We start from the raw sequence: 56155 nt of genomic DNA on the forward strand, positions 1-56155 counted from the left end.
GGCCATACCCCCCCCCAAGCCCCCCTGCCAGCTGGGGCCGTCTCTCCGCCCACGCGTAGTTTCGGAGTAAGCGTATGCGTTCATCGCCATCGATCGTCCCGACTGATCGGCTCGACCGGGACATCTATCTGGTGATTGAGGACTTTGGCGCGCGTGCTGGCTGCGCTTGGCGCGAAACAGACGAGCAAGACACCGACCGCGACACTATCATCCGCGACTTGCTCTCAGGCCAATACACCTATCCGGTCCGCATCGTCGTGTTCAATGCGATTGAAGGCTACGCGCGCGACGCGACCAGCGAGATCGCCGATGAGTTGGCCGAGGCTGTCGCCGGGAACGCCCAGACCACGCCGGCCCTACAAGCCTTTGTCGAAGCCAACGCTACTTGGCCATTTGCCCTTCAGCTGGCGCTACCCCTCCCCGGAGCGGCCTAGACTAGTTCGGATGCTGCGGCCGGATGGATTTGACACGTCGGGCAAAACACTGGCAGAATGGCATCATCGAGACGAGTTTGTTTTCGCCCGCGCCGGATATTTCCGCCGCGGGTTTTTTGCGTCTCGATTCATTGTGAATGAATTGACAGAGAGAGATTGCGCAGATGAATGAAATCGTTATGTCGAAGAACAAGCGCTCCGAAGTTGGATTTGCGAGGGAAGCTGCCCGCAGAATTTTGAAGCAGCGGACCATGACGGAAATCAAATCGCTGGCGCGGACGCAGACCTTGCAGGCCGTGAACACGCTCGTGAACATTATGCGGGACAAGAAAGCCCCCGCGCATGCGCGCGTCTGCGCGGCCAATTCCATTCTCGACCGCGGCTGGGGCAAGTCCTTGCAGCGCATTGCAAGCGAAGACGGCACGCCGATTGAGTTCCTTCACCGGATCGAGCGAGTCATCGTTCATCCCGGCGACCCAGTGAATGATCCAGTGATTGACGCCACTATCGAGGAATCCGTGCGGCGGGTCCCGCTCAGCGTTCTCGGAAGCGTCGGCGCCACCAATGATTTCGACCTTTCCCACGAAGACGTCTGGCTGCAATCGCAGGAGAGCACATGAGCGGAGCCCCACAGAAGCCGCATCAGCCGCGTGTTGAGCCGAGTGCAGAACCCGGGTGGCCCCAATGGATGGCAGATGCGCTTGCATACAAACCCGAAAACCAGACTCCGGAAGCGGGAAAAATGGTCAGCGCAGAAAGCAATGAGCGGCGCAACATTCGGACATTGAGCCGCGTTTCGAATAGCTGATGCCTCGAAAAAAAGCCCGCGGCGATGCCGCGGGCTTCCTTTCTTGGAGGGGCCGACACTTGCGCTACTCAGCAGCCGGTCCGAACCACCGTGTCAGCGCCTCCTCAAGTCCGTCCTGGCTCGCGTCGCCCACCCAGGCCACGTGCCCGTCGGGCCGCACCAGCACAGCGCTGGGCGCAGCGACCCGCCCGATGGCGGGAAGCTCCCATGGGCCGTCATAGGCGGCGTCGACGACACCGATGCGATCCGCCCAGGGCGTGAGGTCGATGCCGCCTCGTTTGCCAAAATCGAGCAGCACACCCCGCGCGCCGTGCAGCAGCGTGAACAGGTTTTGCTTCTGTCCTTCGACCGTCAGATCGAGATCGGGCATGCGCCGCCCCAGCAGCGCGTGTCCCTCGCCGAGATCATAGCGGATGTCGAGCCCGCTCATCATCGCGCCAAAGCGCTTGCGCGGCTCGTCCATGCCGAGCAGTTCGGCGATGGTGTCGCGCGCGGCCTTGCGGCCATCGTCGCCGCGGCGGAGCAGGGCGATTTGCGCCATGGTGTTTTTCAGCACGCGCGCGGCCACCGGATGGCGCTCGGCGTGGTAGGTGTCGAGCAGGCTGTCAGGCGAGACGCGATTGACCACCTGCGCCAGCTTCCAGCCGAGATTGACGGCGTCCTGCACACCTAGGTTGAGGCCTTGCCCGCCGACGGAGTGATGGATATGCGCGGCATCGCCGGCGAGCAGCACGCGTCCGCTGCGATAGGACACGGCCTGCCGGGCCGCATCGGTGAAGCGGGAGATCCACGCCGGGTTTTGCAGACCGAAGTCGGTGCCGTACACGGCCACGAGCGCGTCGCTGAGGTCGCGCTGGGTGGGTGCACCGCTGCGATCGAGGGTTGCTTCGGTCACGACGACCAGCACGCGCCCGCTCTCGGTCTTGCTGAGGCCGTGAAAGCCGAGCGCGTCGTGACGCAAGCCGAATTCCGGCTCCTCGCGCATCTCGACCTCGGCCATGAGGTTGCTGAGCGTCGGATCGAAGCCGGCGAAATCGATGCCGGCGGTCTTGCGCACCACGCTGCGACCGCCGTCGCAGCCGACCAAGTAGTTCGCGCGCAGCGTCTCGCCGCCCGACAGCGAGAGGTCGAGGCCGGTCTCATCCTGCGCAAAGCCCGTGACCTCGCGCTCACGATAGAAGGGGACCGCGAGCTCCATGGCCCAATCGGCCAGGATGCGCTCGATGTGGTTCTGCCGCAGCGCGAGCCCATAAGCGTGCCTTGTGGGGAGGTCGCTGATGTCGAGCCTGGTCCAGGCGAAGCCCGCGAGCTGGACGATCTTTCCTTCGCGCAGGAAGCGGTCGGCGACGCCGCGCTGATCGAGGATCTCGAGGGTGCGCGCGTGCAGACCGCCGGCGCGCGTCTCGACAATCGCCTGATCGGGGCGCCGCTCGACGACGGCAACGTCGACATCGGCGAGCGCGAGCTCGGCGGCCAGCATCAGGCCGGTCGGGCCGCCGCCGGCAATCACGACGGCGTGCTCGCTCCGTGCCGGGTTCCTCGCGCGGGTTCGCTCCGTGCGGCCGCGCGAACGGGAAGTGGGAAGCAGTACAGGCATGTCGTGACCCCTCGGCTTGTTGTTGGGTCGGGGGTTCTACGGCAGAGGCGGGGACTTGAAGCAAGCCGGTTGCGCACCACATATTGAGTTGGGAGGAGGGGCTTGCTGTTCCGCGTCCGCCGCGTTGACACGTCGGGCAACACACCGGCATGATGGCATCATCGACAGAGTTTGGTTCAACCCGCGCGGGAGATGCCCGCTGCGGGTTTTGATTTGCCGGCCGAGGTTCAGCCGGCGCCGGTGGTTCGCTGCATGATGTCGGCGAGTTCCTCGAACGAGAACGGTTTCCGGATCATCGGCAGACCGCCGCGCCGGGGCTCGCGACCCGACAATTGCAGCACTTTCAACTCCGGACGGACTCGCTTTGCCAGCGCGGCCAGTTCATGACCATCCATGCCGGGCATGTTGATATCCGTGATGAGGATGGAGATCTCCTGGTTCTGCTTGAGCCGGTCGAGCGCATCCGGACCGCTTTGGGCGCTGACCACCTGGCAGCCGAGATCTTCCAGCATGCCGATGATCACATCGAGGACGGCGGGATCGTCATCAACGACCAGGACAGTGTGGCTCATCGCGCGAACGTTCCTTGCAACGAATGAATCAACGCGCCGCTCCGCGGGTAGGTTCCGGCGAGCCTAATCGTCCTTCGACAAATCGCCGGGCTTTTCGGGAAGGCTGATGGCGCCGCCTTCGCCGTGCTCGAGGTCGCGATCCCTGTCCCCGGTCTCGCCGGAATCTTCGATGATCGGGTCCTGCATGTCGCGCTTTTTCTCGCGGCGCGGCTTGTCTCCGGGCAGCCTACGCGGTGTCTGCTGTAACGTCGTCTTGGGTGTCATTGGCCGATCCTCCCGATCGGCTAACTTTCGTCGAGCCTACAAGTTCGTTTGACACGTCGGGCAACACACTGGCAGAATGGCATCATCGAAAGACGTTTGGTTCAGCCCGCGCGGAGAAATCTGCAGCGGGCTTTTTCATTCAACGCAGGCTCGTTCAACAGAGGCTTGTTCAACACAGGCTCGTTCAACATAGGCTTTGACACGTCGGGCAACACACCGGCATAATGACATCATCGAGACGAGTTTGGTTCACCCGCGCGGAGCACATCCGCTGCGGGTTTTTTCGTCTCGATTTTCGAGATCGGACGGCGGCGGCGCATTGCGGCCACGCACTCGTCAAACTTGGAGCGCCGATCGGCGCGCCGCCGTCCGAACCATTGCTGGCCGTGCACGCGCGAACGTGCCGGCCCGCGGCGCAGGGCCCATTGCCCGCGCCGCTGCGGTCTCCGGAAGCGACGGAGATAGGGTTCGCGCCCGAAACGATCGCGCTTCGCTTGACGCGATCTGCCGCGCATTTTCTTCTCTGGGAGGGATGATGACCGCCTATCTGATATCGCTCGCGCTTACGAGCCGGACAAGCTGATGGGTTATTGCGTAGCGCTCTACTTCGCAAAGCTCCTGGTTTGGGACAAGGTCCTTGGATTCGGCTCGACGGACGCTCTGGCGGGATTTGCGGCGATCACCGCCAATCTGGTCGTCTCGTTCTACTTCGCCAAGCGTGGCTTCGAGAACGTTGCGAGGATCATCAAGCGGTGAAAATTCAAGACGAAGAGATTCGGGCGATTGTCGCGCAGACATTGGCCGAGCAGCAAAGAGTTCAGCAGGAGAGCGTCGATGCCATCGTATTGAAAGCGGTGGCGTCAGTCCTGGCCTCGTTCGGGATCGAAGACGATGACCGGAAAGAGCTGAGAGCCGACTTCCAGCACCTGCGGCGTTGGCGAAAGAGCGTGGAGCAGGCGCAGAGCTACACCTTCAAGGCAGTGATCACGGTGATTGCGACCGGCCTGATGGGGGCGGTCTGGCTCGGTGTCAAAGTCGTGCTGGGCAAGTGACCTCGACGCCACGGAATCGGCGTCGCGCACTCAGGATCACCCCTGCCAATAGGCTATCCCATGTACAGAATTCGGATCGTCGATGCGGACGATGACGAGACCGCTGAGATTCTCGGTGATTTGCATCGGCTGACATTTTTCGATGGGGCCGCCATGCCGCAATTCGATTTGGGGGCGTGGTGGATCGCCTACCACGGTGATGACGCGGTCGCCTTCGCCGGCGTCGTGCCGTCGACGCATGCGCGGAACAGCGGATATTTCTGCCGGGTCGGGGTCTTGCAGCGACATTGGGGACGGGGACTTCAACTCAGGCTGATGCGAGCGATCGAAGTGCGAGCGCGACGCCTCGGATGGGACAGCATCGTCTCCGATACGACGGACAATCCGGCATCTGCCAATAATTTCATCCGTGCGGGTTATCGGCTCCACGAGCCCGAAACGCCTTGGGCCTGGTCGCATACGCTTTATTGGCGAAAGTGGCTGCGCTGAACAATTGCAGTGGGTTTCCCGTCATGCGGAACGTGACTTTCTCAAACTAGCATGGCTGCGCGAGGCGCGCGTGGCTTCCCTATGCTCGGAAATGTCCAACGGCCCGGCAGCTTGACGGCTGCCGGGCCGTTTCTGCGTTTCGGGATGAAGCGAGCGAGGCACTTGCGAAGTTGGCGGCGCCGGGCTTTAAGTTTGCTCTTGCAGGAAATTCGGCGGCCATAAGCCGATGTAAGGGAGCGCTATCGATGCCCAACAAGCCTCAATTGCCGGAACGTTCGCCGCGGGCGATGGGAGGGCTGACTGCGCTCGATGGTCTGCTGGTCGTCGATTTCACGCGTGTCGTCGCCGGTCCGGCCTGCACCCAGACCCTCGCCGATTTTGGCGCGCACGTCATCAAGATCGAGAATCCCGACGGCGGCGACGACACGCGCGCCTATGAGCACGCCGAAATTGGCGGCGAAAGCGCGGCCTATCTCAGCTTGAACCGCAACAAGCGCGGCATTGCACTCGATCTTTCGGTGCCGGAGGCCCGCGAGATCGCGCTGGATCTGATCCGCAAGGCGGATGTGGTCGTGGAGAATTTTTCAAGCGGAGTCATGAAGAAGTTCGGGCTCGACTATGAGGCGGTCGCGCCGCTCAATCCACGGCTGGTCTACTGCTCGATCTCCGCCTATGGACGCTCCGGACCGTTCGCCTCGCGCCCCGGCTTCGATCCCATCACGCAGGCCGAGAGCGGCTTCATGTCGCTCAACGGATTTGCCGATGGCCCGGCGGTTCGCACCGGCCCGCCGATCGTGGACATGGCGACGGGGATGTCTGCCTGTAACGCCATCCTGCTGGCGCTATTGGCGCGAGACCGGCTCGGCCGCGGGCAACATGTCGAAGTCGCCTTGTTCGACGTCGCGATGGGGATGACCGGCTTCTACGGCATGGCTTATCTCATCAACGGCGAAAACCCCGGCCGGTTCGGCAATTCGCCCAGCGGGTCTCCCACCGTCGGCGTCTATGAGGCCTCCGATGGGCCGCTCTATATGGCTTGCGCCAACGATCGGCTCTATCGCCGGCTCGTGGTCGAGGTGCTGAACCGGCCAGATCTCATCACCGATCCGCAGTTTGCCACGCGCAAGGCCCGCTCCGAGAACAAGGAGCTCCTGCGCGCGGCCATCGCGGGGGTCTTTGCCGGCGATACGCTCGAGAACTGGATGGCGAAGATGAAGCAGGCCAATATTCCGGTCGGCTATCTCCGGACGGTGGAGGAGGGGTTCAACGCACCCGAGGCTCGCGAGCGCCATCGCTTGAACCGGATTCCGCACCGTACAGCGGAATGGGTGCCCAACATCGAGCCGCCGATCACCATGAGCCTGACCGGCGCGATCGATCCCGTTGCGGCCCCCCTGTTAGGTGAGCATACCGAGGACGTCTTGCGTCATATGCTCGGTTATGACGAGCGTCGGGTCACGGAGTTTACCCGGAAGGGCGCCTTTGGCTCAGGCAAACCCTCGGCGCCAGGTTAAGCAGTCCTCATGGCACCCGGCATCGCCCGGAACGCGAATCGATGCGTCGCGATGCCAGCTGCATTGGCTTGATTTGGCGATCGGGCGGCCGCATAAATGTGTGAAAGCGAGGGACACGAATGGCGCCTGGTCGAAAGCCGAGCATTGGGCAGCCCACCGGGCCGGACGCCGGCGAGCACGCCCATGCGGCAATGATCGCGAAGGCTAGGGCCCTGGTGCCGCAACTACGAGAGCGGGCGGCGCGGACCGAGGAGCTGCGGCATCTGCCGTCGGAAACCGAGAGGGATCTGCACGACGGTGGTCTGTTCCGGATGCTTCAACCGGCACGGATTGGCGGCGCCGAGCTTGACTATGTCGCCCTCGTCGACTGCGCTGAGCTGCTCGGACAAGCGGACGCGTCGGTAGCCTGGAATCTCGCCAATCTGGCGAGCCATCACTGGATGCTCGGCATGTTCGAGCAGAAGGCGCAGGATTTGGTCTGGGGCCGCGATCCAGACGCGCTGATCGCATCCTCGTTCATTTTCCCCGCCGGACGCGCCACTAGAGTCGAGGGCGGATACCAACTGCACGGCAGTTGGCCATTCTCCTCCGGCGTTGCCTCCTGCGAATGGAACATGCTTGCAAGCGTGGTCTACTCCGACGACGAGGCTGACGGCATCGAGTATCGCATCTTCCTGCTGCCGAAAGGCGATTACAAAGTGCTGGACACCTGGAACGTCGCGGGACTGCGCGGGACGGGGTCTTGCGACGTGGAGGTCAGGGATGCCTTCGTGGCTGACCACATGACGGTCGCCGTCGGCGATCTCGCCGGCGGTCCGACGCCGGGAAGCAAGATCAATCCAAATCCGCTGTATGCGCTCCCCGTATTCTCGCTGTTCCCATACGTCCTCTCCGGTGTCGCGCTGGGTAATGCGCAGGCGTGCCTCGACGATTACACCGAGGTCGCACGTCATCGCATTTCGACCTACAACCGCGCCAAGCTGAGCGATTTTCAGAGCACTCAGATCAAGATCGCTGAGGCCTCGGCGAAGATCGACGCCGCGCGCCTGATCATGCGGTCGGCATGCCTCGATGCCATGGAGGACGCGCGGCGCGGTCACGTTCCCGACATGGCGACCAAGACTCGATATCGGCGCGACGGATCTTTTTCAGTGAATTTGTGTACGGACGCGGTCTCGATGCTGTTTGCCGCGAGCGGCGCGCGCGGCCTGTTCACGACCGGAGTGTTGCAGCGGCAATTCCGCGATGCTCACGCGATCAACTCGCATCTCGCATTCAACTTCGATGCGGCCGGGACCAATTATGGACGCGTGGCGTTGGGCCTGCCGTCCGAAAATCTCACGCTGTGAGCCCGGCCGATGAGTGATCTGCCGCAGCAGCCCCGCGTTCCCGATCCCGCCAACGAGTTCGCGAGCGATAACTCGCAGATCGATCCCCGCGACTTTCGCAATGCCCTTGGAACCTATGCAACGGGCGTGACAATCATCACGGCCGCAGCGCCTGACGGCAAGCCCTACGGGCTGACATGCAATTCGTTCGCCTCGGTGTCGCTGAATCCTCCTCTGGTCCTGTGGAGTCTGGTCGTCTATTCCTCGAGTCTGACCATCTTCCAGAACGCCAGCCATTTCACGGTCAACGTGCTTGGCGCTTCGCAGCAGGCGCTTGCGAGCAAATTCGCCAAGTCGTCGGACGACAAGTTCACCGGTGTGGACTGGACGCCGGGCCTCGGCATGGCGCCGGTCCTTGCAGAGAGCGTTGCCAATTTTCAATGCCGTTCCGTGAACCGCTATTATGGCGGCGACCACGTGATCTTTCTCGGCGCGGTCGAGGCCTATACCTACAACACGCGGGAGCCGCTGCTCTTCGCGCGGGGAGCGTTCGGCCGATTTCTCGCGGACGACGAGCGCAAAAAGTCACCCTAACGTGCTTCAGGCCGCGCTCGATGGCTTAGCGCTCCGCCGCTGAAAGCTTGTAAATTTCCAGCGCGTCCGCTTCAGCGCCGCGCGCGGCCTTGGCCAACCTGAAGAGCTGGCCCGCAAGCGAGGCCATCGGCACTGGCGTCGACGTCGCCTGTGCGACATCGGCAACCGTATCGAGATCCTTGAGCATCGTTGCGATGTGACCGAGCGGCGGGGAGTGAATGCCCTGGACCATTCGCGGCACGAAGAGCTGAAGCGGGATGGAATCCGCAAAGCCGCCGGCGAGCGCTTCAGGCAATCGGCTGGCGTCAATTCCGGCGTTCACGGCCAGGCGCGTGGCCTCTGCGAGAACGGCCATCGCGCATCCGACGATCACCTGATTGCACAGCTTTGTGGTCTGGCCAGCGCCGGTCGGGCCCATGTGGGTGAACCTGCGCGCCATGGACAGCACATAGGGCCGCACCCTTTCGATGTCAGCAGCTTCTCCGCCGGCCATGATCGCAAGCGTGCCTTCCTCGGCGCCCTTCGTGCCGCCGGAAACTGGTGCATCGATCCAGCCGGCGCCATTGGCGTCTTTCAGTCGCTTTGCGAGGTCCCGCGCGGCGTCGGGATGTATCGACGAGAAGTCGACGACAAGCTTGCCTGCGCCGGACGCCGCTGCCAGCCCCTCGGGCCCGAAGATCACCTCTTCGACCGCGGTTGCATCCGTCACGCACATGAAGGCGATGTCCGAGTTCACCAGGAGATCGCGCGGCGTGACTGCGCGCTTGGCGCCGGCTTCGACGAGCGGAGCCACCTTGCCCTCCGAACGGTTCCAGACAGTGACCTGATAGCCGGCCTTGAGGAGGCGTCGGGTCATCGGCGTTCCCATCAGCCCCAGGCCGAGATAACCAAGCCTCGCGGCGCCTTGCGGGTTCGCCTTGCTCGCATCAGCCATAGGTTGCCTCCTTCTGTCGCAGCGCAACGCCGCTTTACCATACTTGCGCGCCTAACGGCGAAACTGCCCGGTTCGCATGGCTTGCCTGATTGTTTGAACCATGAAACATTTGAGGCGGTCGGGTTGGATGGCGCCGGTCGGCGCCGGAGCAGCGGAGTGGGCACGATGCGAACCGTTTCGAAGTGGATCCTGGCTTTGGGGGCGGCGGCGGCCGTGAGCGCGGCGGCAACCTCGTCATGGGCGCAGCAGACGATCCGCGTCGGCTGGACGATCCCGGCCGAGGAATCCAAATACTGGATGATGCGCCGTCCGGCTGAGTTTCCCAATCTCGGCAAGACCTACAACATCGAATGGACCCAATTCCAGGGCACTGCGCCGATGACGCAGGCCTTGGCAGCCGGCGCGCTGGACTGCGCAACGCAGGCACCGCTGTCGCTCGCCAACGGCGTGGTCGGAGGCAATCTCAAAGCCTACATCGTGGCGCAGCACGTGTTCGAGAAGCCTGGCGGTTTCTCGGTCTATTGGGCCGTCATGGATGACTCGCCCATCAAGACAATCGCCGATCTCAAGGGCAAGACGGTCGGCATTTCCGTGATCGGCGGCGGCACGCAAGGCCCGTTCAACCTGCTGCTGAAGCAGAATGGTGTCGATCCAACCAAGGACATCAAGCTGGTCGAGGTCGGCTTTGCCGTCTCCGAGGATGCGCTGCGCCAGGGCCGTGTCGACGCCGTCAACATGAACCAGCCGTTTGCCGCGCGTGCGGAGGCGAAGGGTGGCACAAGGAAGCTGTTCTCGCTGTCCCAGGCCATGCCGAACATCGTGCATATCCTCGAAGCCTGCCGCGCCGATTTCGTCGACAAGAACCCCGAACTGGTCAAGACCTATGTTCGCGATATCACCTCGGGCATGAAGAAGGCGCTGGCCAATCGCGAGGAGACCTTGAAGGTCGTCAATGAAGTTCTGAAAGCACCCATTCCGGTGCTCGAGACCTACCTGCTCAAGGACAATGACTTCGGCCGTGATCCAGGCGCGGCGCCGAACTTCCCCGCGATCCAGAAGATGCTGGACATCTACGCGGAGACCGGAATGCTGCCGAAACTGGATGTCGCGCAGTTCAAGCATCCGGCGATCGTTGCTCCGCTGCAGTAGGCGAGCGGGCGAACGATCCGAACGGGAAGCTTGCGGCGTCCCGGATGATCCGGGACGAGGCACGAGAAGATGCACGCATGAAGAAGTTGCGATCACGAGTCACGACAGACGGCCTCGACCGGGCTCCGCACCGGGCATTCATGCGTGCGATGGGACTCGACGACGCTGCGATCGCCAAGCCGATGGTGGGCGTCGTCAGCATGAAGGGCGAGCAGACGCCCTGCAACATGACCCACGACTTCCAGGTGGCTGCGGCCAAGACCGGAATCGAGGAGGCCGGCGGCACGCCGCGCGAATTCTCAACCGTGTCGGTTTCCGACGGCATCAGCATGAACCACGAGGGAATGAAGTTCTCGCTGTTTTCGCGCGAGCTGATCGCCGACTCGATCGAGGCCGTCGTCCATGGACTGGCCTACGACGCGCTGATCGGATACGGCGGATGCGACAAGACGCTTCCCGGCGTGATGATGGGCATGGTTCGTTGCAACGTGCCGTCGATCTTCATCTACGGCGGCAGCTCCCTGCCGGGCCGCGTGGATGGGCGTACGCTGACGGTGCTCGACTCCTATGAGGCCGTCGGCAGCTTCATGACCGGAGAGATCGACGGCGCCACGCTCGAGCGGATCGAGCGCGCCTGCCTGCCCACGATCGGCGCGTGCGCCGGCCAGTTCACCGCGAACACGATGGGGATGGTCTCGGAGGCGATGGGACTGACCATCCCCAACGTCTCGATGGTTCCCGGTGTCTATGCCGAACGCGCACAGATTTCGCGACGCGCTGGACGCCTGATCATGGAGATGCTGGAGCGCGGCGGGCCGTTGCCGCGCGACATCGTGACGCGGAAATCCCTCGAGAACGGCGCGGCGATCGTTGCGGCGACGGGAGGCTCGACTAACGCTGCGCTGCATCTGCCGGCGATCGCGAACGAGGCCGGCATTGCATTCGGGATCGACGATGTGGGCGAGGTCTTTGCCAGGACGCCGCTGATCGGAAATCTGCGTCCCGGGGGCAAATACACGGCAAAGGATGTCTACGATATCGGCGGCGCGGCGGTCGTGATCCGTGAGCTGATCCAGAGCGGCCATATCGACGGCAGCTGCCTGTCCATCACCGGCCGCACACTTGCCGAAGAATATGGCGCGGCCAACGCACCCGATGGAGAAGTTGTGCATGCGGCCCGCGCGCCGATCATGCCAGACGGCGGCGTGGCGGTGCTGAAGGGAAATCTCTGTCCCGACGGTGCGGTCATCAAGGTCGCAGGCTTAAAGAGCCAGTTCTTCGAAGGCGTGGCGCGTATTTTCGAAGACGAGGAAGCTTGTGTCAAAGCTGTTCGTGATCGCAGCTACAAGGCGGGCGAGGTTCTCGTGATCCGGAACGAGGGGCCGGTCGGTGGTCCCGGCATGCGCGAGATGCTCGGCGTCACCGCGCTGATCTACGGGCAGGGCATGGGCGAAAAGGTGGCGCTGATCACCGATGGCCGGTTCTCCGGCGCGACCCGCGGCATGTGCATCGGCTACGTGGCTCCCGAAGCATTTGTCGGAGGTCCGCTGGCGCTTGTTCGGGACGGTGACAGGATCCGGATCGATGCCGCAAACCGGCGGATGGATGTGCTGCTCGATGAGCAGGAACTCACCGCGCGCCGACGAGATTGGAAGCAGCGTCCGCCGCGTCACCGTGCAGGTGCGCTTGCAAAATATGCGCGACTGGTTGGGCAGGCGCCGGGCGGGGCCGTTACGCATGAAGGCCCGGCAGAATGGCCGTGGTTCGGATGACGCACTGCACCGGAGCGAAAACGGCCGCCTGTCTGGCAGGTTTCTTGCTAAGCTCGTGCCGCTGACGGAGAACGTTCGGCAGGTTCGTCGAGGAATGTTCGCGCGAGTGAGACGAGAGACGGGATGACGGTAGTGCCTGCGAGATCGAGCGAATGGGTGAGACCGGTGACATCACGAGAGCCGGCTTCTGCGATCATCGAGATCGACCGCGTCTCGCAGGTCTTTCAGACCTCGGCGCGCAAGGATCATGTGGCGCTTTCGGACATCTCGCTGACGATCGAGGAGGGAGCCTTCGTCTCCATCCTTGGTCCGTCCGGTTGCGGCAAGTCGACACTGCTTTATATCGTCGGCGGTTTCGTCAGCCCGACCAGCGGTACGGCGAAGATCAAGGGCCATGCGATCACGGGGCCTGGTCCGGATCGCGGACCGGTGTTCCAGGAGTTTGCCCTGTTCCCCTGGAAGACCGTGCTGGGCAATGTGGTGTACGGCCCGCGGCAGCAAGGTGTACGCGCCGCCGAGGCGGAAGCGCAGAGCCGGACCTTGATCGAGATGGTCGGCCTCAAGGGCTTTGAGAATTTTTACCCCAAGGAATTGTCGGGCGGCATGAAGCAGCGCGTGGCGCTGGCGCGGACGCTCGCCTACCATCCCGAAGTCCTGCTGATGGACGAGCCGTTCGGTGCGCTTGACGCGCACACACGGACGCGCCTGCAGAACGATCTTCTCAACATCTGGGAGCGTGACCGCAAAACGGTGCTGTTCGTCACCCACTCGGTCGACGAAGCCGTCTTCCTTTCCGACAAGGTCGTGATGATGTCGAAATCTCCCGGCCGCATCCGGCAGGTGATCGACATCGATCTGCCGCGTCCGCGCCGCCGCAACGAGCTGTTGCTCGACTCGCGCTATCAAAAGTACGTCGTCGACATCGAGCGAATGTTCGATGACGGCGACGAAGGCGGGCCTGCCTCATGATGTCGCCGGCCGCCTTGATCAGACGAGCCGCGCCGGTGCTGGCCTGTCTCGGGTTGCTCGCGGTGTGGCAGGTCGCCTCGCTTGTGCTGAAGAACGACAGCTTCCCGACGGCGATCGATGCGATCCGGGCGATTCCGGATATTCTCGGCGACAAGGAATCGCTGATCAACATCCTGGCCTCGCTTCGCCGTATGGCGATCGGGTTCGGGGTGGCCGTGCTGGTCTCGATTCCGCTGGGCCTGTTGATGGGACGCAGCAGGGGTGTTGCGGCTTTCTTCAATCCACTCTTGATGGTGATTTATCCGGTGCCCAAGGCCGCCTTGATGCCGATCATCATGCTTTGGCTGGGCGTGGGCGACGTCACCAAGACATTGGTGATCTTCCTGGGCGTCAGCCTCCCCGTGATTTATCACAGCTTTGAAGGCGCAAAGGCGGTCGAAGAGAAGATGCTGTGGTCGGGTGCCGCGATGGGGCTTTCGCCCGCGCAACGCCTGGTGCGGATCGTGTTGCCCGCGGCGCTGCCGGAAATCCTGACCGGCTGCCGCACGGGACTGGTGCTGGCGCTGATCACGATGATCACCAGCGAGATGATCGCCCGTCAGTCCGGCGCCGGCAACATCCTGTTCAATGCGCTCGACATGGGCCAATATGACACCGTCTTTGCGATGATCATCATCGTGGGTGCGATGGGAATCTGCCTCGATGCGATTTTTGAAAGGGTTCGTGCCAGGCTGGTGCGTTGGTCCGAGCCTCAGTTCGACATGCCGCTGAGCTTCTCGTGATGTCGCGCCTTCTCTCACCAAACATCCTTCTTGGGATTGCCCCGATCGTGCTGATCATCGCCTTGTGGCAAGGTCTGGTGTCATTCGGCTTCGCGCCCGCGGTCTTGCTGCCGCCGCCGGGCTTCGTCTTCGGCCGGCTGCTCCAGCAACTCGTGACGTGGACGTTTCAGCAGGAGATCGCCGCAACCCTGATCCGGCTGTTTGCAGGGTTCGCGATTGCGGTCGTGCTGGGTGTCAGTATCGGCATCGCCGCCGCCGCCAGTCCGGCCATCAACGCCGTGGTTCGGCCAATCGTGCGCGTATTGGCGCCATTGCCCAAGGTCGCGCTCTATCCAGCATTGCTACTGCTGCTCGGCTTCGGCCACGGGTCGAAGATCACATTGGTGGCCGCGGACGCACTCTTTCCCATTCTGCTCTCGACCTATTACGGTGCGTCGACCGTCGAACAGAAGCTGATCTGGTCGGCGATGGCGGCGGGTACGCCGCGCACCGAAATCCTTTTCAAGGTGGTGCTGCCGGCGGCGATGCCGTCGATCCTGACCGGATGCCGGATCGGGCTTGTCATTTCCTGCATCGTGGTGTTTCTGGCCGAGATGATCACGTCGACGGACGGATTGGGGCACGCGCTCGTGACCGCGGCGCGAACCTTCCAGGCCGTCGACATGTTCGTGCCGCTGATCACGATCTCGCTGCTGGGGTTGATCCTGAACGGCCTGCTCGGGGCGCTGCGCTCGTATCTGCTACGGGGCTTTCCCGAAGCGTGAACTGACCAAGAAGAAACCAGACGACCGGGAGTGAACCATGCTGGCTGATCGCATCGAGGCAAAATGGATCGACGCATTTTGCGAGATCTTTGAACGCTGTGCCGTCAAGGCCGGCGATACCGCCGCGATTCTCTCGGAGACCCAGTCACGCGCGCTGAATGTGCATCTGGCAGAACTTGCGCTGCTGCGGATGGGCGCGCGGCCGTTTCATGTGGTGATGCCGACACCACGTAACCGGAATATCGTTCCAGTTCGTTCGACTGGGGCAAGCGAGGCGATCCAAAAACTTGGTCCGGTGATCAGTGCGCTTCAGCAGGCCGGCTTCGTGGTGGATTGTACCATCGAGGGCCTGATGCACGCGGTGGAGACACCGGAGATCCTCAAGGCTGGCGCGCGGATCCTGGTGATCTCCAATGAGCATCCTGAGGCGTTGGAGCGAATGGTGCCGGATTCCGCGCTCGAGAAACGCGTTCGTGCCGCGGCCAAGATGTTGCGTGGGACCAAGCGGATGCGGGTGACCTCGAAGGCCGGCACGGCGCTCGACGTCGATATGGTCGGCGCGTCCACTGTCGGCGTGTGGGGTTGGACTGACAAGCCCGGCACGCTGGCGCATTGGCCCGGTGGCATCGTCGTCAGTTTTCCCAAGAGCGGAACGATCAACGGCACGCTGGTGATGGCGCCCGGGGACATCAATCTCACCTTCAAGCGCTACCTGACGTCGCCTGTGAAGATGACCTTGAAGGACGACTATGTCGTCGAGCTGGAAGGCGAGGGCACGGATGCCGCGATGATGCGCGCCTATCTCGCCGCCTGGGGCGATCGCGAGGCCTATGCCGTGTCGCACGTCGGCTTCGGCATGAATCCGGGCGCGCGTTATGAAGCACTGTCGATGTATGACCAGCGCGACACCAACGGCACCGAGATTCGCGCCGTCTCCGGCAATTTCCTGTTCTCGACTGGGGCGAATGAATTCGCCGGCCGCTACACGGCGGGGCATTTCGACCTGCCGATGATGGGAACGACGATCGAGCTCGATGGCGTTGCCGTGGTCCGGGAGGGTGTGCTCCAGGACGTCTTCGGCTAGTCGCGGTCGAGCACCGGGGGGCGCGCCAGTCCGAAGTGACGAAGCAGGTCGACCATGGCCTGCAGCCGCTTCGCGCGATAGGCGTCGACGTCCATGCCGGAATAATCGAGAAAGCCTGCGCCCGTGCGCAGGCCGATCCGGCCTTCGTGCATATTGCGGGAAATGACGTCCGGCGCCCGATAGCGCTCGCTGCCGAGCGCGCCTTCGAGATAGCGGCTAGCATAGTACAGAATGTCGCCGCCACCCCAGTCGATGAATTCGAGCAGGCCGAGCACGGCGTAGCGGAAGCCGAAGCCGTAGCGGATCGCCTTGTCGATCTCCTCCGCACTGGCGACGCCTTCCTCGACCATGCGTGCGGCCTCGTTCATCGCCAGCGCCTGGATGCGCGGAACGATGAAGCCCGGCGTCGCCGCACAGACCACCGGTACCTTGCCGATGCCTTCGAGCAGCCCCTTGACCTCGCCGACGATGGCGGGGTCGGTGGCTCTGCCGGGCGAAACCTCGACCAGCGGAATCAGATAGGCCGGGTTGAGCCAGTGCACGTTGAGAAAGCGGTGGGGATTCACGATCGCGCCGGATAAATCGTCGACGAGAATGGTCGACGTCGTCGAGGCAATGATCGCGTCCGCGCGGACCTGCCTTGAGGCTTCTCCCAGCACCTCGCGCTTCAGCTCGACGACTTCAGGGACACCCTCGAAGACGATCCCGGCGTCGGATAGCGCTTCACCGCTTTCGCCGGCCGACACCACCGAGACCCGCGCGATCAGCGGATCAACGTCGGCTTCGGTCAGCAGTCCCAGCTTCGACAGGCTGGCAAAGGTCTTGCCGACTTCGCCCAGCGCGTCCGCCTCCAGCTTGGCGAACTCCTCCGCGGAGCGTGCCTTGATGTCGATCATCGTGACCCTGTGCCCGGCATAGGCGAACGCGACGGCGATGCCGCGCCCCATGCGGCCGGCCCCCAGACAGGCGATATTGACGCGATTGGTCATCGATCAGAATCCATTGCGAAGCAGCGTCTGCAATTCAGCCTTGCTGAGATTGTCGAGCCCCAGCGTCTTCAGCGTTCGACCACCTCGCGCAAAATCCTCGCCGCAGACCCCGCCGCCGATCGACAGGAACGCTTTGGCTAGCGGTGTGGCCACGCCAGCCAGGCCGGCGACGGAAACCAGCAGAGACAACCCGAGCCGCAGGTCCTCACGCATATAGCGGTGCTCGGTCAGCACGATCCGTTCGCGCCAGTCGCCGGATTCGGTCAGCCGGTCATGGGAGCCGCGGCCATACATCCAGATCTCGCCTTCCCTCGCATAGTGGTGAGCGAGCGGAAAATGCGGTGCACCGTAACCGAATGCCTCGCGCACCGCGATCCGCTCGGCGTCGAGCGCGTCGGTGACCCGCCGGATCGCGGCTTGCGTGCCTTCCTTGTGAATGTCCCAGCGCTCGAAATGCTCGATTGGACCGGCGTTCATCACGATCAACGGCGGGTGGATGATGGGTCCTGCATTCATCAGCGCTCCGGACAGCGCATCTCCACAGGGTTCGATCACGTCCGGGAAAGCGCGCCCGATGACTTCAAGTGCATGCGGCGCCTGGTCGAGCGGGAACACGCCGACCGGAAGCCGCTTGGCGCGGATGGTGATCGCGACCTCAAACGGTCCGTGCTTGCGAGTGAGCCACGGTAGTGTGCCGGTTTCGGCAAAGCTTGCCTTGGCATGGTTCCCGGCATCCCGCGCAGCCTGGGCGAAGATCATCGAGCCGAATGTCGCCGGTGGCAAGAATACGACCTGACCGTCCCGCAGATGCGGAGCGAGCAGGCGAGCGATATCCGGCTGTGCGAAGGCAGGTGCGGGGCACAGGATCAGCTCCGTGCCGTCGACGGCCTCGGCCATATCGGTCGTGACCAGCGCGAGCGTCACGTCGTGGCGGCCGTTGTGATCCCTCACCAGGATGCGCGAGCCGGCGGCGCGATGCGCGGCGACCTGATTGGCATCGCGACGCCACAGCCGGACCTCATGGCCCGACAGCGCAAAATCGCCTGCGGCCGCGAAAGAGCCGTTTCCTCCACCCAGAACCGCAATCTTCAAGATGCTTCTCCTTGCGCGCGGGACTGCGCATCAAGCTGCTTCAGCAGGAAATGCTGGACCTTGCCCAGCGCCGTGCGCGGCAGGTCGGTGACGAAGACGATGTCGCGCGGCACCTTGTAGCGGGCGAGTTGTGCCTGGACATGGGCTGTCAGCTCGTTCGCTTCGAGCCGGCAGCCGGATCGGGGGATGACATAGGCGATCGGCACCTCGTCCCAGCGCGGGTCGGGCCGGCCGATCACCGCGCATTCGCTGACATCGGGGTGTTCGAGCAGGACGCGCTCGACCTCCGCCGGATAGACGTTCTCGCCCCCCGAAATGATCATGTTCTTCTTGCGATCGCGCACCCAGAAATAGCCGTCGGCGTCGCACAAGCCGATATCGCCGGTGCGATACCAGCCGTCGTGCAATGCGTCGCGCGTGGCGGCCTCGTTACCCCAATATTCGAAGAACACGTTGGGTCCGCACACCGCGATCTCGCCCGGCGTGCCCGCTGGCACCTCGTTGCCGGAATGATCGACCACCTTCGCTTCGCAGCACAGGCCGGCAAGGCCGGTCGATCCCGCGCGCGAAAGGTCGCCGCCAAGCCGCGTGTAGACGGCGATCGGGCAGGTTTCGGTCGAGCCGTAGACCTGAAGCACCGGGACGTCGCGCACGACGAAACGCTCGATCAGGTGCGGAGGCACAATGGTCGAGCCGGTGGCGACGGCCTTGAGCGACGAAAGATCAGCAGCCCCCCAGGCGGGATGCTCACTCACGGCCTGGATGATCGCAGGCACCATCACCGTGAGCGTCGGCCGTTCCTTTTCGATGGCCGCAAGCGCGGTCTCCGGCGTGAAGCGCGCGTGGACCGTGACGGTCGCGCCCAGCTGCAGTGCCGGCGTCGTCTGGATATTGAGGCCGCCGACGTGGAAGAATGGCAGCACGGTCAGCACGTGGTCATCGGACGTCATGTTGTGCATGTGCTGGCTCATGACGCCGTTCCAGAACAGTGCCTCCTGGCGCAGCACCGCGCCTTTCGGCCGCCCTGTTGTTCCCGATGTGTAGACGATGAGGAGCGGGCAGGAGAGGTCGGTGTGCGGATTTCGGCTGGTGCCGTCGCTGCGCGTCAGTAGGCTTTCGAATGTCGTGCCGCGAGGCGGCGCAAAGTCGAGGCCGACGACGGCAGTCCCCGGCGCGGTCCGCCCAAGCTCGGAAAGAACGCCCTCAAAGGCCTGCTCGAGCACCAGCACCTTGGCGCCCGCATCGGTGAGAATGAAGAGCTGCTCGGCGACGGCGAGCCGCCAGTTCAGCGGCACCAGCATCGCGCCAAGTCGCGCGCAGGCATAAAGCAGAACCAGGTAGTCCGGCCGGTTCAGACTGAGGATGGCGATGCGGTCGCCGCGGCCGACGCCGAGCTCCTGCTTCAACGCCGTCGCGGTCCGTTCGATACGCGCGGCGAACGCCGCATAGCTCAACCGTTCCCCTTCGAAGGCAATGGCTGTCTTGTCTGGCGCGAAGGCCGCATTGCGGTCGATCAGACTACAGAGGTCCACAATCAGTCGTCCGTCTCGCCGGCCTCGTACAGCGCCTCGCGCCCGATCCGGTCGAGGCAGAGCTCGGCGGTCCATGGCAGCATCAGCGAGCCGCAGCGGCTGTCGCGATAGATCCGCTCCAGCGGCAGCGACCGCAGCATGGCCTGACCGCCGCAGGTGCGGATCGCGAGCGCGGCGAGCTCATTGGCTCCTTCCATCACCGAATATTGCGCGGCATAGGCCCGCAGCACCTGCTCCTTGCTCGGATTGGCGCAGGCCTCGGTGACGGCCTGGAACCAGATCGCCTTGATCTGTTCGAGCTTGATCTGCATCTGCGCGACCGCGATCTGCTTGGTCGGGTACATCCGCCGCTTGACAGGCGGCATGCCCGGCACCTCGCCGCGCAGATAGCGCAAAGTGAAATCATAGGCGGCTTGCGCCAGGCCCATATAGGTCGGCGACAACGTCAGGAACATGTGCGGCCAGCGCATCGCGGCCTGGAAATAGACGCCGCGCGGCATCAGCGCAGAATCGTCCGGCACGAACACGTCCTTGAACAGGAGCGTCCGCGAAACCGTACCGCGCATGCCGAGCGGATCCCAGTCGCCGACGACCGAGATGCCTTCCGATTTGGCGGAGATGGCGAGATAAAGCGTGTTGCGGCGCGACGCCTTTTCGCCTTCCTCGATCTCGGTGCAGAGCACGCCGTAATAGTCGGCATGACCGGAGAGCGATGCAAAGATCTTCTTGCCGTTGACGATCCAGCCGCCTTCCACGGGCTTTGCTTCCGTGCCGAACGCGACGCCGCCGGCGGCGGCCGCACCGCCCTCCGAGAAAGGCTGCGAATAGATCGCGCCGTCATCGACGATGCGCTTGTAGTGGACTGCACGACGCCGCTCGTGCTCCGCCCGGGTCTCGGCGTCCATGTCGAGATCGTCGGCGAGCGGGCCCGACCATAGGGTCGAGCAGACGTGCATGTTCCAGGTCAGCGCGGTCGCACCGCAATAGCGGCCGATCTCGGCCGCCGCCAAAGCATAGGTCTGGTAGTTCGCGCCGAGCCCGCCGTGTTTCTTGGGAACGGCGATGCCGAGCAGGCCGACGCGATGCAGGTCGCGATAGTTCTCGACCGGGAAGGTCGCCTCGCGATCGTAAGTGGCGGCGCGAGCGGCGAACACGCTCTGGCCGATCTCTCTTGCGCGCGTAATGATGCCGGACTGCTCGTCGTTCAGGCGGAATGCGACGGGATCGAAGATCGGCGCGTCGAGCGCGACCTTGTCAGCCCCGCCGATGGTCTTGCTGACTTGCATCGTCATGGCGCGGTCACCTTACGCTTTGGGCGCGAGAGAGTTCAGGAACTTGCCGAGCGCCTCGTCGAAGCCATCAGGACGTTCAAGATTGGCGAGATGGCCGACGCCGGTGAGCTCGACATATTCGGCGGAGGGAATGTACGTCGCCGTCTTTGCCATCATCGGCGCGGGCGCGTTGTTGTCCTTGGAACCGGACAGCAGCAGCGTGGGAACGGAAATATTCCCAAGCGTGCTGCGCTGATCGAAGCCGATGAGAGCCAGCATCATGGCGCGATAGCTTGCCTCGGGCACGCTTGCCATGCACTCGCATGCAAGCTCCATGCCTTCCGGATCAGGGGCGTCGCCGACAAGCTCTTTCACCAGCGAGGGCGCCAGCGACTTCATCGTCTCCCCGCGATCGAGCGGTCCGAGCCGCGCCGCGATGAACGATTTCTGCCAGTCTCCGTCGGCCTTGCCGAAGGCAGGGCTGGTTTGCGCCAACACGACTGCGCGCGCCAGTTTTGGCGATTGCACCAGCCATTTCTGGACGATCATGCCGCCGATCGAGTGACCGACGAGAATGGGTCTGGCTGCGCCGAGCTGTTCGATGAATTGCTGGAGCGCCTGCGCCAGGGCAGCGATGCTGACGCTGGCGAGCGGTGCCGATCCGCCATAGCCCGGCATATCCCATGCGATTGCGCGGAAGCGGCTCCCGAATGTGGCAAGCTGGCGCCGCCAGGCTCGCGCAGCGCCGCCGATGCCATGCAGGAAGATCAGAGGCGTCGCGTTCGGATCGCCCGCGGCTTCATAGGCGAAGCGTCCGTCCTTTGTTATCATTGGCGCAGGCTGCGACACGCGACATCCCTTTGCTCGGCGCTTTGATGCTAACAGGCCTGTGGGGGATGGGAAGCAATAATTTTATACTTAAAGCAATTTTCGGGCCGCCGCTCGTGCCGTGATGTTTGCGGCGGCGACCGCCGCTTTCGTTGCAAAAGTTTGAAGGTTAAAATATAGGGAGCAACGGTCACGAGATCCAAGGGAGCTGGCGCATGTCCGGATTGCCGCACTCGCCGCACGCGCTGGTGACAGGTGGAGGTCGCGGCATCGGCCGCGCGATCGCGGCATCTCTGGTCGGTGCGGGCGCCACCGTGACCGTGCTTGGCAGGAATGCGGCGACTCTCGCAGAGGCGGTCGACGCCGGCGCCGCGCATTTTGCGGCCGTCGCCGACGTTTCGGACGAGGCCTCGTTGAAGGCAGCCATTGCCGAGGCGAGCGCGCGGCAGCCGATCGATATTCTCATTGCCAACGCTGGCAGCGCTGAATCGGCGCCATTCGCGAAGTCGGATACCGCTCTCTTCACGCGCATGATGGATGTCAATTTCATGGGCGTGGTCCACGCCGTCCGCGCTGTGTTGCCGGGCATGAAGGGCCGTCCTTATGGCCGTATTGTCGCGGTCGCGTCGACGGCGGGGCTGAAGGGCTACGCCTATGTCAGCGCGTACAGCGCGGCCAAGCACGCCGTTGTCGGCCTCGTGCGTTCCCTTGCCCTCGAGATGGCCAGCAGCAATATCACTGTCAACGCGGTGTGTCCCGGCTTCACGGACACCGATCTCGTCGCCGGCAGCATCGAGAATATCATGAACAAGACGGGGCGTAGCCGCGAGCAGGCGATCGCAGAGCTCGCCAAGCACAATCCGCAAGGACGCCTGATCACGCCTCAGGAGGTGGCAGACGCGGTTCTTTGGTTGTGCGGCGAGGGCGCCGGCGCGATCACAGGGCAGGCGATTGCCGTGGCCGGGGGCGAGGTCTAGCGTGCCTGGCGCAGGCGCGGAACAAGGAAGCCAAGGAGATCGCATGAGTAGACCAACAAATCCCGTCACCATTCCGCTCGCGGACTATTCGCCGCAGCACTTCCTGCTGGCTGTGGTCGACGGCGTTGCGACGGTCACGCTCAACCGGCCCGAACGAAAGAATCCGCTGACGTTCGAGAGCTACCGGGAACTGACCGACTTCTTCCGCGCTTGCGCGTTCGACGACGAGGTCAAATGCATTGTCGTCACGGGCGCGGGTGGTAATTTCTCGTCCGGCGGTGACGTGTTCGAGATCATCGGTCCGCTGGTGAAGATGGACACCAAGGGGCTGACGGCCTTCACGCGGATGACAGGCGATCTCGTCAAGGCGATGCGCGCCTGCCCGCAGCCGATTGTAGCTGCGGTCGAGGGCATCTGTGCCGGGGCCGGTGCGATCGTTGCCATGGCCTCAGACATGCGCCTCGCGGCGAGCGGGACCAAGGTCGCGTTCCTGTTCAACAAGGTGGGCCTCGCCGGTTGCGACATGGGCGCCTGCGCGATCCTGCCGCGGATCATCGGACAATCCCGCGCCTCCGAGCTGCTCTACACCGGCCGGTTCATGACCGCGGAGGAGGGCGAGCGCTGGGGCTTCTTCAGCCGCATCGTGACGCCGGAGCAGGTGCTGACCCAGGCGCAATCGCTGGCCAAGCAGATCGCGGAAGGGCCAACCTTCGCCAACACCATGACCAAGCGGATGCTGGCGATGGAATGGGCGATGTCAGTGGAGGAGGCGATCGAGGCGGAAGCCGTCGCCCAAGCGCTGTGCATGACGACGGCCGATTTCACGCGCGCTTTCGAGGCTTTCGCCAACAAGGTCAAGCCGGTCTTCAGGGGCGATTGACGGCGCCGTTGCCCGACGCCGGCCCAGCAAGGGGACTTGCGCGGAATTATTTTAGGCTTAAAATAGTTTCATGGCCGGGTGAATTGGCGAGGCTCCCATGAAAGTCGCGATCATCGGTGGCGGACCTGCGGGTCTCTACGCTGCGATCCTGCTCAAGAAGCAGCGCCCGGGCGCCGACATCGCGGTGTATGAGCGCAATCGGGCCGACGATACTTTCGGATTCGGTGTGGTGTTCTCCGACGCCACGCTGGACAATTTCGAGAAGCACGATCTGCCGAGTTACCGCCGCATCACCCAGGAGTTCGCGTACTGGGACGACATCGCGGTGCATTTCCGCGGCACCGTCCACCGGGTCGGCGGTAACGGTTTCTGCGGCTGCTCGCGGCGCAAGCTGCTTCTGATCCTCCAGGAGCGAGCCCGCGAGCTTGGCGTCGTCCTGCACTTCGAGGTGGACATTGCCGACGAATCCCGCTTCGCCGATGCCAATCTCATCCTGATCGCCGACGGCATCAACAGCCGCTTCCGCGAGAAATACATCGATCATTTCCAGCCGGAGGTCGACGTCCGCTCCAACAAGTTCGCCTGGATGGGCTCGACCAGGCCGCTCGATGCCTTCACCTTCATCTTCCAGGAGACCGAGTGGGGGCCGTTCATCGCCCACGCCTATCAATATGAGGCCGGACACTCGACCTGGATCTTCGAGACCGATCCTGAGACGTTCGAGCGGGCCGGCCTGTCGGGGTTGGACGAGACGCAGTCCGCCGGCCGCATGGCCGAGATTTTTGGCTGGTTCCTCGAAGGGCACAAGCTCCTCACCAACCGTTCGATGTGGCGCAATTTCCCGATGATCCGCAGCAAGCGCTGGGTCAAGGACAACATGGTGCTGCTTGGCGATGCCAAGGCGAGCGCGCATTTCTCGATCGGCTCCGGCACCAAGCTCGCGATGGAAGACGCGATTGCGCTGGCCGAAGCCATGCAGAACGCGCCGAGCACCAAGGCTGCGCTCGATCTCTATGAGCATGGCCGCCGTGAAGAGGTCGAGAAGACGCAGCACGCCGCCGACGTCTCGCTGGTCTGGTTCGAGCATGTCGATCGCTTCTGGGATTTTGACCCCGTGCAGTTTGCCTTTGGCGTGATGACGCGCTCGAAGGCGATCACCTATGACAATCTCAAACTTCGCGCGCCCGATTTCGTGGCAGAGGTCGAACAATCGTTTGCGAGGCGTGTTCGTGACAGCGGTTTCGACGTCGATACCAAAAAGCCGGTGGTGCCGCTGTTTCAGCCGTTCCGGCTGCGCGAGATGGAGATCGCCAACCGCGCCGTGGTGTCGCCGATGTGCATGTATTCGGCCAAGGAGGGGGTGCCGACCGATTTCCACTTGGTGCATTACGGCTCGCGTGCGATCGGCGGCGCGGGGCTGATCTTCACCGAGATGACCTGCGTCAGCCGCGATGCCCGCATCACGCCCGGCTGCGCTGGGTTGTGGAACGACGAGCAGGAGGCCGCCTGGCGGCGCATCGTGGATTTCGTCCACGGCAACTCGGCTGCAAAAATCTGTCTGCAACTCGGCCACGCCGGCCGCAAGGGCGCGACCAAGCTGATGTGGGACGGGATGGACCGGCCACTGGAAGATGGCGGCTGGGAAGTGCTCTCGGCATCGCCGCTGCCCTATTTCCCCGATAGCCAGGTCCCGCGCGAGCTCGATCGCGCCGGCATGAGCGCGGTGAGGGATGCTTTCGTCGCGGCGGCCGAGCGCGGCGAGCGCTGCGGATTCGACATGTTGGAGCTCCATTGCGCCCACGGCTATCTGCTCGCAAGCTTCATCTCGCCGCTGACGAACACTCGCACGGACGAGTATGGCGGCTCACTCGAGAATCGCCTTCGTTTCCCGCTCGAGATCTTCGAGGCCCTGCGCGCGGTGTGGCCGTCGCACAAGCCGATGTCGGTGCGCATTTCCGCGACTGACTGGGCCGACGGGGGCATCATCGGCGACGATGCGGTGGCGATTGCGCGTGCTTTCGCCGAGGCCGGCGTCGATCTCGTCGACGTCTCGACGGGGCAGACCGTCCGCGATGCGCAACCGATCTATGGCCGCATGTTCCAGACACCGTTCTCGGATCAGGTCCGCAACGAGGCGCGCGTGGCCACGATGTGCGTCGGCAACATCACGACGGCGGACCAGGCCAACACCATCCTGGCCGCGGGCCGGGCGGATCTCGTCGCGCTGGGCCGCCCGCATCTGGTCGATCCGTTCTTCACCATGAGGGCGGCGGCCTGGTACGGGGCAGATGCGGCGTTCTGCCCGCCGCAATATCTGCCGGGAAAAGAGCAAATTTTCCGCAACAGCGTGCGCGACCGGCAGGATCTCGACGAGCTGCGCATTAAGGCTAAGCCCAAGACCCGGGCCGAGCTCAAGGCGGAGGCGACAAAGCCGCTTGCGGCGGAGTGACCGCCCGTGCGACGTTAACCCATTGCCTGTGTTTCGAGTGGAGTTTGGGCGATGAAGGCGATAATCATCGGTGGCGGTATCGGTGGTCTCACAACGGCATTGATGCTGCGCTCGCGCGGCCTGGACTGTGAGATCTTCGAGCAGGCCGACACCATTCGCGAGCTCGGCGTCGGAATCAACACGCTGCCGCATGCGATGCGCGAGCTCGCCGGTCTCGGCCTGTTGCAGAAGCTCGACGAGGTCGCGATCCGCACCGATCAGCTCTATTATCTCAATCGCCACGGCCAGGAGGTCTGGCGCGAAGCCCGCGGCATCGACGCCGGCCACGACGTGCCGCAATTCTCGATCCATCGCGGCCGCCTCCAGGGCGTCATCCATCGCGCCGTCGAGGAGAGGCTCGGGGTGGGCGCAATCCACACCGGCTGCCGGCTTGGTGCGTTCACGCAGGATGAGGGCGGCGTCACCGCCTATTTCTTTGATCGTGCGGGCGCCCATGTCCACACGGCGCGCGGCGATATCCTGATCGGCGCCGACGGTATCCATTCACGCGTCCGGGAGACGTTGTTCCCGAACGAGGGCCCACCGTGCTGGAACGGCCTGATGCTATGGCGCGGTGCGCGCGACTGGCCGCTGTTCCTCACCGGCAAATCGATGATCGTGGCCGGCGGCCTCAATGCCAAGGTGGTGATCTATCCGATCGCAGAAGGGTCGAGCCCGGCGAGTCGCCTGACCAACTGGGCCGTGCTGGTGAAGGTGGGCGAGGGCAACGCGCCGCCGCCGCGGAAAGAAGACTGGTCGCGGCCGGGCCGCCGCGAGGAACTGATGCCGCATGTCGCGCGCTTCTCCGTGCCCTACGTCGACGTGAAGAGCCTGATCTCGGCGACGCCCGAATTCTACGAATATCCGACCTGCGACCGCGATGCCTTGCCGTACTGGTCGTCCGGACGCGTCACGCTGCTCGGCGACGCCGCGCACCCCATGTATCCGGTCGGCTCCAATGGCGCGTCACAGGCGATCCTCGATGCGCGCTGCCTTGCGGACGCGCTGGTGCGCGCCGAGCATCCGCGCCAGGCGCTGCTCGAGTACGAGAAGAAGCGTCTGCCGATGACGGCCGACATCGTCCGCTCCAACCGGCGCGGCGGTCCCGAGGGCGTCATCGACGCCGTCGAGCAGCTCGCGCCAGATGGATTCGACAACGTCGACAACGTCCTGAGCTATTCCCAGCGCGAGGCCATCGTACGCGGCTATGCCACCAAGGCAGGCTTCGCCGCCGTGCCGGGACTTGCAGCGGTCCGTGGGTAAGACGCGCTGCTAGCCGCCGGGCGGCGGCGGCAGGAAGTGGATGTTGAACTCGGCGGCCATCGCCACCACGTCCTCCGGCTTCTGTTCCTTCATGTTGTGAAGGCCCCAGAACAGGTCGAACAGTTTGCGGCTTGGCGAGACCCAGAACAAAACCTTTGCGGTCTGCTCCGACTTGTTGAAGATGCCGTGCGGCACGCCCATGCCGAGGCGGATCAAATCGCCAGCGGTTGCCTGCGACTCCGAATTGCCGAGCATGAAGTCGAGCTTGCCCTCCAGCATGTAGAGATACTCATCCTGGTCGGGGTGAATGTGCGGCGGCACGAACGTGCCCGGCGGCAATGTCGCGTGCCATGAGAAGCTGTGTTCGGTGTAGCTCTTCGGCACATAGGTCTGGCCGAGGATGTTCCAGGAAATTCCCTGGATGCCCTCGTTGGCCCGCGTGATGCCGGTGATTTCGCTCTTCATTGCAGTCCTCCTCCCTTGACGCGACGCGCGGCTTAGTTCGCCGCCTTGCAGTCCTTGGCATAGCGATCGCCGTAATTCTCGAAGACCTTCTGGACGATCTCGGTCTGGAACTTGCCGTCCGAACGCTTGGCGACCTTGGTCAGGTAGAAGTCCTGGATCGGATAGCCGTTGGTGTTGAACTTGAAAGCGCCGCGCAGCGAGGTGAAGTCGGCCTTCTTCAGCGCGGTCCGGACGGCGTCCTTGTTCGAGAGGTCGCCCTTCACGGCCTTGACCGCACTGTCGATCAGCATTGCGGCGTCATACGCCTGGAAGGCGTAGGTGCCGGGCACAATGTTATAGGCGGCCTCGTAGGAGGCGACGAACTTCTTGTTCTGGGGATTGTCGAGGTTGGGCGCCCAGTTCGCGCCGCCGAACATGCCGACGGCCGCGTCCTGCTGCGCCGGCAGGGTTGATTCATCCACCGTGAACGCCGACAGCACCGGAATGCTGTCGGCGAGCCCGGCCTGCCGGTATTGCTTGACCAGATTGACGCCGAGGCCGCCCGGCATGAACGTGAAGAGGGCATCGGGCTTCTGCGAGGAGATCTTGGACAACTCCGGCTGGAAATCCAGCGTGTTCAGCGGCATGTAGGATTCCTCGACGATCTCGCCCTTGTAGTCGAGCTTGAAGCCCGCCACCGAATCCTTGCCGGCCTGATAGTTCGGCACCATCAGGTACATGCGCTTGTAGCCGCGATCCTGCGCCACCTTGCCGAGGATCTCGTGCACCTGGTCGTTCTGGTAGGACGTCACATAGAAGAACGGATTGCAGTCCTTGCCGGCGAACGTCGACGGACCGGCATTGGGGCTGATCAGGAAGGTTTTCGATTCCGTCACGGGCCGGTGGATCGCCTGCAGGATGTTGGAGAAGATCGGGCCGATCACGAAGTCGACCTTGTCGCGCTCCAGGAGGCCCTTGACCTTGGTCACCCCCGCGTCCGGCTTGAGTTCATCGTCGACCACGACGACCTCGACATCACGGCCGCCCATCTTGCTGCCGAGATCCTTCACCGCAAGTGCAAAGCCGTCGCGAACCTGCTGGCCGAGCGCGGCCGCGGGCCCCGACAGGGTCACGATCACGCCCAGCTTGATCTTGTCCTCGGCGAGGGCTGGGGTCATCGCGGTGCCAAGCAGCGCGGTGGCTGCGGCCAAGGTCATTTGCATCTTCATGATCTGTCCCTCGTGACTTTCGGCGAGCGTTGCAGGCCGCGTACTCCGATCCAAGCTTATGCCGATGATGGCTGCCGCGGCAAGCAAGCTCAAGGCGTCGCCATCCGAGCGGCAGTGTGCATGCAAGCGTCGCGCCAATTATTTGAAGCCTAAAGAAATTCACGTGCGGTCGATTGTTGCAGCTTTGGACTTGCGGCCGGCTTCAATTTATTTGAAGCTCAAAATGTTGGGGAATCCGTGCCGGCGCCAATGCCCGCCGAGAGTGACTGCACCGAGATGCTCGATTCCGAGACCAAGGCCGTCGAAACGCCGGAAGACCACGCCGAAGAGCTTCGGCTGTGGTTGCGCCTCCTGACCTGTACGACCCTGATCGAGGGCGAGGTTCGCGGCCGGCTGCGGCAGCGGTTCGACGTCACGCTGCCCCGCTTCGATCTGATGGCGCAGCTCGACAAGGCGCCTGATGGCATGACGCTGTCCGATGTCTCCAAGCGCATGATGGTGTCGAACGGCAACGTCACAGGTCTCGTCGAGCGCCTTGTGGAATCCGGCCATCTCGATCGTCGCACCTCGGAGACGGATCGCCGTGTCCAGGTGATCCGCCTCACGAAGCTCGGCCGCGCCGAGTTCCGCAGGATGGCTGCGGAGCACGAGACCTGGATCGCCGATCTCTTCGCCGACCTCTCGCCGAAGGATGTGCGTGAATTGATGCGCCTCCTCGCCAAGACCAAGGCGTCCGCGCAGAAATCGGCCGCGCGCCGCCGGCCGTAAGCGCGGGGCCGCCAGGCCGCCAATCCCTTTTGCCGCAGGAAAAAGCACGGCATGCCCAAAATCCGCTATTGCGCCGAATTGTTTTAAGCCTAAAATGTTTTCCAGATCGTGCTGCCGGGTGCAATCCATGCTGAAAGGAGCGTGCGATGGCCAACGCCGCCAAAGTTCAAGTGACGGGCTCGCATGACGGCAACGCTGCGTCGGCCCATGTCGATACGTTCGCGCAGCAGCATCTGCCGCCGCGCGAGCTCTGGCCCGAGTTCATCTTCACACGGCCGGAGCTGCGCTATCCGCCTCGATTGAACTGCGTCAGCTATTTCCTCGACCGCTGGGTCGAGCAGGGGCATGGCGATGCGCCTTGCGTCATCAGCCCCGCCGTCAGCTACACCTATCGCGAGCTGCAAGCCCTCGTGAATCGCATCGCCAACGTGCTGGTCGGCAAGCTCGGCCTTGTCCCCGGCGGTCGCGTGCTGTTGCGCTCGGCCAACAATCCCATGATGGTCGCGACCTATCTCGCGGTGATCAAGGCCGGCGGCATCGTCGTGGCGACGATGCCGCTGCTGCGCGCCAAGGAGCTGTCCTATCCGATTCAGAAGGCGGAGATTGCGCTCGCGCTGTGCGACGGCAAGCTTGCCGAAGAAATGGAGAAGGCGAAAGCTGCTGCGCCGACTCTCAGACGGGTTGTTTATTGGGGCAATGGCGCGGCGGACTCGCTCGAAGCTCTGATTGCCGGCGCCAGTGCGGAGTTCAAAGCCGTCGATACCGCCTCCGACGATGTCTGCCTGATCGCCTTCACGTCGGGCACGACAGGCGATCCCAAGGGCACCATGCATTTCCATCGCGACATGCTCGCGGTTTGCGACGGCTATGCGCGCAACATCTTGCGGGCCGAGCAGAAAGATCGCTTCGTCGGCTCGGCGCCGCTCGCGTTCACGTTCGGCTTCGGCGGCGTGCTGTTTCCGATGCATATCGGCGCCTCCTTCGTCGTGCTGGAGAAGACGACGCCGGACGACATGCTGGCGGCGATCGAGCAATACAAGACCACGGTTTGCTTCACGGCGCCGACCGCATACCGGGCGATGATCGGCAAGCTGCCGGGCCGCGACATCTCCTCGCTTCGCAAATGTGTTTCCGCAGGCGAGACCCTGCCCAAGCCAACCTTCGACGCCTGGCTCAAGGCCGCCGGCATCAAACTGATGGACGGCATCGGCTCGACCGAGCTGCTGCACATCTTCATCAGCGCGACCGAGGACGAGATCCGTCCCGGCGCCACCGGAAAGCCCGTTCCGGGCTATGAAGCCAAGATCGTCGACGATGAGGGCCGTGACGTTCCGCCGGGCACCATGGGGAAGCTTGCGGTGCGCGGGCCGACCGGCTGTCGCTATCTCGCCGACGAGCGGCAGCGCAAATACGTCCAGAACGGCTGGAACATCACCGGCGACACCTATCTGATGGATAGCGACGGCTATTTCTGGTACCAGTCGCGCTCCGACGACATGATCGTGTCGGCCGGCTACAATATCGCGGGCACGGACGTCGAGGCGGCACTGCTCACGCATCCGGCGGTGGCCGAGTGCGGTGTGGTCGGCGCCCCGGACGAGGCGCGCGGCATGATCGTGAAGGCCTATGTCGTCGCGGCGCCCGGCGTGACACCGGACGCGCAGCTCGTGACCGAGTTGCAGGAGCATGTCAAACGCGAGATTGCGCCGTACAAATATCCGCGCGCGATCGAGTTCGTGACGCAACTCCCGAAGACCGAGACCGGAAAATTGAAGCGCTTTGCCTTGCGGCAACTGGCGCAGGCCGCGGTGACGTCCTCGGGCGTTGCGGCGGAATGAGAAGGATGGAAAATTGTCCGTGACGACGCCGAAAGGCCCGCAGCTTGCGGTGCTGCCGACCGCAGCCGAGGATGACACCCGTCCGCGGGTGCAGGTGCTCCAGCCGTCGGGGTGGCCGATGCCGAAGGGCTATGCCAATGGCATGGCCGCTGAGGGCCGCATCGTCGTCACCGGCGGGGTGATCGGCTGGGATGCCGAAGAGCGTCTCGCCGATGGCTTCGTTGCGCAGGTGCACCAGACCTTGCGCAACATCGCCGCCATCCTGACTGAGGCCGGTGCAGGGCCAGAGCACCTCGTGCGGTTGACCTGGTACGTGGTCGACATGGACGAGTACCTGTCCAACCTGAAGGATCTCGGCAAGATCTACCGTGCCATCTTCGGCGCGCACTATCCGGCGATGGCGCTGGTGCAGGTGGTGCGCCTCGTGGAAAAGGCGGCGCGCGTCGAGATCGAGGCCACCGCCGTCATTCCGCGCTGACGCGCGTCAGCTGGCCTTGGCGAGCTCGTCGTCCTCGGGCGAGTTCAGATAGATGCCCGACATGGTGTCGACCCAGCACAGATGGTCGTGCACCTTCTTCACACCCTCGACGTTCTCCGCTGCGACGATCGCGGCCTGCCGTGTGCGCTCTTCGGTGATGACCCCGCTGAGGTGAGCGATGCCGTCGCGGACGATGACGTTCAGTCCGAACGGACACCAGTCGTTCTTCTCCATGGTGTCGATGATGCGGTTGCGAATGTGGTCGTCGTCTGCGGTCGGATCCCGCACGTCGCGGGCGAGCCCCGCCACCGCCTGCAGCAGATTGGCGCGGGAAACGATCCCGACGACCTTGTCGCCGCGCACCACCGGCAGCCGCTTCACGTTGTTGCGCTCCATGAAGTCGACGATCTCGGCGAGCGCCGTATCCTCCGTGATGGTCACGACCGACGCGGTCATCACCTCCGCGACCTTGCGGCCGTGCTCATGGACGAAGTCGCTGGCGGATTTGCCCGGACCGAGGATGAACCGCAGCCAGCGTCCGCGCTTGCGCCCGGTGCCGATTTCGCTGCGGCGGATGAAATCTCCTTCCGAAACGACGCCGACCAGCTTGCCGGTATCGTCGACCACCGTGAGACCGCTGACGTGCCGTTTCAGCATGATATTCGCCGCCTCGACGATGCTGGTGTCGGGATTAACCGAGATGACCGACCTGGTCATGATCTGGTGGGCGCGCATGGACAACTCCGCTGGCTTGTCGAATTTCGATACGCAAAAATTAGCTGAGGCATCTAGGTGCGGCTTGACTCAGGTCAATCGGACGAAGCCCCTCCATCCTGATTAAGCAATTGTGATCCGCGCCCGGATTTGATGCAGCTCAACGCGTATGCGAAGCCGGGCCATATCCTGCCGTCGACGTAGAACAGAAGCCCTCGGGAACATTGAGCCATGAGCGTCGTGCAGATATTTCCACGGGCCGAGGAGCCGGCGGTGCAGGTTCTCCCTGTCAATCCCGCCGCAGGTCCCGAAGCCTCGACGGTGAGCCCCGAAAGGCTTGCAGGAATGCCGGCCGCCGCCGATCCTCTGCCTGCATCAGAACCATATCCTCTTGACCGCGCGTTCCACGCGATGCTGGCACGGTTCACAGGCGGGATATCGCCGCTTGCCTTGTCGCTCGCCTGGCTCGATTGGGGTTCGCATCTCGCCGCGGCGCCGCAGCGCCAGATGGAGATTTCCCGCAACATTCTGCGCGACACCGGCCGGTTGGCCGAGGCTGTCGTGCACGCGGCGTCACCGGAGCAGAAGCCGTGGTCGGTGATCCAGCCGCAGGGGCGGGATCGCCGCTTCAGCGGACCGCAATGGGAGGCCGCGCCGTTCAATTTGCTGGCGCAAGCATTTCTACTTGGAGAGCGCTGGTGGCACGATGCCACGACCGGCGTGCGCGGCGTGTCGCACGCCAACGAAGCCATCGTCGAGTTCTCGATGCGCCAGACGCTCGACATGCTGGCGCCGTCGAATTTCGCGGCGACCAATCCGAAGGTGCTGGAGAAGGCGTTCCAGAGCGGCGGGGAGAATTTCGTTTTCGGATGGCAGAACTGGTGCAGCGACCTGATGCGCCTGCTCTCCAACTCAAGGTTGGCGGATGATGCGCAGTTTGTGGTCGGCAAGACCGTGGCGGCGTCGCCCGGCAAGGTCGTCTACCGCAACGAGCTGATCGAGCTGATTCAGTACTCTCCGACCACCGCGCAGGTCCGACCCGAACCGATCCTGATCGTGCCGGCCTGGATCATGAAATACTACATCCTTGATCTCTCGCCCCGCAATTCGCTGGTCAAATATCTGACCGGTCAGGGTTTCACCGTATTCGCGATCTCCTGGCGCAACGCCGATGCGAGGGATCGCGATCTCGCCTTCGACGATTATCGCAGGCTGGGCGTCATGGCGGCGCTGGACATGATCGGCCGGGTCATGCCGTGCCGGAAGACCCATGCGCTCGGTTATTGTCTGGGCGGCACATTGCTGTCGATCGCCGCCGCCGCGATGGAGCGCGACGGTGACAACCGTTTCGGCACCGTCACTCTTCTTGCGGCCCAGACCGACTTCACCGAGGCTGGAGAGCTGACGCTCTTCATCAATGAGAGTCAGGTCGCCTTTCTCGAGGACATGATGTGGCAGCGTGGCTATCTCGACACGACGCAGATGGCAGGCGCCTTCCAGCTGTTGCGCTCCAACGAACTGATCTGGTCGCGGCTGTCGCACGACTATCTGATGGGCGAGGGCGCGCCGCTGAACGACCTGATGGCCTGGAATGCCGACGCCACGCGGCTGCCCTATCGCATGCATTCGGAATATCTGCGCAAGCTATTCCTCGACAACGATCTTGCCGGGGGGCGCTACCACGTCGGCGGCAGGAGCATTTCGTTGTCCGATATTCACGCGCCGATGTTCGTGGTCGGCACGCTCGCCGATCACGTGGCGCCGTGGCGATCCGTCTACAAGATCCACTATCAGGTCGACGCCGACGTGACGTTCCTGTTGACCAGCGGTGGCCACAATGCCGGTGTCGTTGCGCCTCCAGAGGACCCGGGCCACAGCTATCAGGTGCTGACCAAAGCCGAGGACGCGCCCTACGTTGGTGCAGACGAATGGCTGAAGCTGGCTCCGCACGTTGAAGGGTCGTGGTGGCCGGAATGGACAAATTGGCTGGCGGCGCGCTCCGGCGCGCCCTGCGAGCCGCCGCAGATCGGAATCGGAGACTCTCCCGGCCTGCCCGATGCGCCGGGGGACTACGTCCACACCTAGAGCATGATCCGGAAAAGTGTGAAGCGGTTTTCCGAAAAGATCATGCTCAAACAATAACCTAAAGCGCGATGACGATCATCCCACTCTTATTGCGCTTTAGGCCTCCGGCTCGGAGCTCGGCGCGAGGTCCGAGGAGCGGAAGGGCTTGGTCTTGTCCAGTTTCCGGTAGGCCGCTGACGCCGTCCGCAACAGCTTCTTTTCCCGCTTGCGGTTGAGGAAGCGATTGCTCGCATCGAGGCCGGCGCCGTTCAACGACGCTGCCAGCGCTTGTCCTCGTGCATCGTCGTTCAATTGTCCGAGCGAGCGTTGCGCCTTGCGCAATTTCTTGAGGATGGACTTCTGTTTCGTCAGTGATTCCCCGGCGAACAGGTCCTGGAGCGACTCGATCGAATAGGTCATCCGCTTGTTGAGAAGCCGCAGCTTGTGGCGTTTCTCGACGTCGAGCTTGCGGAGTTTTCGCGCTTTCTTGAGCAGCTTGGTCTCCCACTCGGTCAGCCGCTCCGTCGCGTGATCGGCGAGCGTGCAGCGGCGTAGTCGAATGGCTTCCTTGCTGCGCCGGGTCGACCACGGGCCGCTCTCGATCCAGGTCGAGGTCTGCTCGACAAGGCGGCGATACCGCGCGGATTGTAGCGCGCGCGCCAGCAGGCGGTGGCTTTCGGCGCGTTTCTCGTCCCAGTGCTGGAGCTCGGCGATGACGGCGAGCTCGTCGCCGCTCTCGGCGACGACCCGCTCGATCGCCACGTCGAGGTCCCGCACCATGCCGAGCTGGCTGTTGAGCCATTTCAGTTCGGCCCAGACATTCGGGCGCAGAGTGTCGTCGACCATCGGCGAGAAGAAGCGGATGGCGGTGCGCAGATGCGTCAATGCAATCCGGATCTGGTGCAGCGCGTCGGGATCGCCGCGGCAGGTGCCGTCATGCTGGGCGAGGACGGCATCGAAGTGACGGCGCGCGATGATCCGGAACGCGGTGTCGCAGGCCATGCCGGGGCTGAGGCGGGCGGGCAGGGCATTGCGCCGCGTCGCCGGCTTGGCGCGAGTGGCCATCGAGCTTGTGGTGGGTCGCGACATCCTTGCCCGCGTCAATCAGATTGCCTTATTTGCCCCTCGGCGATCGCGTCCCGGCAGTTCTGGAGCGTTTGCTCCTGTGTCCCGGTTGCATCGATGGTCGCCCAGCCGATTTGGCCGATATTATATTGCTCCTGCAGCGCGGCAACCTCTTGCGTTGCGTCGGATGCGTCTCCCCGGCGGCTTCCGATCCGCAACTGCCGGGTCGCGAGGTCGGCAACGAGGAATAGGCCGTTCAGCGGCACGTTGCGCTCCCGCGCCAGTGCGGCGATCGCGTCCCGTTCGTCCTCGCGGGCGAACACGCCGTCGATGATCGTCGAATGGCCTTGCGCCAGCACCCGCCTGGCATACTGAACCAGCGTGGCGTAGATGCGCGCTGCGTGCTCCGGCGTGTAGGCGGACGGCGGCAGGCGGTGGGTGTCCTCGACCCCGAACATCCGCTTGCGGACGAGGTCGCTGCGCAGCACGACGGCCCCCGGCGGCGGCGCGACGACGGGCGCGAGCGCTTGCGCCAAAACCGTCTTGCCGGTGCCTGACAATCCGCCGACCGCGATCAGGCGCGGAGCAGGAGGATGGATCAGCATCCTGGCGAGGTCAAAATAGCGCTGTGCCTGGTCAAGAATGCCGGGATCATCGGAATGCGGTGGCTTCAGCCGAGCCAGCGCCACCTGGGCGCGGATCGCCGCCCGGATGGACATGAACAGCGGCAGGCACGAGAGCGCGTCGAAATTGTCGGTCGGCGTCGCGGCGAGATAGCGGTTCAGGACGATGTTGGCCGCGCCTGGCTGATCGTGATGCAACAGGTCCATCAGCGTGAATGCGAGATCGTAGAGCACATCGACGGTTGCCATCTGCGCATCGAACTCGATGGCATCGAACAGCACGGGCCGGTCCTCGATCAGAACGATGTTTGCGAGATGCAGATCGCCATGGCAGCGGCGCACGAAGCCTTTCCCGCCGCGCTCTGCGAGCAGGGGGCGAACACGCAGGAATGTCTCGTGCGAGGCTGTGCCGAGCTTTTCGATATCGCCCGCGTCGAAATGGCCGCCGGCTCGCAGACCGTGACTGTTGCCGTCGATCAGGGCAGGGATGGAGGAGACCCATGCCTCGCCCTCGGCGCGGATCGCCGCCGCGTGCGAAGCTGCGATCGCGTCAGCAGCAGCCGAAGCGAGTTTCGTATCCAGCGGGCCGGTCTTTGCCAGATGATCCAGCGTCCGGCTTTCGTCGAACCGCGCCATGTCGACCGCATACTCGATCGGCCGGCCGGGACCGTCGACTTGCAACGATCCGTCCGGCTCCTCGGTGATCGCGACGACGCGATGATAGATCTGCGGCGCCAGCGGCCGGTTGATCCGGATCTCCTCCTCGCAGGCTGCCTTGCGCTTCGCGAGCGTCGAATAATCAAGGAACGGAAACTGCACGGCGCGCTTGATCTTCAGCGCGCGCCTGCCCTCGAGAAAGACCGAAGCCGCGTGCGTGTCGACCCGCTTGACGTCCGGATGCTCGGCGGAATTGGTGAGCGCCGCAAAGATCCGGTCCTGGGTCGCAGAATCGTCTGTCATTCCTGGCACATCCAGCTGCGTCGGGAGGCAGTCCGCCCGACGATCAGGGTAACCCTTAGGAGCGGATCGCGGCCAGTCCTTGACGTCGGTCAACGCTGTTTCGGACCGAGTTCCCTTGGCTTGACGAGGATCAAGCGTCTCGACGAAAGCCGGCCTATTGTGACGGCCAAGGAGAATCCCGATGCCCATCAAGGATGTCTTTCTGCCGCTTGTCGGCCAGCCGCGCGGGCCGGCCCTGGTTGCGATCGAGAAATGTGTGGCCGTCGCCGCGGCCCTCGGCGCCAGGATCACCGCGTTGGCGCTCGAGGAAGACGTTTTCGAGCGGCCGAAGGTGATGCTGCCCACCGATCGCGATTGCGCGGAGGCCGGCAGCTCGCGTGAGGCGAACGACATGCAGCAGTTCTTGAACGCATTCACCAATGCGGCGTCCCGCGCCAACGTTCGCGCCCAGAGCCGAACGGGCAAGGTGCCGGCGGACCAGATCGCGGCGATCCTGGCCGAGCACGCCCGTTTCAGCGATCTCACTTTGATTCCCGTGAAGCCGCACGACAGTCGAACGGAGAGCATCGTCGAAACCTTCCTGTTCGAATCGGGCCGGCCGCTTCTGCTCTGTCCGGAACATCTCGCGGACGAACTTCGGCCTGAATTCGAGAGCGTCATGATCGCCTGGGATCACTCCGCGCGTGCTGCGCGAGCGGTCGGCGATGCGCTGCCGGTCCTTCAGGCGGCGGCCTCGGTCCGCGTGGTGACCGTAGCGGATGACAAGACCGAAGCGATCGTGCAATCCGGAACCGCTCTGGTCGATCATCTGAGGGAACACGGCGTCCATGCCTCGTTCGAAACGGCCAAAGACAGCGGCAGCTCGATCGGCAAGGTCTTGGGAAGCTGGGCGAATTCCCATGGCATGGATGCGATCGTGATGGGCGCCTATCGTCATTCGCGCCTGAACGAGATCGTGTGGGGCGGTGTGACAAAGACCGTCATTGGCCAGCCACCATGCTGGGTTATGATCTCGCACTAGGCTCGCCATTTTCCGGCCTGATCGTCAACCATCGAAACCGTCGCTGACCGGGCGCATTTGCTTTCATGTCAACCTATCGTCTGAACAATCTGCTGGCGCCGCGTTCAGTCGCGCTCGTCGGCGCCAGCGCCCGTCCGGTCTCCGTCGGACGCGCCGTCCTGGAGAACATTCACAAGGCCGAATTCAAAGGACGGTTCGGCCTTGTCAATCCGCGCCATGCCGAAATCGGCGGCGTCGCCGCGGTGAAGAGTCTGGACCGGTTGGACTTCGTGCCGGAGCTCGTGGTCATCACGGCGCCGGCGCGCGAGATTCCCGGTATCATCGACCAGGCCGGGCGGCGCGGCTCGGCGGGCGCCTTGATCGTTTCGGCCGGGCTCGGCCATGGACCGGGATCTCTCTACGAGGCTGCGATCACCGCGGCCCGCAAATACGGCATGCGGCTGATCGGACCGAACTGTCTTGGCATCATGATGCCCGGGGTCAGCCTGAATGCCAGCTTTGCCGCGCATATGCCGGGGGCGGGCAGCCTTGCGCTGATCTCGCAATCGGGGGCGATCGCTGCCGGCATGGTGGACTGGGCTGCGCAGCGCGGCGTCGGCTTCTCCGGCATCGTCTCGATCGGCGATCAGATCGACGTCGATATTGCCGATCTGCTCGACTATTTCGCGATGGATCACAAGACGCGCGCGATCCTGCTCTACATCGAGTCCATCAAGGACGCGCGCAAGTTCATGTCGGCGGCGCGCGCCGCCGCGCGCGTGAAGCCCGTCGTCGTGGTGAAGTCCGGCCGCATGGCGCAAGGCGCGAAGGCGGCCGCCACGCATACCGGCGCGCTCGCCGGCGCCGACGCCGTCTACGACGCGGCGTTCCGCCGCGCGGGTGTTTTGCGCGTCTCCGATCTGCGCGAGCTGTTCGATTGTGCCGAGACACTCGGCCGCGTCGAATCGCCGACGGGAAAGCGTCTCGCCATCCTGACCAACGGCGGCGGCATCGGCGTCCTCGCCGTCGATCGATTGGTCGAGCTCGGTGGAATCCCGGCGACCATCTCGGCGGAGGTGCGCAAAACGCTCGATGCGGCCCTGCCGCCGACCTGGTCCGGTGCAAATCCCGTCGACATCGTGGGCGACGCTGACGCCTCGCGCTACGCGGCGGCTTTGGAGGTGCTGCTGGCCGATCGCGACAATGATGCGGTCCTGGTTCTCAACGTGCAAACGGCGATCGCCTCGGCGGCCGAGATCGCCACGACCGTGACGGAGCTGGTCGGCAAATATCGCGAGCAGCATCGCCGATGGGCCAAGCCTGTATTGGCGGCCTGGGTCGGAGCCGATCAGCACATCATTCAGGCACTCTCCGGCGCCGGGATGCCGAACTATCCGACCGAAGACGACGCCGTGCGCGGCTTCATGCATCTGGTCCGGCACCGCGAGGTGGTCGAGGAGCTGAGCCAGGTTCCCCCCGCGATGCCCGATACGTTCGCTCCGGACGCCCGGGGGGCGAGGCAGATCGTCACCGCCGCGATCGCGGACGGCCGCGAATGGCTCGAGCCTGTCGAGATCAAGCACCTGCTCGAAGCTTACGACATCGCGATGGTGCCGACCTATGCGGCGACCGACGTCGAGCAGGCCGTGTCCTATGCAAAGGAAATCTTCGCACAAGGCGACACCGTGGTGCTGAAGATCATGTCGCGGGACATCATCCACAAATCCGATGTCGGCGGCGTCGTGCTCAATCTGACGACGCCGGAGGCCGTGCGAGCGGCCACCTCCGACATTCTCGCCCGGGCGAGAAAGCTGCGGCCAGAGGCCCGCATCGGCGGCGTCATCGTCCAGGCGATGATCGTCAAGGCGAAGGCGCGCGAACTGATCCTGGGCCTCGCCGACGATCCCACTTTTGGCACCGTCGTGGTGTTCGGCCGTGGTGGCACCGCGGTGGAGATCATCAACGACAAGGCGCTCGCGCTGCCACCGCTCGATCTGCAACTGGCCCGCGACCTGATCGACCGCACCCGCGTGTCGCGGTTGCTACGCGCTTATCGCGACGTGCCGGCGGTGAAACCGGACGCCGTCGCCATGGTGCTGGTCAAGCTGGCGCAGATGGCGGCCGACATTCCCGAGATCCGCGAATTCGACATCAATCCGCTGCTGGCGGACGAAACCGGCGTGACCGCGGTCGACGCCCGCGTTGCGGTCGGGCCGCCGCAACGGAAGTTCGTCGGCTCCGGCCCGGCCAATTTCGCCGTTCGCGCCTATCCGTCGCAATGGGAGCGCCGCCTCAAGGTCAAGGACGACTGGCGCATCTTCGTGCGGCCCATGCGTCCCGAGGACGAGCCGACCATCCACGAATTCCTGCGCCACGTCACGGCGCACGACCTTCGCCTGCGCTTCTTCGCGCCGATGAAGGAGTTTACCCACGAGTTCATCGCACGCCTGACCCAGCTCGACTATGCGCGCGCAATGGCCTTCATTGCCTTCGACGAGGCCACCGGCGAAATGGTCGGCGTGGTCCGGCTCCATTCGGACTCGATCTACGAGAGCGGCGAATACGCGATCCTGCTACGGTCCGATCTCAAGGGCAGGGGACTCGGCTGGGCCCTCATGCAGCTGATCATCGATTACGCGCGGTCGGAAGGTCTGAAGGTCATATCGGGCGACGTGCTCAAGGAGAACACCGTGATGCTCGAAATGTGCCGGGACCTCGGCTTCGAGGTCAAACCGGATCCGTCTGAGCCTGATATCTGCGATGTCAAGTTAAAGCTCTGAGCGCGCTTGCCTTAGGAGCGCGCTTCAGCCGAATTTGTCGCGGCGGATGTCTTGGTCGTCGTCCGCAAATTCCTGATGATGATCGCGATCAACGGCACCAGCACCGGGACGATCGTGCTGAGCGGATGATGCACCGCGCCCGACACCTGGGCCTGGAGCGCACGCGCCTCAAGCTGAAGGGCTTCGATGGAAGTGTCGTGAATTTCATTGGCAAGCTCGATGTCGCGGCCTGACGGAGCGCGGCCGGCGATCGCGAAGAGAGCGGCCGCGATGGCGAAATTGACGGCGCCAAGGATGGCCGCCGCGGCAATTGCACTCCAGACCTGCACCAGCGCGAAATAGGCAGACAGCTCCAGCATCAGAAGCCCGAACGCAGCGATCAGTGCCGCAAAGGCGCGCAGGCCGAGGCCGATCAGCAAATGGCGCAGCCTGATGTCCGCGATGATCCTGTCGGTGCGCCACAGCGCGCGCAGATGTTTGACCACATTCTCGGTATTCACTTAGTGTCTCCTCAGCATGAAGCCGACAACCACGCCGAGCGCGAAGGCGGAGGCCAGCGATGTGATCGGGCGCTCCGTAAGGAGGCCCTGAAGCTGCTCCTGCTCTTCGTCGACGGTCTCGCCGAGCTCGGTGAGCGCGGCCCTGATCTGATCAGCGAGCGCCTCGGCGCGATCTTTCGAGCTCTCGAACATCTCCTCGCCGGCCGTGCTCAGCAAGCGTGTGACATCAACCTTCAGCGCCCGCAATTCTTCGCTCATCCTGTCACTGTTGAACATGGACTTGATATCCCCATTGAATGCAAGCAAGCCTAGGACCCGCGCGCGCGATCGCGCTTGATTTGCGTCAATCCGCGGCGCGTCCGGGTCTTGAGACAGGTCAAGCCGGCGGCCTTATGCTGGCCTAGATATGCCGTCTGAATGGGGACCAATTGTCCCGATGAGGTGGAACGCGTGAACCACGAACCGCTGTTGCTCGCAACGCCGTCCGGCGACGTGCTGAACTTGCGTCCTGAAGGGCCCTGGACCGCCGCGAATGTGGTCGCGCTCGAGACATTGTCCCGGTCAGTCGGAGCCGACGTCGATCAGTCGCGCCTCGTCACCCTCGACATGTCGGGCGTCAGCGCGCTCGACACGCTCGGTGCCTGGGTCCTGGAAAAGCTGTCGCGCAGGGCCGCATCATCCGGCAGATCTGCCGAATTCGTCGGTGTCGCCGAACATTTCAGCGGGCTGATGGACGAGGTGCGTCAGGTCAACCGCAATACGCCTGCCCCAACGGCTGCGCCCAACCCGGTGCTGGCGAGGCTAGGCGATCTCGGCAAGTCCACGGTTGGCGCGCGCGAAGACCTCACGATCTTCCTCCAGATGCTCGGCGCATTGTTCATGGCGGTGATCGGTGTGCTGCGGCGGCCGCGTTCGCTGCGGCTGACGTCGCTGGTGTATCAGCTTTACCGCATCGGGTGGCAGGCGATCCCCATCGTCGCGCTGATCACCTTCCTGATCGGCGCCATCATCGCGCAGCAGGGCTTCTTCCATTTCCGCAGATTCGGCGCGGAATCCTACACCGTCGACATGGTCGGCATCCTGGTGCTGCGTGAGCTCGGCGTGCTGATCGTCGCCATCATGGTCGCCGGCCGGTCGGGCAGCGCCTACACCGCCGAGCTCGGCTCGATGAAGATGCGCGAGGAGATCGACGCGCTCTCGACCATGGGGCTCGATCCGGTCGAGGTCCTGATCCTGCCGCGCGTTGTGGCCCTGATCATTGCGCTGCCGATTCTCACCTTCATCGGATCGATTGCCGCGCTCTATGGCGGCGGTCTCGTCGCGCAGTTCTATGGCGACATGGGGCCGGCGATCTACATCGCCCGGCTGCACGAGGCCATCACAGTCACCCATTTCGAGGTGGGCATCCTGAAGGCGCCGTTCATGGCGCTGGTGATCGGGATCGTGGCCTGCAGCGAGGGATTGCGCGTCAAGGGCAGCGCGGAGTCGCTCGGACGGCAAACCACGACGTCAGTGGTGAAGTCGATCTTCCTAGTGATCGTGCTCGACGGCCTGTTCGCGATCTTCTTCGCCTCGATCGGAATGTGACGATGGATGCATCGCAAGACGAGTTCGCGATCCGCGTCCGTGACCTCGTGGTCGGCTTCGGCCGCCAGACCGTGCTCGATCACCTGTCGCTCGACGTCCGCCGGGGTGAGATCCTCGGGCTGGTGGGGGCGTCCGGCGGCGGCAAGTCGGTGCTGATGCGGACCATCATCGGCCTCATCCCGCGCCAAGGCGGGACCATCGAAGTCATGGGACAATCCACTGGCGGTCACGGACGAGGCGCAGCCACGACATGGGGCATCCTGTTCCAGCAGGGCGCGCTGTTCTCCTCGTTGACGGTCCGCCAGAACGTTCAGTTTCCGTTGCGTGAAAATCTCGTCCTGTCGCAGGAGCTGATGGACGAGATCGCGATCGCCAAGCTCGAAATGGTGGGCTTGCGCGCCCAGGACGCGGACAAATATCCGGCGCAGCTGTCCGGCGGCATGACCAAGCGCGTGGCGCTGGCGCGCGCGCTCGCGCTCGATCCGCCGATCCTGTTCCTGGATGAGCCGACCTCCGGCCTCGATCCGATTGCCGCCGGCGATTTCGACGCGCTGATCACCACGCTGCAAAAGACGCTGGGGCTGACCGTGTTCATGGTGACCCACGACCTTGCGAGCCTGACCACGGTCTGCGACCGCGTCGCCGCGCTCGCCGACGGCAGGATCGTGGCAATCGGTCCGATGCGCGAATTGCTGCAATCCGAGCATCCCTGGGTGCGCGCCTATTTCCACGGCAAGCGCTCGCAGATGCTGCAACACGAGATGAGATGAGACATGGAAACCCGCGCTCCCTATGTGCTGATCGGCAGTTTCGTGCTGGCCGCGATCCTGGCGGTGTTCGGCTTCGTCTATTGGCTGAACAACACCGGCGGCATCGGGCCGCGCACGAACTACCACGTGCAATTCCAGGGGCCGGTCCCTGGCCTCCTGGTCGGCGCCGGCGTGCTGTTCAACGGCATTCGTGTCGGAGAGGTGACCCAGCTCGGGCTCGCGCCTGATAACCCGCGCTTCGTCAATGCGACGATCTCGGTTGCCACTGCCACGCCGGTGCGTTCGGACACCAAGGTCGGTCTCGAATTCCAGGGCCTGACCGGCGTGCCGGTGGTGACGTTGGAAGGCGGTGTGATCATGGCCAAATCGGGCGAGCCCCTGTCTTTGATCGCCGAGGCCGGCGCCGGACAAAGCATGACGCAGGCCGCGCGCGATGCGCTACGCCGGGTCGATACCGTGCTCGAGGACAATTCCGGTCCGCTGAAGGACACCATTGCCAATCTGAAAACGTTCTCCGACGGGCTGGCGCGCAACACCGGCAAGATCGACGGCATTCTGGCGGGTCTGGAGAAGATGACCGGCGGCGGCGCGCCTGCGCAGAAGGTCACCTACGACCTGCACACGCCGCAGAACCTCGGTCCGGCCGGCAAGACGCTCTCCGCGTCACTGGCCATTCCCGAGCCGAGCGCGGTCGCGATGCTGCAGACCCAGCGCATGCTGTTCGCCCCTAGCGGGGACACGCCGGGCTTTGCTGACTTCCTTTGGGCCGACAGCATTCCGAAATTGCTCCAGGCGCGCCTGATCGACAGCTTCGAAAATTACGACATCGCTCACGCCCCGCTACGCACGACCGACCTCGGTCAGGCGGATTACCAGCTCCTGATCGACATCCGGCGCTTTCGGATCGCCACGGAAGGCGAGCCAGGGGTCGAGATCGGGCTGTCGGCGCGGATCGTCGACAAGAACGGCAAGGTGGTTGCCTCGCGCCTGGTCGAGACCAGCGAAAAGCTCGACAAGGTCGAGCCGGCCGCCTCAGTCGCCGCCTTCGATGTGGCCTTCGCTCGCATCGCCAAGGAGCTGATCGGGTGGACCGTGCAGGCGGTGTGACGCCTATTCCAGCGTCTTCAGGTACGACAGAAGATCGTGGATCTGGTCCGGACTGAGTTCGAGGGCCGGCATGGAAGCAGAATAAGATGGGGATGCCACTCAAATTTGATCTGAGTCAATTGGCTTTGGCGCAGTGCAGTAAAATGCAGCTGCGTGGTGCTCGGCCGGGTGCGGAGCTGGACCGACGCTAGGAGCGGTGGATGAAGCCTTCCGTGGTCACGATTGAGCCGAACGGGCACTTCTGCGACGATTGCGCCGTACGCGGAGCGGCGGTGTGTTCGTCGCTGGATGCGGCCGAGCTCAGGGAGTTCGAGCATCTCGGACGCCGCGTTCATTTCGACTCCGGCGAGACCGTGTTCTCCGAGGAGGACATCACCACCTCGTTCTACAACGTCCTCGAAGGCGTCATGCGGCTGTACAAGCTGCTGTCCGACGGCCGGCGGCAGATCGTGGGCTTTGCCTTGCCCGGTGATTTCCTGGGGATGAATTTGTCTGGCCGGCACAATTTTTCTGCCGATGCGATCGGCGCGGTGACCGTGTGCCAGTTCGCCAAAGCGCCGTTCGGCCGCTTCATCGAAGACCGGCCGCAGTTGCTCAGGCGGATCAACGAGCTGGCCATTCGCGAGTTGAGCCAGGCCCGCGACCATATGGTGCTGCTCGGCCGCCGCTCGGCCGACGAGAAGGTCGCGACCTTTCTGCTCGGCTGGCGTGAACGGCTGGTCGCGCTCAAGGGGCTGTCCGACACGGTCCCGCTTCCGATGAGCCGTCAGGACATCGCCGACTATCTCGGGCTGACCATCGAAACCGTCAGTCGCACCTTCACCAAGCTGGAGCGTCACGGCGTGATCGAGATCATTCACGGCGGCATCAGCCTGCTCGATCCAGCGCGTGCGGAGGCGCTGGCTGCAGCCTGACAGTCGTCCGCGACGCCCTGACCTTTTTGATCTCGATCAATGACGCCGGCCGGCCGCGGCAAATAATGCCCCAAACCATCTGGGAGGAGCATGATGCCCGCTGACGCGTTGCTCATGGCCATTGTCGTCGTCGCGATCTTCGTCGCATTCGCCGCAGCTCAGGCATGGGCGGACCGGCAAACCAGCGCCGGCCGGCTCGATCCGGATTCCAAGCGCTGAAGCGCCTGAGATCTTAGTCCGCTCAGACGCGCCAACGGCCGACGCTTGCCCGGCAGGGTTGGCCGTTCGCCAGCGCCTCAACGCAATCGCGGCTTGCGCGGTCTGCAACTCTGCATCGGTCAAAACGCATCGGCGCACCCCTCGGATGCGGATTCCGGGCCGACCGCGGCTTTTTCGCGGCATTTGCCTCACACCGCGCGCGTGCTTTCCGGTTGAAAAGCCTGATAACGTTGACTACGCAGGAACCTCAGTGCCTCGTAGTCTTAGGAGCCTCCCGGCGTGCCTCAGGACAAGACCGGCGACCCCCGACAGTCGGCGGGCAACAAACTATCGGTCCTGCGAAAGCATCCGATCTTCGCGGATCTGGAGCCGGAGGCGCTCGATCAGCTTTGCCGCTACGCCAAGCACACCACGGTGAAGCGCGGCGCGACGATCGCCGCCAAGGGCGATCCCGGCAACAATCTGTTCGCGGTGATCACGGGGACAGTCAAGATTTCCTCCTCGTCGCCCGATGGGCGGAACGCCATTCTCAATCTGATCGGCCCCGGAGAAATCTTCGGCGAGATCGCGGTGCTCGACGGCGCGCCCAGGTCGGCCGATGCGACCGCCAACACCAATTGCGAGCTCTACATCATCGATCGCCGGGACTTTCTGCCGTTCGTGAAGAGCCAGCCGGCCCTGGCGATGAAATTCATCGAGCTGCTCTGCGCGCGTCTGCGCTGGACCAGCCAGCAGGTCGAGCAGGTGATCCTCCAGAATCTGCCGGGCCGGCTTGCGAGCGCGCTGCTCGGTCTCACCGAAGAGCGCAAGTTCGACTCCGGCAGCGGCACGCTCGCCATCACCCAGCAGGAGATCAGCGAGATGGTGGGGATGACGCGCGAGAGCATCAACAAGCAATTGCGCGCCTGGGCCGGCCGCAACTGGGTTCGCCTCGAGCACGGCGCCATCGTCGTGCTGGACACCGAAGCGCTGCGCGAACTCGCCGAGAGCGGCCTCGGCGGCGAGTGATGCCGTCTGCCTAAAGCGGAATGGCGTCAGGTCGCGCCGAAAGGCGCGGGTGAGGGCTTTCTCCTCTAGGGGATTATCCCGTCGCGGAAACTCCCTCTCCTGCAAGCGGGAGAGGGAGTGCACCTCCGTTGTAGCGATCAAAGTGATTTTATCACGCTCTGATCGTCGATGATGGCGACCGCGCGGGTCCAGCCTGCGGAGGCACGTTCGATCTTCACCGGGAAGCATGAGACCGTGAAGCCGGTCGAGGGCAATTGATCGAGATTGTGCAGCTTCTCCAGATGGCAATAGCCGATGTGCCGTCCCGCCTTGTGGCCTTCCCAGATCAGGCCGGCATCTTTTGTCTCGGCATATTTCTTCGCGGTGTAGACGAACGGCGCGTCCCAGCTCCAGCCGTCGGTGCCGGTCAGCCGCACGCCGCGTTCGAGCAGATACATGGTGGCTCCATAGCCCATGCCGCAGCCGGAATTGACGTATTCGGCCTTGCCGAATTTGGCGCCGGCGCTGGTGTTGACGACGACGATCTCCAGCGGCGACAGCGTGTGTCCGATGCGCTTCAGCTCCTTCGCGACGTCGTCGGCGCTCGCCACGTAACCGTCGGGCAGGTGTCGGAAGTCGAGCTTCACGCCGGGCTGAAAACACCATTCCAGCGGGACCTCGTCGATGGTCCATGACCGCTCGCCGCGGTTCATGGTCGGATGGAAGTGCCAGGGCGCATCGAGATGCGTGCCGTTATGGGTCGACAGCGAGACCTGTTCGACGGCCCAACCCTGACCGTCCGGCAGATCCTGCGCCTTGAGACCGTCGAAGAACTGCAGCATCCGGGGCAGGCCCTGCTGGTGATCGATATACTGGATCGTCGGGTGATTGCCGGGCGGATCGGCCGTGACGTCGTTTCGAAGCGGCACAGAGATATCGATCAGCTTCCGCGGCATGGGCATTCCCTCAACATGGTCCGCTGTTTCGAATATCTTGAGGGGCCTGCATTGGTGGCGTCAAGTCACGTGGCGGCGACGTCGGCCAGCCACCGTCCCCGCCACAATGCGAATTGCGTCAGAAACTGATCGATGCAACTCTTGCATTGATCGATGCTGGAATTGGCTTGGACAGAGAATGCCGCTCGCCCTACGGACGACTTGGTGCTTGACTTCACGCCTGAAGTGGAGCGACCCAAGGCGGCCCGCAGCCTGCCCGACAACGACATAATCAACCCCGGAGGAAGCCCAGATGAAGACACTCACCGGTATCATCACAGCCTTTGCGCTGGCGCTCTCAGCGCCCCTGGCGACCGCACGCGATTTCCGCTCCGCCGACATCCACCCCGCAGATTATCCGACCGTCGAGGCCGTCAAGTTCATGGGCAAGCAGCTCGCGGCGGCGAGCGGCGGCAAGCTTGGCGTGAAGGTGTTTCCGAATGGCGCTCTGGGCTCCGAGAAGGACACCATCGAGCAGCTCAAGATCGGCGCGCTCGACATGATGCGGATCAACGCATCGCCGCTCAACAATTTCGTGCCTGAGACCATCGCGTTGTGCCTGCCTTTCGTCTTCCGGGACACGCAGCACATGCGGACCGTCCTCGACGGGCCGATCGGCGATGAGATCCTGGCCGCGATGGAGCCCGCCGGCCTGGTCGGCCTTGCCTATTACGACAGCGGCGCCCGCTCCATCTACACCGTGAAGGCGCCGGTCAAGTCGCTTGCGGACCTCAAGGGCCTGAAGATTCGCGTCCAGCAGTCCGACCTGTGGGTCGGCATGATCCAGAGCCTCGGCGCCAACCCGACGCCGATGCCCTATGGCGAGGTCTATACCGCGCTCAAGACCGGCCTGGTGGATGCTGCCGAGAACAACTGGCCCTCCTACGAGTCCTCGCGCCATTTCGAGGCCGCCAAGTTCTACAACATCACCGAGCACTCCCTGGCGCCCGAAGTTCTCGTGATGTCCAAGAAGGTCTGGGACACGCTGAGCAAGGAGGACCAGGCGATGGTCCGCAAGGCGGCCAAGGAATCGGTGCCCGTCATGCGCAAGCTCTGGGACGAGCGTGAGCAGGCCTCTCGCAAGACGGTCGAGGCGGCCGGCGTCCAGGTGGTGACCATCGCCAACAAGGCGGAGTTCGTCGATGCGATGAAGCCGGTGTACCAGAAGTTCGCCGGCGACGAGAAGCTGCAGGGCCTCGTCAAGCGCATCCAGGACACGAAGTAGGCACAGCTGCGTCGGATCCGGAGTCGCCGACTTGCGACACCGGATCCCGGCGGGGGAGGCGCGGATGACAGACCCACACGTCGCAGACCATGAGCACGAGGCGGTCGGACGACCATCTACAGGCCTGCTGTCGCGGATCAACGCCCCCGTTGCTCGCGCCGGCATGTATCTGTCCGTGACCGGCCTGCTCGTCATCGTCACCATCGTGTTCTATCAGGTGTTCGGGCGTTACGTCCTCAATTCCAGCCCGACCTGGACGGAGAACCTCGCGCTGGTTCTGATCCTCTATGTCACGCTGATCGGTGCCGCCGTCGGTGTGCGCGATGCCGGACACATCGGCATGGATAGTCTGCTCGTGATGCTTCCGGATCACATGCGGGAGAAGATCGAGCTCGTGATCCACGTCCTGGTGGCCGTGTTCGGCGTTGCGATGGCCTACAACGGCTGGATCCTCGGGTCTTCGGTCGGAACTGTGAAGATCCCCAATCTCGGTCTTCCTGAGGTGATCCGCTACGTGCCGCTGATCGCCTCCGGCGTCCTGATCGTCTCCTTTTCCATCGAGCACATCATGGCTCTCTTGCGCGGCGAAGAGGTCGTCCCCTCATGGAACTGATCATCCTCGGCGCCACCTTCTTCGGCTTCCTGATCCTCGGTGTTCCCGTCGCCTTCGCAATCGGCCTGTCGGCGATCTGCACCATCCTTTATGAAGGCCTGCCGGTCGCGGTCATCTTCCAGCAGATGATGTCGGGGATGAACATCTTCTCGTTCCTCGCGATTCCCTTCTTCGTCTTCAGCGGTGAGCTGATGCTGCATGGCGGCGTCGCCGACAAGATCGTGCAGCTCGCCAAGAATCTCGTCGGCCACATCCGCGGCGGCCTCGGCATGTCGAACGTGGTCGCCTGCACGCTGTTCGGCGGCGTTTCCGGCTCGCCGGTGGCCGACGTGTCGGCGATGGGCGCAGTGATGATCCCGATGATGAAGAAAGAGGGGTTCGACACCGACTACGCCGTCAACGTCACCACCCACGCCTCGCTGGTCGGAGCCTTGATGCCGACCAGCCACAACATGATCATCTATGCCCTGGCCGCCGGCGGCAAGGTCTCGATCGGCGCGCTGATCGCCGCCGGGCTCCTGCCGGCGATCGTGCTGATGGTCTGCATGCTCGTCGCTGCCTACGCCGTGGCGGTGAAGCGCGGTTATCCGGCCGGCAAGTTCCCGGGCTGGGCCGAGGTGTTCCGCTCGTTCGCGGCCGCGCTGCCCGGCCTTCTGATTGTCGGCATCATCCTGACGGGCATCCTCTCCGGCGTGTTCACGGCAACCGAATCCGCCGCCGTCGCGGTCACCTACACGATCCTGCTGACGTTCTTCATCTACCGCACCATGACCTTGAGCAACTTCCTGCGCGCAGCCGCCAAGGCGGTGAAGACGACGGGCGTGGTGCTGCTGCTGATCGGCGTCTCCACCATGTTCCAGTATCTGATGGGGCTCTACGAGGTGGCCGATCTCGCTGGCGAGATGATGAGCAAGGTGTCCACGCAACCCTGGATGATCTTCCTGCTCATCAACGTCATCCTGTTCGTGCTCGGCACGTTCATGGACATGGCGGCGACCATTCTGATCTGCACCCCGATCTTCCTGCCGATCGCGATGAAGGCGGGCATGGACCCGGTGCAGTTCGGCATGCTGATGCTGATCAACTGCGCCCTCGGGCTCAACACCCCGCCGGTCGGAACCACGCAGTTCGTGGGCTGCGCCATCGGCGGCATTTCGGTCGGCGCGGTGATGCGCACCATCCTGCCGTTCTATGCCGCGCTGATCGCAGCACTGATGTTCGTGACCTACGTCCCTGCATTCTCGCTGTGGCTGCCCCGCCTGCTGATGGGCTACAAGGGCTAGCAGCACCAGGGAGAATTTATTCGTGACGGACTATCGCAAGCTCTTCGATCTCACCGGCAAGACCGCAGTTGTCCTCGGTGCCGCCTCCGGCATCGGCAAGTCGTCGGCCGAGGCCCTTGCCGGGTTAGGGGCCCGTGTCGTCTGCGCCGATCGCGCGCTCGACGCCGCGGAAGCGACCGCCGCCGGCATTCGCGACAAGGGTGGCTGGGCGGAGGCAGCTGCGTGCGATGCCGCGAGCGCTGCGGACGTCAGCGCGCTGGCCAAAACGGTGATGCAGAAATTTCCGCGGCTCGACATCGCCGTGACGACGCCCGGGCTCAATATCCGCAAGACCATCCTCGACTACACCGAGGAGGATCTCGACCGCGTCATCAACCTCAACGTCAAAGGCACCGTCTGGTTCTTCCAGGCCTTCGGCCGCATCATGGTCGAGCAGAAGGGCGGCAGCATCATCGCCTGCTCCTCGGTGCGCGCGGTGACCATCGAGCCGGGCCTCGGTGTCTACGGCTCGACCAAGGCCGCCATCGGCCTGCTCGTCAAGGGCTTTGCCTCCGAGGTCGGCCACGCCGGCGTGCGCGTCAACGCGATCGCGCCGAGCATCGCCGAGACCGCGCTGACTGGCCCTTTCAAGCAGCGCCCCGACATCTACAATCTCTATGCCGGCCACACCGTGTTCAACCGCTGGAGCAGCGCCGACGAGGTCGCGACCGCGGTGGCCTATCTCGCCTCGGACGCCGCGAGCTATGTCAGCGGCAGCACGCTGTTCGTCGACGGCGGCTGGACCGCGGTCGATGGCCCGCCGACCGGGCTGACCCAGCTGCACAAATAAGGCGGCATCTAGCCGGAAAAGCCAGCGCGCTGGCGCAGCTCCCTGTGATCTGCGCCAGCCAGGAGCGCGATCAGTGCAGCAGCTTCCTTCGGATGCGCGGCCCTGGCGGTTACGCCGGCCGTGTACATGGTCACGAGCTCGCAGCCAGGCGGCAGCGATCCTGATAGCGCGATGCCGTCGGTCGCGATGATCTCGGTCGCCTGTGTGCAGCCGATCGGCCTTTGCGCAGTGGACGCCGCAAGCTCCCGCATCGCGGTTGCACCGTTCGGAAATATCTTGAGCCGTGAGGCGACCTCATAGGCGATGCCGAGCTGATCCAGCACCTTTGCGACGTGCTGCCCCGCGGTCGAGGCCTTGGTGTCGGGGACGTAGATCGCGTCGGCGCTGCGTAGCACCTCGCGCAGATCGGCCTCGGTCTTCACCGTCACCTTGGGATCACGGCTGCGGACCGCCAGTGCGGTCTCGACGCGGCCGACATCCGTGATCGAGGAGCGGGCGACGAGCTTCTCCTCGGCGAGCTTTGCTAGGAGCGCTTGCGTCAGGATCACGAGATCGGCCGGCGTGCTCGCGCGCAGCTTGTCTGCCATAAGGCCGACCGCCCCGAATTCGCCGTCGATGCCGAAGCCGGTCTGCGCCTTGAAGGCCTCCGTGAGGTCGCGCACCAGGCCTTGCGCCGCGCCACCGCTCAAGATGTTCACTGTCGTCACGACGCAAGCTCCGCAGCTGCAATGATCCTGTCGCGCGTGATCGGCAAATCGCGCATGCGCACGCCGAGGCAGTCGTAGACCGCATTGGCGATTGCCGCCGTCACCGGGCCGTGTGCGGCCTCACCGGCGCCGACCGGCTCGATCTCCGGCCGCTGGATGATCTCGACGTCCACCGCCGGCACCTCGCTGAAAGTCAGGATCGGATAGTCTGTCCAGGAGGTCGAGGTGATCCGCGTCCGGTCGAAGCGGACGCGCTCCTTCAGCACCCAGCTCGTCGCCTGGATCGCGCCGCCCTCGATCTGATTGATGACACCGTCCGGATTGATGGCCTCGCCGACGTCGACCGCGAGCGTCAGCCGCTTGACGCGGATGTCGTCGGTGCCTTCGATCTCGGCAATCGCGGCGCAATACGCGCCCGTGTTCTTGTAGCGAGCGAACCCGACGCCGTGGCCGACACCGGCTTGTTTTTTCGGTTTCCACGCCGCGCGCCGAGCCGCTGCGCGGATGACATCCTTCGCCCGCTCGTCGCCAAGATGCCGCAACCGGAACGCGATTGGCTCTTCGCCGCGCAAGACGGCGATCTCGTCGAGCAGGGATTCGATGGCAAATACATTGCCTTGGGCGCCGAGTGTCCGCAGCGCCGAGGTGCGCACCGGCATGGTCAGCAGCCGGTGGCTCGTGATCGTCCAGGCTGGAAGATCATAGAGCGGCACCGAGTTGCGATCGCCGCCGCCGCCATTGGCCGCCGGCGGATTGGTGGAGATCATGCGCGGATAGGGATTCGCGATCTCGGTCGCGGCGAGCAGTGCGGGCTGCGCCGCGCGTCCCGGCCGTGCGGCATGGCCGTTGCTCCAGATCGCGTGGCGCCAGCCGACGATCTCGTTGTCCGCATCGAGATCGGCCTCGATCTCGATGGCCATGGCCGCACCGAACGGCGCGTGGGACATCTCGTCGTGGCGCGACCACTGCACCCGCACCGGACGGCCGCCGGCCGCTTTCGCCAGCAGCACCGCATCGAGCGCGACGTCGTCGGCCGCGTTGTGTCCGTAGCAGCCGGCGCCCTCCATATGCTCACCGACGATGTTATCCGCGGGCATCTTGAGCACGATGGCGAGATCGGCGCGCAGCAGATAAACGCCCTGGCTGTGGGTCCAGACATGGACTCCATCGCCGTCCCACCTTGCCATGGCGCAAGACGGCGCGATCGAGGCATGCGCAATGTAAGGGCGGGTGTATTGCCGGCGGAGCGTTTGAGCGTGTTTGCGCGTCATCGCCGCCGTCCGTGTCTCGACAACCGTGGTTTCGACCGGCTGGCTTTTCAGGAAGCCCGCGAGATCGTCCTCATCGGGCAGCGACTCGCCGGTCGACCATGTCGCGCCTTTGCGCAGAGCCTTCAGCGCAGCTTCTGCTGCTGCCTCACTGTCAGCGACCACTCCGGAAAAGCCGCCGTCGCGGACGATCGCCACGAGGCCGGGAACGGCGCTCGCAGCGGTTTCGTCGAGCGCGATCAGTTCGGCGCCGGAGATGTCAGGCCGCAGCACGCGGCCGTGCAGCAGGTCCGGCAGTGGGCAATCATGGATGAAGCGCGGCCGCGCGAACACCTTGTCGGGAATATCCACGCGGTGGACCGAATGTCCGGCCACACTGCGCTTGGCAATGCTCCTCGCCGCCGCGCCCGCGGTGGCGTCGTGGTCGAGCGAGACCTCGCCAGCCAGCTCCCAATAGCTGGTCCTGACGTTGCCCGGTCCCGAGATCGTGCCGTCATCAACATCGAGCAGCGAGACCTCGACGCCGAGACGTTCCGATGCAGCCGTGAGAAATCGCTGGCGCACCTCGGCACAGGCGTGGCGCAGCGCGCGGCCGGATTGCTGGATCGACAGGCTGCCCGAGGTGACGCCCTCGTTCGGGCTCATCGCCGTGGATGCGCGGATCATTTCGATCCTGGAGATCTGGACATCGAGCTCGTCCGCCGCAATCTGCGCCAGCGCCGTGACGATGCCCTGGCCGATCTCGACCTTGCCGGGCGAGATCGCCACACCGCCTTCACCAATGAAGTTCACCCAGGACGACAGTTTTGGATTGGCCGCGAGGCTGACGGGCAGTTTCGGGGCAGGGGGCGACGTCGTCATGACGCCGCCATCTCCGCAGCCGCACGCAGCACGGCGCGGACCATGCGGTTATGCGATCCGCACCGGCACAGATTGCGATCGAGTGCCGCTCTGACCTCGGCCTCGGTCGGGAATGGATTGCGCTTCAAGAGCGCCGCCGCGCTGATGAGGATTCCGGGGACGCAATAGCCGCATTGCATCGCCTGCTCGGAGATGAAGGCACGTTGCAGCGGGTGCGGTCGCTCGGCCGTGCCGAGGCCTTCGACGGTGACGACGTCCTTGTCCGCGACTGACCACATCGGCATATCGCAGGAGGTTATCGCGCGGTCGCCGACCATGACATGACACGCCCCGCACTCACCGGCGCCGCAGCCGAAATGCGGACCGGTAACGACGAGCCGGCCGCGCAGCACATCGAGCAGCGGCTGGTCCGGATCGGTCTCCACGGCCGTCGCCGTACCGTTGAGCTGGAATTGAATGGTGGGCATGCGCGCTCTGCGGCCTCAGGATTTGTCGAACTTCTTGACGACGTCGGCCCATTTCTCGATATCGCCGCGGAGGAATTTGTCGAACTGTTCGGGCGTCATCGACATGGGCACGGCACCCTGTTCCGTCCAGAGCTTGACGATGTCGGGCCGCTTCACCATTGCGTTGACAGCCGCATTAAGTTTGTCGATCACAGGCTTCGGCGTTCCCGCAGGAGCCATCAGGCCGAGCCAGATCGTCGCCTCATAACCCGGAACGCCCGCTTCGATCGCGGTTGGCATGCTCGGCAGCACTGCTGAGCGCTGCTTGCCGGTGGTCGCGAGCGCGCGCACCTGATTTTCGGCGATGTTCGGCGCCATCGCCGGCACCGCGTCGATCATCATCTGCACCTGTCCGCCGATCACGCCGCTGCGCGCCTCGCCGCTGTTGCGATAGG

55 protein-coding genes and 1 pseudogene (1 of these 56 cut by a window edge) are annotated in these 56155 nt (G+C 64.0%); 34 read left to right on the forward strand and 22 right to left on the reverse strand.

The features are described 5' to 3' along the window. The first annotated feature begins 74 nt into the window (after positions 1-74). Entirely contained in the window at positions 75-434 is a 360-nt protein-coding gene (locus IVA81_RS33720) for a hypothetical protein (RefSeq protein WP_247326308.1), read from the forward strand. 179 nt (positions 435-613) lie between these two features. After that, positions 614-1054, forward strand: coding sequence for a hypothetical protein (locus tag IVA81_RS33725; RefSeq protein WP_247326310.1), 441 nt, complete (start codon positions 614-616; stop codon positions 1052-1054). Positions 1055-1306: 252 nt separating this feature from the next. On the opposite strand, the gene IVA81_RS33730 is transcribed toward IVA81_RS33725, so the two are convergent. From IVA81_RS33730 to IVA81_RS33740, 3 genes are all read right to left on the reverse strand, one after another. Continuing rightward, positions 1307-2839, reverse strand: coding sequence for an FAD-dependent monooxygenase (locus IVA81_RS33730; RefSeq protein ID WP_247326314.1), 1533 nt, complete (start codon positions 2837-2839; stop codon positions 1307-1309). Positions 2840-3066: 227 nt separating this feature from the next. After that, positions 3067-3411, reverse strand: coding sequence for a response regulator (locus tag IVA81_RS33735; RefSeq protein WP_247326318.1), 345 nt, complete (start codon positions 3409-3411; stop codon positions 3067-3069). Between the two features lie 63 nt (positions 3412-3474). Beyond that, positions 3475-3675 (reverse strand): hypothetical protein, encoded by a 201-nt coding sequence (locus tag IVA81_RS33740; protein ID WP_247326320.1) that lies wholly within the window; start codon positions 3673-3675, stop codon positions 3475-3477. 582 nt (positions 3676-4257) lie between these two features. Here IVA81_RS33740 and IVA81_RS33745 point away from each other — a divergent pair. The 6 genes from IVA81_RS33745 (at position 4258) to IVA81_RS33770 (ending at position 8652) form a co-directional block, all read left to right on the forward strand. Then, positions 4258-4431, forward strand: a complete 174-nt coding sequence (locus IVA81_RS33745; protein ID WP_247326324.1) for a hypothetical protein — start codon at positions 4258-4260, stop codon at positions 4429-4431. Then, on the forward strand, positions 4428-4727 hold the full coding sequence (locus tag IVA81_RS33750) for a hypothetical protein (protein ID WP_247326326.1): 300 nt from the start codon (positions 4428-4430) through the stop codon (positions 4725-4727). Before IVA81_RS33745 ends, IVA81_RS33750 begins: the two co-directional genes overlap by 4 nt. 60 nt (positions 4728-4787) lie before the next feature. Further along, positions 4788-5216 (forward strand): GNAT family N-acetyltransferase, encoded by a 429-nt coding sequence (locus IVA81_RS33755; RefSeq protein ID WP_247326329.1) that lies wholly within the window; start codon positions 4788-4790, stop codon positions 5214-5216. A 245-nt stretch (positions 5217-5461) separates the two neighbouring features. Continuing rightward, positions 5462-6730, forward strand: coding sequence for a CoA transferase (locus IVA81_RS33760; RefSeq protein WP_247326332.1), 1269 nt, complete (start codon positions 5462-5464; stop codon positions 6728-6730). A 119-nt stretch (positions 6731-6849) separates the two neighbouring features. Next, entirely contained in the window at positions 6850-8079 is a 1230-nt protein-coding gene (locus IVA81_RS33765; protein WP_247326335.1) for an acyl-CoA dehydrogenase family protein, read from the forward strand. A gap of 9 nt (positions 8080-8088) precedes the next feature. Beyond that, positions 8089-8652: a flavin reductase family protein gene (locus tag IVA81_RS33770; RefSeq protein ID WP_247326339.1), complete on the forward strand. Its 564-nt coding sequence runs from the start codon at positions 8089-8091 to the stop codon at positions 8650-8652. 25 nt (positions 8653-8677) lie between these two features. On the opposite strand, the gene IVA81_RS33775 is transcribed toward IVA81_RS33770, so the two are convergent. Further along, on the reverse strand, positions 8678-9586 hold the full coding sequence (locus tag IVA81_RS33775; RefSeq protein WP_247326342.1) for an NAD(P)-dependent oxidoreductase: 909 nt from the start codon (positions 9584-9586) through the stop codon (positions 8678-8680). Between the two features lie 165 nt (positions 9587-9751). Here IVA81_RS33775 and IVA81_RS33780 point away from each other — a divergent pair, with 165 nt between their 5' ends. From IVA81_RS33780 to IVA81_RS33805, 6 genes are all read left to right on the forward strand, one after another. Further along, on the forward strand, positions 9752-10735 hold the full coding sequence (locus tag IVA81_RS33780) for an ABC transporter substrate-binding protein (protein WP_247326344.1): 984 nt from the start codon (positions 9752-9754) through the stop codon (positions 10733-10735). Positions 10736-10812: 77 nt separating this feature from the next. Then, complete coding sequence (gene ilvD, locus IVA81_RS33785) at positions 10813-12507, forward strand: dihydroxy-acid dehydratase (protein ID WP_247326346.1); 1695 nt, start codon at positions 10813-10815, stop codon at positions 12505-12507. Positions 12508-12630: 123 nt separating this feature from the next. Next, positions 12631-13476: an ABC transporter ATP-binding protein gene (locus IVA81_RS33790; RefSeq protein ID WP_247326349.1), complete on the forward strand. Its 846-nt coding sequence runs from the start codon at positions 12631-12633 to the stop codon at positions 13474-13476. Then, positions 13473-14258, forward strand: a complete 786-nt coding sequence (locus tag IVA81_RS33795) for an ABC transporter permease (RefSeq protein WP_247326351.1) — start codon at positions 13473-13475, stop codon at positions 14256-14258. The genes IVA81_RS33790 and IVA81_RS33795 overlap by 4 nt, the downstream gene beginning before the upstream one ends. Next, positions 14255-15022 (forward strand): ABC transporter permease subunit, encoded by a 768-nt coding sequence (locus tag IVA81_RS33800; protein ID WP_247326355.1) that lies wholly within the window; start codon positions 14255-14257, stop codon positions 15020-15022. Before IVA81_RS33795 ends, IVA81_RS33800 begins: the two co-directional genes overlap by 4 nt. A gap of 37 nt (positions 15023-15059) precedes the next feature. Next, complete coding sequence (locus IVA81_RS33805) at positions 15060-16106, forward strand: peptidase M29 (protein WP_247326357.1); 1047 nt, start codon at positions 15060-15062, stop codon at positions 16104-16106. Here IVA81_RS33805 and IVA81_RS33810 read toward each other — a convergent pair. The 5 genes from IVA81_RS33810 to IVA81_RS33830 are packed head-to-tail and all read right to left on the reverse strand — an operon-like array spanning position 16103 to position 21821. Next, complete coding sequence (locus tag IVA81_RS33810; RefSeq protein WP_247326359.1) at positions 16103-17095, reverse strand: 3-hydroxybutyryl-CoA dehydrogenase; 993 nt, start codon at positions 17093-17095, stop codon at positions 16103-16105. The genes IVA81_RS33805 and IVA81_RS33810 overlap by 4 nt on opposite strands. 3 nt (positions 17096-17098) lie before the next feature. Then, a complete protein-coding gene (locus tag IVA81_RS33815) occupies positions 17099-18187 on the reverse strand; it encodes an NAD/NADP-dependent octopine/nopaline dehydrogenase family protein (protein WP_247326361.1) in 1089 nt (362 codons plus the stop codon). Further along, positions 18184-19719 carry a long-chain fatty acid--CoA ligase gene (locus IVA81_RS33820; RefSeq protein WP_247326362.1) on the reverse strand — a complete coding sequence of 512 codons (1536 nt, stop codon included), beginning with the start codon at positions 19717-19719 and terminating at the stop codon, positions 18184-18186. Before IVA81_RS33820 ends, IVA81_RS33815 begins: the two co-directional genes overlap by 4 nt. 2 nt (positions 19720-19721) lie before the next feature. Further along, entirely contained in the window at positions 19722-21011 is a 1290-nt protein-coding gene (locus IVA81_RS33825; protein WP_247326363.1) for an acyl-CoA dehydrogenase family protein, read from the reverse strand. A gap of 12 nt (positions 21012-21023) precedes the next feature. Then, a complete protein-coding gene (locus tag IVA81_RS33830; RefSeq protein ID WP_247326364.1) occupies positions 21024-21821 on the reverse strand; it encodes an alpha/beta hydrolase in 798 nt (265 codons plus the stop codon). Between the two features lie 212 nt (positions 21822-22033). Between IVA81_RS33830 and IVA81_RS33835 the strand changes: the two genes are divergently transcribed. From IVA81_RS33835 to IVA81_RS33850, 4 genes are all read left to right on the forward strand, one after another. Beyond that, positions 22034-22795: an SDR family oxidoreductase gene (locus IVA81_RS33835; protein ID WP_247326365.1), complete on the forward strand. Its 762-nt coding sequence runs from the start codon at positions 22034-22036 to the stop codon at positions 22793-22795. Positions 22796-22838: 43 nt separating this feature from the next. Then, the gene (locus IVA81_RS33840; RefSeq protein WP_247326367.1) at positions 22839-23675 is read left to right on the forward strand and encodes an enoyl-CoA hydratase family protein; all 837 of its coding nucleotides are present in this window, start codon (positions 22839-22841) and stop codon (positions 23673-23675) included. 97 nt (positions 23676-23772) lie between these two features. Continuing rightward, positions 23773-26124 carry a bifunctional salicylyl-CoA 5-hydroxylase/oxidoreductase gene (locus IVA81_RS33845; protein ID WP_247326369.1) on the forward strand — a complete coding sequence of 784 codons (2352 nt, stop codon included), beginning with the start codon at positions 23773-23775 and terminating at the stop codon, positions 26122-26124. Between the two features lie 51 nt (positions 26125-26175). Further along, complete coding sequence (locus IVA81_RS33850) at positions 26176-27426, forward strand: flavin-dependent oxidoreductase (RefSeq protein WP_247326370.1); 1251 nt, start codon at positions 26176-26178, stop codon at positions 27424-27426. Between the two features lie 9 nt (positions 27427-27435). On the opposite strand, the gene IVA81_RS33855 is transcribed toward IVA81_RS33850, so the two are convergent. Together IVA81_RS33855 and IVA81_RS33860 are read right to left on the reverse strand one after the other, a co-directional pair. Beyond that, positions 27436-27891, reverse strand: coding sequence for a cupin domain-containing protein (locus tag IVA81_RS33855; protein ID WP_247326372.1), 456 nt, complete (start codon positions 27889-27891; stop codon positions 27436-27438). A gap of 32 nt (positions 27892-27923) precedes the next feature. After that, complete coding sequence (locus IVA81_RS33860) at positions 27924-29099, reverse strand: ABC transporter substrate-binding protein (protein WP_247326374.1); 1176 nt, start codon at positions 29097-29099, stop codon at positions 27924-27926. A 249-nt stretch (positions 29100-29348) separates the two neighbouring features. Between IVA81_RS33860 and IVA81_RS33865 the strand changes: the two genes are divergently transcribed. From IVA81_RS33865 to IVA81_RS33875, 3 genes are all read left to right on the forward strand, one after another. Beyond that, the gene (locus IVA81_RS33865; protein WP_246919084.1) at positions 29349-29867 is read left to right on the forward strand and encodes a MarR family transcriptional regulator; all 519 of its coding nucleotides are present in this window, start codon (positions 29349-29351) and stop codon (positions 29865-29867) included. A 146-nt stretch (positions 29868-30013) separates the two neighbouring features. Then, complete coding sequence (locus IVA81_RS33870; RefSeq protein ID WP_247326376.1) at positions 30014-31705, forward strand: benzoate-CoA ligase family protein; 1692 nt, start codon at positions 30014-30016, stop codon at positions 31703-31705. Between the two features lie 19 nt (positions 31706-31724). After that, a complete protein-coding gene (locus tag IVA81_RS33875) occupies positions 31725-32183 on the forward strand; it encodes a RidA family protein (RefSeq protein WP_247326379.1) in 459 nt (152 codons plus the stop codon). 6 nt (positions 32184-32189) lie between these two features. On the opposite strand, the gene IVA81_RS33880 is transcribed toward IVA81_RS33875, so the two are convergent. Next, complete coding sequence (locus tag IVA81_RS33880) at positions 32190-32918, reverse strand: CBS domain-containing protein (RefSeq protein WP_247326380.1); 729 nt, start codon at positions 32916-32918, stop codon at positions 32190-32192. A 210-nt stretch (positions 32919-33128) separates the two neighbouring features. Between IVA81_RS33880 and IVA81_RS33885 the strand changes: the two genes are divergently transcribed. After that, complete coding sequence (locus IVA81_RS33885) at positions 33129-34982, forward strand: alpha/beta fold hydrolase (RefSeq protein ID WP_247326381.1); 1854 nt, start codon at positions 33129-33131, stop codon at positions 34980-34982. Between the two features lie 96 nt (positions 34983-35078). Here IVA81_RS33885 and IVA81_RS33890 read toward each other — a convergent pair whose 3' ends face one another. Beyond that, on the reverse strand, positions 35079-36050 hold the full coding sequence (locus IVA81_RS33890) for a CHAD domain-containing protein (protein ID WP_247326382.1): 972 nt from the start codon (positions 36048-36050) through the stop codon (positions 35079-35081). Positions 36051-36061: 11 nt separating this feature from the next. Then, a complete protein-coding gene (locus IVA81_RS33895; RefSeq protein WP_247326383.1) occupies positions 36062-37609 on the reverse strand; it encodes a bifunctional aminoglycoside phosphotransferase/ATP-binding protein in 1548 nt (515 codons plus the stop codon). A 181-nt stretch (positions 37610-37790) separates the two neighbouring features. On the opposite strand from IVA81_RS33895, the gene IVA81_RS33900 reads away from it, so the two are divergent. After that, complete coding sequence (locus tag IVA81_RS33900; RefSeq protein WP_247326384.1) at positions 37791-38630, forward strand: universal stress protein; 840 nt, start codon at positions 37791-37793, stop codon at positions 38628-38630. 65 nt (positions 38631-38695) lie between these two features. Next, positions 38696-41389 (forward strand): bifunctional acetate--CoA ligase family protein/GNAT family N-acetyltransferase, encoded by a 2694-nt coding sequence (locus tag IVA81_RS33905; protein WP_247326385.1) that lies wholly within the window; start codon positions 38696-38698, stop codon positions 41387-41389. A gap of 11 nt (positions 41390-41400) precedes the next feature. On the opposite strand, the gene IVA81_RS33910 is transcribed toward IVA81_RS33905, so the two are convergent. Together IVA81_RS33910 and IVA81_RS33915 are read right to left on the reverse strand one after the other, a co-directional pair. Then, positions 41401-41889, reverse strand: a complete 489-nt coding sequence (locus IVA81_RS33910; RefSeq protein WP_247326386.1) for a phage holin family protein — start codon at positions 41887-41889, stop codon at positions 41401-41403. Then, a complete protein-coding gene (locus tag IVA81_RS33915) occupies positions 41890-42165 on the reverse strand; it encodes a hypothetical protein (RefSeq protein WP_247326387.1) in 276 nt (91 codons plus the stop codon). 174 nt (positions 42166-42339) lie between these two features. Between IVA81_RS33915 and IVA81_RS33920 the strand changes: the two genes are divergently transcribed. From IVA81_RS33920 to IVA81_RS33930, 3 genes are read left to right on the forward strand one after another with little or no spacing between them, the layout of a single operon-like run. After that, positions 42340-43476, forward strand: a complete 1137-nt coding sequence (locus IVA81_RS33920; RefSeq protein ID WP_247326388.1) for an ABC transporter permease — start codon at positions 42340-42342, stop codon at positions 43474-43476. A gap of 2 nt (positions 43477-43478) precedes the next feature. Then, positions 43479-44246 (forward strand): ATP-binding cassette domain-containing protein, encoded by a 768-nt coding sequence (locus tag IVA81_RS33925; protein WP_247326390.1) that lies wholly within the window; start codon positions 43479-43481, stop codon positions 44244-44246. Positions 44247-44249: 3 nt separating this feature from the next. Next, positions 44250-45353, forward strand: a complete 1104-nt coding sequence (locus IVA81_RS33930; RefSeq protein ID WP_247326392.1) for an MlaD family protein — start codon at positions 44250-44252, stop codon at positions 45351-45353. Between the two features lie 3 nt (positions 45354-45356). Here the strand turns inward: IVA81_RS33930 and IVA81_RS33935 are convergent. Further along, positions 45357-45431 (reverse strand): annotated as a pseudogene (locus tag IVA81_RS33935) (cytochrome c); the annotation flags it as partial. A 122-nt stretch (positions 45432-45553) separates the two neighbouring features. Between IVA81_RS33935 and IVA81_RS33940 the strand changes: the two are divergent. From IVA81_RS33940 to IVA81_RS33945, 3 genes are all read left to right on the forward strand, one after another. After that, on the forward strand, positions 45554-46267 hold the full coding sequence (locus tag IVA81_RS33940) for a helix-turn-helix domain-containing protein (protein WP_247326394.1): 714 nt from the start codon (positions 45554-45556) through the stop codon (positions 46265-46267). A 90-nt stretch (positions 46268-46357) separates the two neighbouring features. Then, on the forward strand, positions 46358-46486 hold the full coding sequence (locus IVA81_RS40535) for a hypothetical protein (protein WP_256469417.1): 129 nt from the start codon (positions 46358-46360) through the stop codon (positions 46484-46486). 279 nt (positions 46487-46765) lie between these two features. Further along, positions 46766-47494: a Crp/Fnr family transcriptional regulator gene (locus tag IVA81_RS33945; RefSeq protein WP_247326396.1), complete on the forward strand. Its 729-nt coding sequence runs from the start codon at positions 46766-46768 to the stop codon at positions 47492-47494. A 137-nt stretch (positions 47495-47631) separates the two neighbouring features. Here the strand turns inward: IVA81_RS33945 and IVA81_RS33950 are convergent, their stop codons facing one another. Beyond that, positions 47632-48429, reverse strand: coding sequence for a cyclase family protein (locus IVA81_RS33950; RefSeq protein ID WP_247326398.1), 798 nt, complete (start codon positions 48427-48429; stop codon positions 47632-47634). A 292-nt stretch (positions 48430-48721) separates the two neighbouring features. Here IVA81_RS33950 and IVA81_RS33955 point away from each other — a divergent pair, with 292 nt between their 5' ends. From IVA81_RS33955 to IVA81_RS33970, 4 genes are all read left to right on the forward strand, one after another. Continuing rightward, a complete protein-coding gene (locus IVA81_RS33955) occupies positions 48722-49693 on the forward strand; it encodes a TRAP transporter substrate-binding protein (RefSeq protein WP_247326400.1) in 972 nt (323 codons plus the stop codon). Positions 49694-49757: 64 nt separating this feature from the next. Further along, a complete protein-coding gene (locus IVA81_RS33960) occupies positions 49758-50306 on the forward strand; it encodes a TRAP transporter small permease (protein ID WP_247326402.1) in 549 nt (182 codons plus the stop codon). Beyond that, on the forward strand, positions 50297-51589 hold the full coding sequence (locus tag IVA81_RS33965; RefSeq protein ID WP_247326406.1) for a TRAP transporter large permease: 1293 nt from the start codon (positions 50297-50299) through the stop codon (positions 51587-51589). Before IVA81_RS33960 ends, IVA81_RS33965 begins: the two co-directional genes overlap by 10 nt. Before the next feature lie 22 nt (positions 51590-51611). Beyond that, on the forward strand, positions 51612-52418 hold the full coding sequence (locus tag IVA81_RS33970) for an SDR family oxidoreductase (RefSeq protein WP_247326407.1): 807 nt from the start codon (positions 51612-51614) through the stop codon (positions 52416-52418). 8 nt (positions 52419-52426) lie between these two features. Here IVA81_RS33970 and IVA81_RS33975 read toward each other — a convergent pair whose 3' ends face one another. The 4 genes in view from IVA81_RS33975 to IVA81_RS33990 are tightly spaced (at most 15 nt apart) and all read right to left on the reverse strand, a layout consistent with a single transcriptional unit that may run on beyond the window. After that, the gene (locus IVA81_RS33975; RefSeq protein WP_247326409.1) at positions 52427-53125 is read right to left on the reverse strand and encodes a substrate-binding domain-containing protein; all 699 of its coding nucleotides are present in this window, start codon (positions 53123-53125) and stop codon (positions 52427-52429) included. Beyond that, on the reverse strand, positions 53122-55254 hold the full coding sequence (locus IVA81_RS33980; protein ID WP_247326411.1) for a molybdopterin cofactor-binding domain-containing protein: 2133 nt from the start codon (positions 55252-55254) through the stop codon (positions 53122-53124). Before IVA81_RS33980 ends, IVA81_RS33975 begins: the two co-directional genes overlap by 4 nt. Then, complete coding sequence (locus IVA81_RS33985; RefSeq protein WP_247326413.1) at positions 55251-55721, reverse strand: (2Fe-2S)-binding protein; 471 nt, start codon at positions 55719-55721, stop codon at positions 55251-55253. Before IVA81_RS33985 ends, IVA81_RS33980 begins: the two co-directional genes overlap by 4 nt. A gap of 15 nt (positions 55722-55736) precedes the next feature. Next, positions 55737-56155 carry the 3' portion of a tripartite tricarboxylate transporter substrate binding protein gene (locus IVA81_RS33990; protein ID WP_247326416.1) on the reverse strand. Its footprint extends 556 nt past the window's final position, so 419 of the gene's 975 nt are visible here — the last part of the coding sequence; its start codon lies off the right edge, out of view — the gene reads right to left on this strand; it ends in the stop codon at positions 55737-55739.

This window comes from Bradyrhizobium sp. 141, assembly GCF_023074055.1.
In the GTDB taxonomy this organism is placed as follows: domain Bacteria; phylum Pseudomonadota; class Alphaproteobacteria; order Rhizobiales; family Xanthobacteraceae; genus Bradyrhizobium.

What these genes read in the sequence shown, in the direction of transcription:
- IVA81_RS33840 (WP_247326367.1), top strand. Translation starts at nt 22,839, where the DNA reads ATGAGTAGACCAACAAATCCCGTCACCATTCCGCTCGCGGACTATTCG.
- IVA81_RS33955 (WP_247326400.1), top strand. Translation starts at nt 48,722, where the DNA reads ATGAAGACACTCACCGGTATCATCACAGCCTTTGCGCTGGCGCTCTCA.
- IVA81_RS33770 (WP_247326339.1), top strand. Translation starts at nt 8,089, where the DNA reads ATGAGTGATCTGCCGCAGCAGCCCCGCGTTCCCGATCCCGCCAACGAG.
- IVA81_RS33780 (WP_247326344.1), top strand. Translation starts at nt 9,752, where the DNA reads ATGCGAACCGTTTCGAAGTGGATCCTGGCTTTGGGGGCGGCGGCGGCC.
- IVA81_RS33730 (WP_247326314.1), bottom strand. Translation starts at nt 2,839, where the DNA reads ATGCCTGTACTGCTTCCCACTTCCCGTTCGCGCGGCCGCACGGAGCGA.
- IVA81_RS33720 (WP_247326308.1), top strand. Translation starts at nt 75, where the DNA reads ATGCGTTCATCGCCATCGATCGTCCCGACTGATCGGCTCGACCGGGAC.
- IVA81_RS33760 (WP_247326332.1), top strand. Translation starts at nt 5,462, where the DNA reads ATGCCCAACAAGCCTCAATTGCCGGAACGTTCGCCGCGGGCGATGGGA.
- IVA81_RS33890 (WP_247326382.1), bottom strand. Translation starts at nt 36,050, where the DNA reads ATGTCGCGACCCACCACAAGCTCGATGGCCACTCGCGCCAAGCCGGCG.
- IVA81_RS33960 (WP_247326402.1), top strand. Translation starts at nt 49,758, where the DNA reads ATGACAGACCCACACGTCGCAGACCATGAGCACGAGGCGGTCGGACGA.
- IVA81_RS33725 (WP_247326310.1), top strand. Translation starts at nt 614, where the DNA reads ATGTCGAAGAACAAGCGCTCCGAAGTTGGATTTGCGAGGGAAGCTGCC.
- IVA81_RS33980 (WP_247326411.1), bottom strand. Translation starts at nt 55,254, where the DNA reads ATGACGACGTCGCCCCCTGCCCCGAAACTGCCCGTCAGCCTCGCGGCC.
- IVA81_RS33745 (WP_247326324.1), top strand. Translation starts at nt 4,258, where the DNA reads ATGGGTTATTGCGTAGCGCTCTACTTCGCAAAGCTCCTGGTTTGGGAC.
- IVA81_RS33765 (WP_247326335.1), top strand. Translation starts at nt 6,850, where the DNA reads ATGGCGCCTGGTCGAAAGCCGAGCATTGGGCAGCCCACCGGGCCGGAC.
- IVA81_RS33885 (WP_247326381.1), top strand. Translation starts at nt 33,129, where the DNA reads ATGAGCGTCGTGCAGATATTTCCACGGGCCGAGGAGCCGGCGGTGCAG.
- IVA81_RS33900 (WP_247326384.1), top strand. Translation starts at nt 37,791, where the DNA reads ATGCCCATCAAGGATGTCTTTCTGCCGCTTGTCGGCCAGCCGCGCGGG.
- IVA81_RS33810 (WP_247326359.1), bottom strand. Translation starts at nt 17,095, where the DNA reads ATGACCAATCGCGTCAATATCGCCTGTCTGGGGGCCGGCCGCATGGGG.
- IVA81_RS33825 (WP_247326363.1), bottom strand. Translation starts at nt 21,011, where the DNA reads ATGACGATGCAAGTCAGCAAGACCATCGGCGGGGCTGACAAGGTCGCG.
- IVA81_RS33835 (WP_247326365.1), top strand. Translation starts at nt 22,034, where the DNA reads ATGTCCGGATTGCCGCACTCGCCGCACGCGCTGGTGACAGGTGGAGGT.
- IVA81_RS33740 (WP_247326320.1), bottom strand. Translation starts at nt 3,675, where the DNA reads ATGACACCCAAGACGACGTTACAGCAGACACCGCGTAGGCTGCCCGGA.
- IVA81_RS40535 (WP_256469417.1), top strand. Translation starts at nt 46,358, where the DNA reads ATGATGCCCGCTGACGCGTTGCTCATGGCCATTGTCGTCGTCGCGATC.
- IVA81_RS33895 (WP_247326383.1), bottom strand. Translation starts at nt 37,609, where the DNA reads ATGACAGACGATTCTGCGACCCAGGACCGGATCTTTGCGGCGCTCACC.
- IVA81_RS33855 (WP_247326372.1), bottom strand. Translation starts at nt 27,891, where the DNA reads ATGAAGAGCGAAATCACCGGCATCACGCGGGCCAACGAGGGCATCCAG.
- IVA81_RS33755 (WP_247326329.1), top strand. Translation starts at nt 4,788, where the DNA reads ATGTACAGAATTCGGATCGTCGATGCGGACGATGACGAGACCGCTGAG.
- ilvD (WP_247326346.1), top strand. Translation starts at nt 10,813, where the DNA reads ATGAAGAAGTTGCGATCACGAGTCACGACAGACGGCCTCGACCGGGCT.
- IVA81_RS33880 (WP_247326380.1), bottom strand. Translation starts at nt 32,918, where the DNA reads ATGCGCGCCCACCAGATCATGACCAGGTCGGTCATCTCGGTTAATCCC.
- IVA81_RS33850 (WP_247326370.1), top strand. Translation starts at nt 26,176, where the DNA reads ATGAAGGCGATAATCATCGGTGGCGGTATCGGTGGTCTCACAACGGCA.
- IVA81_RS33830 (WP_247326364.1), bottom strand. Translation starts at nt 21,821, where the DNA reads ATGATAACAAAGGACGGACGCTTCGCCTATGAAGCCGCGGGCGATCCG.
- IVA81_RS33735 (WP_247326318.1), bottom strand. Translation starts at nt 3,411, where the DNA reads ATGAGCCACACTGTCCTGGTCGTTGATGACGATCCCGCCGTCCTCGAT.
- IVA81_RS33985 (WP_247326413.1), bottom strand. Translation starts at nt 55,721, where the DNA reads ATGCCCACCATTCAATTCCAGCTCAACGGTACGGCGACGGCCGTGGAG.
- IVA81_RS33845 (WP_247326369.1), top strand. Translation starts at nt 23,773, where the DNA reads ATGAAAGTCGCGATCATCGGTGGCGGACCTGCGGGTCTCTACGCTGCG.
- IVA81_RS33915 (WP_247326387.1), bottom strand. Translation starts at nt 42,165, where the DNA reads ATGTTCAACAGTGACAGGATGAGCGAAGAATTGCGGGCGCTGAAGGTT.
- IVA81_RS33940 (WP_247326394.1), top strand. Translation starts at nt 45,554, where the DNA reads ATGAAGCCTTCCGTGGTCACGATTGAGCCGAACGGGCACTTCTGCGAC.
- IVA81_RS33930 (WP_247326392.1), top strand. Translation starts at nt 44,250, where the DNA reads ATGGAAACCCGCGCTCCCTATGTGCTGATCGGCAGTTTCGTGCTGGCC.
- IVA81_RS33865 (WP_246919084.1), top strand. Translation starts at nt 29,349, where the DNA reads ATGCCCGCCGAGAGTGACTGCACCGAGATGCTCGATTCCGAGACCAAG.
- IVA81_RS33860 (WP_247326374.1), bottom strand. Translation starts at nt 29,099, where the DNA reads ATGAAGATGCAAATGACCTTGGCCGCAGCCACCGCGCTGCTTGGCACC.
- IVA81_RS33805 (WP_247326357.1), top strand. Translation starts at nt 15,060, where the DNA reads ATGCTGGCTGATCGCATCGAGGCAAAATGGATCGACGCATTTTGCGAG.
- IVA81_RS33790 (WP_247326349.1), top strand. Translation starts at nt 12,631, where the DNA reads ATGACGGTAGTGCCTGCGAGATCGAGCGAATGGGTGAGACCGGTGACA.
- IVA81_RS33925 (WP_247326390.1), top strand. Translation starts at nt 43,479, where the DNA reads ATGGATGCATCGCAAGACGAGTTCGCGATCCGCGTCCGTGACCTCGTG.
- IVA81_RS33965 (WP_247326406.1), top strand. Translation starts at nt 50,297, where the DNA reads ATGGAACTGATCATCCTCGGCGCCACCTTCTTCGGCTTCCTGATCCTC.
- IVA81_RS33905 (WP_247326385.1), top strand. Translation starts at nt 38,696, where the DNA reads ATGTCAACCTATCGTCTGAACAATCTGCTGGCGCCGCGTTCAGTCGCG.
- IVA81_RS33775 (WP_247326342.1), bottom strand. Translation starts at nt 9,586, where the DNA reads ATGGCTGATGCGAGCAAGGCGAACCCGCAAGGCGCCGCGAGGCTTGGT.
- IVA81_RS33795 (WP_247326351.1), top strand. Translation starts at nt 13,473, where the DNA reads ATGATGTCGCCGGCCGCCTTGATCAGACGAGCCGCGCCGGTGCTGGCC.
- IVA81_RS33950 (WP_247326398.1), bottom strand. Translation starts at nt 48,429, where the DNA reads ATGCCGCGGAAGCTGATCGATATCTCTGTGCCGCTTCGAAACGACGTC.
- IVA81_RS33870 (WP_247326376.1), top strand. Translation starts at nt 30,014, where the DNA reads ATGGCCAACGCCGCCAAAGTTCAAGTGACGGGCTCGCATGACGGCAAC.